Below are 57,671 nucleotides of genomic sequence, written 5' to 3'. Positions count from 1 at the left end.
GCTAGTTCGGTACTGGCGGGTGCAAGTCCCGACATCTCCGAACTCGTGAAGAACCTGAACACCCTCGTGCAGTTGATCGCGGACAACCAGACCAAGGTCGACTCGCTGTCGAATTCGGTGACAGTCACCGCCCGCGCGTTCAGTACCCAGCGAGAAGACATCAGCGGGGCGCTCGATTCCCTGACCACGTTGCTCGGACAGGTCTCAGCGCTACTCGCCGAACACGGCGAGGCGGTCACCGCCGATCTGGGTGCGCTCGCACAGTTGGCCGGTGCAGTCGCGACCAAACAGGACCAACTGCGCGAGATCATCGAAACGGCACCAACGGGATTCGAGAACGTCGCCAACCTCGTCACCGAAGAAGGCCGAGCCAGAGCGCGATTGAACGTCGCCACCGATCTCTCACAGTTCGACACGACGCGAGAACTGTGCGAGAAGATGCCGATTCCTCTGTGCACCGGGCCTGGGATCGTCAATCCCATCGAATTTCCTTCGGCAGGCAGCTCCGACCTGGCACGCATCCTCGGTGGGGGCAACTGATGGCGTCGAACAAGTCCGTGGTGAGCGTTGTCGTGGCACTTGTCATCGCGGCGCCGTTGACCGGCTGCAGTCTCAACTTCCAGCACCTCCCCCTCGGGCGCGGTCTGCCAGGAGAGTCGTACCCGCTGAACATGGAATTCGTCGATGCGTCATTGCTGCCCGTCGGCGGCGAGGTGCGGATCGGCCAGGCAGTGGTCGGCAGAGTCACGTCGATGAGCGCGGAAACCTTTGCAGCCGTGGTACATACCGAAATCGAATCGAACATCGAACTACCCGTCGGCACTCGCGCTCGGATCGAGCTGTCCACTCCGATCGGCGATGCGTTTGTCAACCTCGAAGTTCCGGTCGATCCCACGGGCTCCAGGCTCGAACCAGGTTCCACCATCGCGCGATCGGAGACCGTGCGCGGACCCGATGTCGCACAACTGCTCGGCGCCGTCGGAACTCTGTTGAACGGCAGTGGGTTGGCGCAGGTCAAGAACATCGTCAGTGAGGCTGATCAGATTCTCGACGGCAGGGAGGAGACGATCCGCGATCTGCTTGCGCGCCTTGACACTTTTCTCGGAACACTTGACGACCGAAAGGAATCGATCAATTCGGCACTGAATTCACTGAACCGGCTCAGCGCTCTGATCGGTGACGAGAGCGCCACCATCGACGAAGGCTTGCGAACACTCACACCCGCATTGGGCGTGATCGCCGACCAACGACAACCGCTCCTCGATCTTCTCGACGAAACCGATCGGCTCAGTACCGCAACCAATTCCGTGCTCGACCAGTCGGCCGACCAGATTTCCGAGATCACCGGACGACTGTCACCCATCCTCGACCAGTTCTCGGCAATGGGCCCGACTCTGAGTGAGACCATGTCCAACCTGGACAACGCGAGAGCGCTCCTCGAGCGCGCCAGCCCAGGTGATTACGTGAACATCGACCTCGACGTTGATGTCGAGGGCACCGTGACCGGGGTGCTCAACGAGATAATTCCGGGCGCCGCACCGCCACTGCCACCTCTGCCCGCCTCCGATCGGGAACTGCCGATCACGACACCCCTGCAAGGAGGAACGCGATGAAGAACCGAACCGTCTATTTCGAGATCGTCGCCTTTCTCCTCATCGCGGTGGTCAGCACGACGTATGTGCTCCGACAAGTAGGTGCCGGAGATCCCTTCACCGGAACGTTCTCGGTGACCGTCGAATTGGAGAACGCGGCCGGAATCGCTCCGGGTTCGGAAGTGGCCTATCGCGGAGTCACCGTCGGCGACGTCGAGTCGGTGGAGGTGGACTCTGCCCGGGACCTCGTCGTGATGACGTTGAGCATCGCCGCCGACCAACAGATACCCAACGATTCGCATGTGGCCATCAGCCAGGACACCGCCGTTCCGGTATTGAAAGTTCAGTTGTCCTCGCAGACCGACGGCGGCCCGTATCTGGTTGAAGGTTCGGTTGTTCCGACTGAGCGCACTTCGATCCCGGTCGCGTTGGGAACCGTGATTGCGAATTTCAACGCTGCTGCCGATACCGTCGATCCGGCAGATCTGCGTACCCTCTCGCACGAACTCGGTGAGGGATTGAACGGATTGGGTCCGGATCTGCAGGCGCTCGTCGACAACTTCGACGTGCTCGCGCGCACTGTCCAAGCCGATCAACCGCGTGTCAACACACTCGTCGAGAACTCGCGCTCACTGTTCACTGCGAACGAGGAAAATGTTGACGCTCTTCCCGAAGTTGCGCTCACACTTCGCCAATTGACAGATCAGGTACGAAACTCCGATCCGCAACTGCGCACACTCCTCGATCGAAGCCCGAGTGTTCTCGACAATCAGATACTGCCTCTCATCGAACAGAGTCGTGAGCCGTTCAGTCTGCTGTTGGCCAATTCTCTCGTCTCCACTCAGATCGTCACTGCACGGATGCCTGCCGTCGATGCCTTGTTGGTGGTGGTGCCCAAAGGATTCGAGAAGTTCGGAAGTATCGTCAAAGACGGACGGGCACAGCTTGATCTGATCACAGCACTCGGCCCGGTCTGTATCTACGACACGCCCCGACGATCGGTACAGGACACCTCACCGACCACGCTCGACAAGAACCAACACTGCGCGGACCAGTCGGGCCGGATCCAGAATCGCGGTTCGCAGAACGTCCCCACCGGGACTGGAACGATCGACGGGGTTGCCGAATACGATCCTGCCCTCGGCACCGTTGCGGCCGGTGACGGAACGTCGATTCGTCTGGGCCTCAACGGTGGTCAGAACACCGTTCTCGGTGACAACTCGTTTGCCGCACTACTAGTACAAGGAACGCAATGACCGAGACACCCCAGTCCGAGACACCCCAACCCCAGACTCCCGAGAGTCCGACACCCACAATCGCCGAAAAGCCCAAGCGGCTTCGCAAGCAGACCTTGTTGATCGTTGCCGGCGTCCTGGTCGTGGTCGCGGCGCTCGGATGGGGCGCATTCGCGACCTGGCAGAAATCGGCCGACGAAGACGCGCGTACCAGCGCACTGGACAGCGGACGGCAATTCGCCACTGATCTTGCGACGTACAACTTCCAGAACCTCGATCAGAATCTTTCCGTGGTGCGTGACAACTCTGTCGGTGAGTTCGCCGGTCAGTACGCCCAGGTGGCAGCCAACCTGCAGAACATGATCGTGCAGTATCAGGCGACCTCGTCCGCTCAGATCATTTCAGCCGGACTGGCGAGCAGTGATCGCGACAACGCCGAGGTGCTCGTGTTCCTCGATCAGACGATCACCAATACCAACTCCCCCGATCCGAGGATCGACCGTAACCGCATGCAACTTTCTCTGGTCCGCGAGGACGGCGAGTGGAAACTGAGCAACGTGCAGTTGTTGTGACTCAAAGGTCTGGCGTCACAGGCAGCCGTGTCGGTGACTGCCGATAAAGTGGCCTCCAGAAGTCGACGTGTCCTTCGTCGACCAGGAGCACAGGTTCGAGGAGTGTGTCGGTAGCAGTGGCAGTGGAATCTTCGGTGCTACTGAAGTGGTACTCCGAGACGGCTCGTGACCTGCCGTGGCGACGCGAGGGCGTCAGTGCCTGGCAGATCCTGATGAGCGAGATCATGCTCCAGCAGACGCCGGTGGTGCGCGTTGCGCCCATCTGGGAAGAGTGGGTGGAGCGCTGGCCGGTACCGTCCGCGATGGCAGCGTCGAGTCAGGCAGAAGTGCTTCGCGCGTGGGGCAAACTCGGTTACCCACGACGCGCGCTTCGGTTACACGAATGCGCGGGCGTCCTGGCCGCCGAGCACGGTGACGTGGTGCCGGAAGACGTCGACACCTTGCTCTCCCTACCGGGAATCGGTTCGTACACCGCCCGCGCCGTGGCGTGCTTCGCCTACGGACAGCGAGTGCCGGTGGTGGACACCAACGTACGACGCGTGGTTGCGCGAGCCGTCCACGGCAATGCGGAACCCGGCAATCCGTCCAACACGCGAGACCTCGCCGACGTCGCGGCGCTGCTGCCACGGACACGAGCGCGCGCCGCCACCTACAGCGCCGCTCTCATGGAACTCGGTGCACTGATCTGCACTGCGCGGACGCCGAACTGCGCGAACTGCCCTTTGCCGAACTGCGCGTGGGTCGCTTCGGGCAAACCGGCACACACCGGACCGCCCAAGAAGGTGCAGAAGTTCGCGGGCACCGATCGCCAAGTTCGTGGAAAATTGATGGCCGTTCTGCGCGAGAGCCACCGTCCGGTCGAACGCGCGCAACTCGACATCGTCTGGCCGACCGATCCTGGTCAGCGTGACCGCGCACTACATTCCTTGTTGGTCGACGGACTGGTCGAGCAGACCGATGACGGCCTGTTTGCACTGGCTGGAGAAGGTACGCCCTAGCCCACTCGCACCGGGTCGCATGCTTCTGCTGGTTCGACGGTCTGGGGTGGTGCAACTTCAGGATCCGAACGCCGAAACGCAGCGGGAACGACGGGTACCACCGGGTCGCAAGGCGGGAGCGTCAGGATCGGTAGGGCCGCTCCGGACGGTGGCCCGCTCGTCGGGTTCGCCGGCTCGGCGCCGACGTTCGGGCGATCAGTGGACACCGCTCGCGACCCGTCCGGCGACAGAGCGATCAGCAATCCCGTCAGCATGAGCAGGAGCGGCAGCACTATTGCCGCCGCCCACCGGATTCTGTTGACGGGCTGAACAGCCGCGCCGCCAGCGGACCTGACCTCACTCCCCCGACCGGCCGCTACCAGCGCAGCGCCTATCGCCAGTTGGGCGCGCTCGCCGAGATACAGGAAGCCGAGCCCTACCGATTCGGCGGCTTCGGCGGACAACTGCCGTGACTCTTCCTTGCCGAGCATGGCGACGAGCATCTTGGGCACGGGGTTTCGTTCAGCGACGAGCAGGTCCAATGTCGCAGCAAATGTCGAGCTGTCGGTAAGCAACTCGGCGGTTGCGTAACGGTGCGCCGAGTCCACGACGCCGGCGCTCGGATCGATGGCAGCGATCACAGTCTCACCGCCGTCCGGCCAGAATGCGAGAATCGGCGAAATACCATTCAGGGCGTCGACCGTCCGCAAGTAGGCAATGCGAGCGTCCAGACCGTTGACCAACTCGATGTTCTCGAAAGTGCTGGAGGACAATGAATCCGGGACAAATTCGCGCACGTCCGCGCGCTCGCACATCACTCCGAGGACGGTGGGGCACAGGTTCGAGCGCAGGGCCCGACCGGTGGCGACCTCGGCAGCGGAGGCGAGCGCGCGTGCCGACGCTTGCGCAGAGGGAACAGTCCCGTTCGCACCCCACGGATGACGGAACTCGTCGATCGAGCCCAGAAGGGGCGTGTCCGCATCTACGAGAGCTGTTGAAATGGAATTGTTTTCGAATACCACGCCCAGGCTTTCACGCACTGGATCCTCCATCGACTGTTTCCAACTGGTTCTGAACTGTTTCAGGTGTTGCTATCACTGTGGAGCTGTATCAGAACGTCAGGCCACCGACCGCCATTGCGCCTGGTTCCAACACCACGTCCACCGGCGCTCGGCCGTCGACCGTGACGCGATACGTCCCCGGCAGGAGTCCGACAAACGAGAAGCGACCCTCGAACGGTTTCACCGTCCGCGCTATCGCGTGCCCGCATTGATCGACGCCGTTGATCACCACCGCCTCCGAGATGCCCGACGTCACCAGACCTGAGATCCGACCATCTGCCGAGACAGCTGTCCCCTGGTCTCTCCGACCACCAACAGAATTCCCTTGTGGATCACACACTCCCGGGGTGGTCGCCACCCGCACGGTGACATCGTCCGACCGCACGCGAGCCGCCCCTCGATCTGCGGTGACCAGTGCAGCAATCGATAGACCGTCGGCGTCTTCCCGCTTTCCCGCAGTCATTGTCGCTGTCCGGGTGAAGTACCGGTCCGCTTCCAGATTGCCTATCAGGCAATGTAACCCGAACTCGTCGACACCCGAGCCATCTTTGCAGTAGTCAGGCACGGACGGTAGAACGAAACCTCGAGGCACCGGAAGCTGCACGACCACGTCCGAGAGCGGGTTGCCCCGGACGCCGATGTCTACGACATACGTCACCGGATCACCCTCTCGGACAATGCCGTTGGACGGTCCGGTATCGAGCCCTGGACCGTCACCGGGGTCGAAGGGCGGCGCACCGTCAATCGCCGTCAACTCGACGGTGAAGGGAGAAGCGGACTCTCCCTCGGCTGCCAATCGAACATCCGACTGCATCGGTAGCGCACCGAGCGCAGCTGCGCCGACAAGTAACACTCCTGTCACCACGACTACGCCTCGCACTCTTCGGGCGCACGCTCTCGGTCGGAGTCGGACCGTAACCGCCTTCGACCACACCACTGACAGACGAGTTCTCACGACACTCCTTCGATGGCCGACCCTCGGGGCCCGGTCGGGCACTCTCGACCAGATTTGGCGAATCCCGAGCTACGTTCAATAGAAGTCGCTCGAGGGACTCGAAAGCCAATGGTGACGGCATGATTATGTGGGTGAACTTCTCTCACCCGGGGTGAAGTCGCGGGTGAATTGCCCGGGATGACACGCTCTGGATTCGCACCAGCTACGCTCCTCCATGTAGATAGATGGATCGAGACAATCCGCCCAAATCCGCCAATTAGCGTGGGGCGTGAAAGCAGAAAGGGTCCGCGTTGATGTTCGGGAGGGACGGCCACGACTGGGCAGCTATTCCCGAAAGGCGCACTCTCACCGAGTCGATTCCTCGGCAAGCACTGTTCGCGAAACTGGATCGACGCGCCGCTCTGACCGTCGTCCGTGCACCGAACGGCCACGGGAAATCGTCGTTGATCGCATCGTGGCTGCGCGCCCATCTGGCATCCGAACGAATACTCGTCTGGGTCTCGGCCCCACAGCCCTCGTCGACACTCGAAGATTTCTGGGCCGTTGTCCTCGATCGAATCCACGCTGCCGGAATCGCACTGCCCGACGTCGACGATCTCGCCGATCCTTTCACCGCTGCCGCCAAATCCCTGAACGCCCTCAGCCGCCCCGTACTGCTCGTGCTGATCAGGCCGGATCTGATATCGGAACCAGAGTTGGACGATCAGTTGATCGATCTCCTCACCCTCTGCCACAACCTGGACCTCGTGGTCACGCTCTCGGGATTCGGCATGTTCGCCGAGCCATACCTTCTCGACACGGATCACGAGGTCATCGGCGCCGATGAGCTGTTGTTCACGACATCCGATACCGCCCAATTGCTGGAACAGGCGGGGGTGCGCACGGCTGAGGGTGATGCAGAACAAATCACATCCCTGACGGGTGGGCTGCCCGCATTGGTTCGCGCCGCAGTCGCCGCCGTCAGGGACTCACGTAACAGCAACCGTGAGCGAGAGATCAAAACGAACACCGCGCAAGCGATAGACGATTACGTGACTGATTCCGTTCTCGCCACCGCTGAGCGCCTAAAGCAACATGAGTTCCTACTCGCGACCGCCTTTGGTCGATCGATCACCGTCGGCGTCGCCACAATGCTGTTCGAGTCCCAGCGCCCTGACACTGCCGAAACCGTTCATGAGATCCGCTCGCGGCTGGTGACGCTGGAGACAGCCGGCTTGTTGTCGCGCGTCGAGGCCGAAGCCGACGAAACATGGGAATTGCCTCCCGCCATTCGACGATCGCTACTCGCGCACCACACTCGCGTGGGAATCGATCCGTCGCAACGTCTTTCATTCCTCGCTCACAATCGACTCGACAACGGTCATCACGCGTCGGCGCTGGACTACGCGGTCGAGGCACAGAACTGGACCCTGGCAGTAGACATCGTCGAACAACATTGGGTGACGATGATCGTGCATAACCTGGACTCGGTTCGCTCCGCCCTCCAACGGATTCCGGCGGAAGCTGCCGACAAGCACTCTGCCGTTGAGGCCGGGCGTGCCTTGTTCACGATGCATCCGAGCAAGCGATCCACGGTAATCGACTTGCTACCCGAATCGCCGGCCGAGCTGTGGGAACTCGGCGCCCAACCCAGCGCGAAGGACGCCTTGAGCATCGCCTGCGTTCAATCGATCATGCTCAGGATGGCCGGTGAATACGGGCTCTCGGCAGAGACCACCAGGCGGCTGTCTCACCTCAGCCGCAGTGCGCTGGAAAACAATCCGGAAGCGGTCAGCGCACAACTCCCCCTGATGCGACTTCAATGGGCGATCAATTTTCAATTGAGCGGCAGGTTCACCGAATCCACGATCAAGGCTCGAATGGCATACCACGGCGCCCTGTCTCACAGAGTCGACTTCATCGCTCGCAACTCTGCGGGTAGTGCCGCCCTGAATTGGGCTTTGGCAGGTGAGCCGCGGCAGGCCAGACACTGGTTCGAACTCGAACAGAAGCATCCTGACCCCGGGGGCTGGCTCGAACCTGTAGTCAAGATCGCCGGCTTGACGGCACGGGCTCTCGCCGCTCTCGACACACTCGACTTCGGTGACGCACGTATCGCACTGACCGAACTCGGCGTTCCGTCCGACACCGAGGAGCTATGGGCGTTCGTCGTCTATGCGCACAGCCAATTCGCCCTGACTCAGAGCAGTGCATCTTCCGCTCTGTCCTTGCTCCACAACGCGATTGGAGTGCATTCCAAGCAGTACACGGCCACGTCTTTCGCGCTTCCTCTGCTGCAATCCGCAGAAATCGATCTCCTGCTCGCACTCGGCGAGGGAAACAAGGCGACGGCTCTGGCCAAGGAAATTGCCGATCCTGCAGCCAACCCGTGGACGCTCGCGTCGGTGGCGCGTTTACGTCAGCGAATCGGCCAGAACGAGGCCGCCGTGGCGCTGTGCCATCAGTTCGACTGGTCTGGCGAATCCTATCCGCGGGCACAGATGGAATCGCTTCTGGTGCAAGCGGTTGCACACTCCGAGCTGGGTGAGCCACGCCTCGCCTCTCAGGAGTGGTCCAGAGCGTGCAGTATCGCGGACCAAACCGGACTTCTGCGTCCGTTCGCGACCATTGGATCGGCGGACGTCGAGAAACTCGAATCGATGGCAGTAACAAAATCGCGTGCACTCGCCGAGTTCTCGAAAAGGGCTCCTGCGGAAACATTTCCGGGATTCGTACGTATCGTGGAGCTGACCGAACGCGAACAGAAGGTCCTCTCACTCCTGGCGCTCGGCATGGGGTCGGCCGCGATGGCCGACAAACTGTACGTGTCCGTCAACACCGTCAAGACTCAACTGCGCACTCTCTACAAGAAGCTCGACGTGCACAATCGAAACGAAGCGATCACGAAGGCACGTCAGCTGCACCTCCTGTAGTCCCGGGTCGGATCTGATTCGGACTACATTCTGTAGGCATGAGCACCGATACCTGTGTCTTCTGCAAGATCGTCGCGCTGACCGAGCCGGCGATTCTCGTCCACGAGAGCGAGACGACTCTTGCATTTCTAGACGCCCGACCGGTGAGTCGCGGACACACCCTGGTGGTCCCCAAGCGTCATGCAGAAAACCTCGATGCTCTCGAAAGCCACGAGGGCGCAGAGATGTTCCGCGTCGGCACGCTCATCGCCGGAGCTCTACGCCGCTGCGACATCGCCGCTGACGGAGTCAACTTTCTGGTCAACGACGGGCGTGCCGCGGGCCAAACCGTGTTCCACTCGCACCTCCACGTCGTCCCCCGCCATCGCGGCGACAAGGCGAAGTTCGCTGCCGGACTCCTGGCCAGGCGAGCCGTCGAACTGGAGCAGGTGGGCGCGTCGATCCGCAGTCAGCTCACCGTCTGAAGGAATTCCGTCACCACTTCGCGATAGCGCTGCGGTTGATCGTCGTGAACCAGGTGGCCTGCGTCGGCAATACGTACGTACCGAGTTCCCGGCCTCTCGGCCATCTCTCGCATCTGTCCCTCGGGGGTGATGGTGAACTCTCCCTCGATCAGCAAGGTCGGCACGTCGATCGCCTTCCACTGATCCCAGAAATGCCTCGTGCCCCACTCCTCCGAGATGTCGCGGAAGGTCGACACCTCGCCGTGCAGGTACCACCCGTCGTCGCGGCGGTCGAAAGAGTCGAGAAAGTACTGGCCGGCGACGGGCCCGAAGAATTCCTTCATCGCGTCCTCGGAAGCAAACGGCTGCGGCCACGCCGAGATCATCTGAGCCCAATCCGCGGCGGTGCGTCCGCGAAAATCCGGAGCCATGTCTTCGAGGACCAGTGCACAAACCTTTTCGGGATGCGATGCGGCGAAGCACCACGCGTGCAGAGCCCCCATCGAATGGCCGATCACGATCATCGGCTCCTCGATGGACGCAACGGCAGATGCCAGGTCGTCGACGAATGCCTCGGTGGTCAGCTCTGACGGCGCGGGCCGGCTGTGACCGGCGGCGTCGAACGTGTAGACGTGGCCGAACTCGCGGATCCACGGCACCTGGCGTCGCCACGTTCTCGCGCTGCCCATGAGGCCGTGCAACAACAGAATCGGTTGTCCTGTTCCACCTTCGTCATGCAACACGAGTGTCACGGTACGCGGTGAAGGTGCGCGGGTAATGTCGCTTGCATGGCAGTCGTGAAGATCAATGCAATCGAGGTCCCCGAGGGCGCCGGCCCCGAACTGGAGAAGCGCTTCGCAGCACGCGCTCATGCAGTCGAGAACTCCCCGGGCTTTCTCGGATTCCAACTCCTCCGCCCCACCGCAGGTGAGAGCCGTTACTTCGTGGTGACGCAGTGGGAGTCCGAGCAGGCGTTCGCCGATTGGCGTGACGGCCCTGCCCGCGAAGCCCATTCCGGCGAGCGTGCGAAGCCCGTCGCTTCGGGTGCGTCGTTGCTCGAGTTCGAAATTGTCCTGGACGTCGCCGCAAAGAGCTGATCTCGAACGATTGTGCCCGCCTTGGCGGGCACAATCGACGGTCATCTCGGCTTCACGCGTTGACACGGTGCGGGCAGTAGTGCAAAAGTTCGCATGTAAACGCGATGGTCCGACAGGAATCCGGTGAAAGCCCGGAGCGGTCGCGCCACTGTAATTCGAGGTGAAGTGCCTTTTTCGGCACGACTATTTCGACAGCCAGACACTTCGGCCATCGCATGGACCTAGGGGACGCGAAAATCCCAGGAGGCTTCGATGGCTCTCGCCTATTCTCCCGATACGTCGATCGATTCGACTCGTCTTGCTTTCCTCGCCGCTGCAGTAGTTCTGTTCGCGATGCTCGCTCTCTACCTGGTCGGATTCGACCAGGGCGCTATCTCTCGCACCGGCATGTACATGCATGAATTGATGCACGACGGTCGACACTTGATGGGCCTGCCGTGCCACTAGTCGACAATTTCACGAAGCTTCTCATTCGTGGTTTGTTGGCTGGTTTGATCGCAGGCGTCCTTGCCGGCGGAGTTGCATTCGTGCTGGGTGAACCGCACGTCAATGCCGCCATTGCGATCGAAGAAGCCAACAGCGCCACCGGTGAGGTTGCCGGCGAAGCCGCTGGGCATTCGCACGGTGACGAAGAAGAACCACTGGTGAGCCGCGACGGGCAGCGCGCCGGGCTGTTCCTGGCCACAGCGCTGGCCGGACTGGCACTCGGGGCGATCTTCTCGGTCGTTGCCAATTACGCTCGACGACTCACCGGAATGTCCGGGCCGTTGTTGGCGATCACCATCGCCGTCGGTGGTTGGCTGGCCATCGAGGCCGTGCCCTTCTTCAAGTACCCGGCCAATCCGCCGGCCGTCGGAGATCCCGACACCATCAACCAGCGCACACTGCTGTGGCTGGCCGCCGTGATTCTCGGGCTACTGTCCGTCACCGCGGCAGCAGCGGCGGCAAAGGCAGTTTCCGGGCACGAGTTCCTCAGCGTGCGCATCGCTGGTCCGGTGGCTGCGTTCCTGGTGATCGCCACGATCGGTTACGTCTCGCTTCCCGGCATCAACGAGGTGGGCGAGGACTTCCCGGCAACTCTGCTGTGGGAGTTCCGACTTTCCTCGCTCGCTACGCAGGCGACGCTCTGGCTCGTGCTCGGGTTGGCATTCGCCTTCCTCACCGAGCGCGCGACCAAGAACACCGAAGTAGCAAAGAAGTACGCCCTTCGCTGAACCTGCTGTGCGCCTTTATTAACCGCGGGCGGTTAATAAAGGCGCACAGCAGTTCAATTTCAGCTCAGGTGATGCACTTCCTGCAGTCCGTACACCGGCGTCGGGATGCCCTCGTAGCGCGCCTTCAACTGCAACGCCAAGTACAGCGAGTAGTGGCGCGACTGGTGCAGATTGCCTCCGTGGAACCACAGCGCTTCCTGCTGCGTCGGCTTCCACATGTTGCGCTGCTCGCCTTCCCACGGTCCCGGATCCTTGGTGGTGTTCGACCCCAGGCCCCACACCTTGCCGACCTTGTCGGCGGTGTCCTGACCGATCAGATCCGCCACCCAGCCGTTCATCGAGCCGTAGCCGGTCGCGTAGACCACCACGTCGGCAGGCAATTCCGTACCGTCTTCGAGGATCACGCTGTTCTCGGTCAGCTCACGAATGTTGCCGTGCGCGAGCTTGATGTCCCCGTTCGCGACCAGTTCGGCCGCGCCGACGTCGATGTAGTAACCCGAGCCGCGTCGTAGGTACTTCATGAACAGACCTGAACCGTCGTCGCCCCAGTCGTGCTCGAAGCCCGCCTTCTCGAGGCGATCGTAGAAATCCTTGTCGCGCTCACGGATTGCGTCGTACACCGGGATCTGGAACTCGTGCATGATCCGGTACGGCAGCGAACCGAACGTGAGGTCTGCCTTGTGCGTCGTCATGCCCGCGGCCAGTGCTCGCTCCGAGTACAGATCGCCCAAGCCCAAATCCATCAGCGAATCCGACTTCACGATGTGCGTCGAGCTGCGCTGCACCATCGTGACGTCGATGCCGTTCTCCCACAGTGCGCCGCAGATGTCGTGCGAGGAGTTATTGGCCCCGATCACGACGACCTTCTTGCCCACGTACTGATCCGGGCCGGGGTGCTTGCTCGAGTGGTGCTGATCGCCGAGGAACTTGTCCTGCCCGGGGAACGTCGGAACGTTGGCCTTGCCGGACATACCCGTCGCCATCACCAACTGCTTGGGACGCAACGTCAGCTTCTCGCCGTTGCGGTTGACCTCGACGGTCCATTCCTGGGTCTTCTCGTCGAACGACGCAGAGGTGCAGGTCGTGGAACTCCAGTACGGAACCTCCATGACCTTGGTGTACATCTCGAGCCAGTCGCCGATCTTGTCCTTGGGCGCGAACACCGGCCAGTTGTCGGGGAACGGCATGTATGGCAGGTGGTCGTACCAAACCGGGTCGTGCAGGCACAGGGACTTGTAGCGTCCGCGCCACTGATCACCCGGCCGCTCGTGGCTGTCGATCACGATGGCCGGAACTCCGAGTTGGCGCATCCGGGCACCGAGGGCGATGCCTCCCTGTCCGCCGCCGACGATCACGACGTAAGGCTGTGTGGTGTAACCGAGTTCGCGATCCTCGATCTCCTTCTGCTCGGCCCACGTGATGCGGTTCGGGTCTGCTCCGTGCTTGGCGCCACGAGGCCGGCGAGTGCCCTTACCTTCTTCGTGTCCCTTCAATTCCTGCAACGACGTCAGCAGGGTCCAACCTTCATCTCCTTTCAAACGAAGGTGCCCGTGCGCGCGACCGGTTGCAGTCTCGAATTCGATCCAGGCCGACGTGACGCCGTCGGCTTCGTCGGGTGTCTCGGTGGTCCGGAATCCCGAAGGATCGGTGTCGTCGAGACGCTCGGAGAGCATGTCGGCAATCTGCTCGCGACCTTCGACGGTCTTGATGTTCCAGGTGAACGACACCAAGTCGCGCCAGAAGCTGTCGAGTGCAAATTTGCCTGCCACACGCTCGATGTCACGAGCCGCGAGGGCCGACTCGAAATCCGCCAGCCAGGCGTCGACGCGTTCCTGAGGTGTCACCGCCGTCAACTTCACCTCGGGGGTGACTGCGGAATCGATGGTTTGCGTCATCACTTCTCCTTGTTTATGAATGTGACACACAGCACATCTCATAAGTGGCCCCGGTCACAAGCGTTGCAGTCTGTTGCAATCAGCGGGCGCGGTGCCGCCGCCCGATACCGGTTACCCGCACCGATGTGCGGGCAACCGACTCACCCCTCAGCAGGCTTGAATTTGCCGAGTCCCAGCGACTGAAATCCCACGACGTAGAACAGCGTCCACAACACGGCCCAGTCCACGAAACCCAGTGCATTGCCGTGCAATCCGTCGACAACTGCCGGCTCGTGAAGAATGTGCTCTGCCGCAAAGCGGTAATAGAACAAGAATGTGACCACCGCGAGCGCAAACGTGAGCAGCGCGCGGATCGCCAGATTGACCCCGTCCGAAAAGCCCGTGGGCTTGTTACCGAAGGCGTTGGCCCAGAAGATCATCCAGAAGGCCCAGCACACACCGAGCTGCGCCGGGAACTGATGGACCACACCACCCAACTCGGCAACGGCATCGCTTCCCACAAGTGCCTTCACCACTGGAAGCGCCACGAAGTACAAGCCGGTTCCGACGGCGAAGTTACCGATCGTGGCTGCGAGCGCCGTCTTACCCCCGCCGCCGAACAGTCGCCACGGCCAGTTGTCGAGCGTCTGGCCAGTCAGGATCACGACCACCACGACGCAGTAGAACCACCCGAGTACGGTGTCGACGGTCATCAACGGATCCGTGGCGGACAGCGACACGGACGGCAGACCGAACACGAAGTACAGCGCCAGCGTCGGGACGGCGACAAACGCGATCTCACACAAACCCACCAACGGCTGCTTCATCCCTAGGGAAGTCCACGGCCAATGCTGCCAGTTCAGGACCACCATCACCCAGGTCCCGAAGCCGAAGAGCACGAACAGCGCACCCGCGAAATATCCGAGGCCGCCCTCACGATCGGCCGCGAAATCCGGGTACAAACTCCCCAAGCCGTTTGCCAGGAGCCACGTCACCACGACGGCGAAGACCGCGGTCGCGACCATGATCGCCAAGCCTTTCGCCGGCTGAGGGAGTCGATCGAAGCCGGCGAACTCGCAATTGAAGCCGATGAACACAACAAAAAGGATTGCCCAGAAAAGCGCCGCGTTGAACGGCAGAGGATAGAAACTCCAGGGACTGGTGGTCGGATCGGCCAGAAGGTACCAACTCGCCACCGCCAGCACGAGAACGATCACGAGGTTCGCGATCCCGAACCCGATCCAGCGGCGTGACGGTTGTCGGCTCGGCGTGGCCGGTTCCGTGGGTGTGTCGACTGTAGCGGTCATGTGCCCTCTCCCAGATTGTCTCGCAAGATGATTCGCGAAGTGGTGGCGCAACTATGGAACCGTCGCGCGGGGTACCGGGAGGGTTGCCGAGGGTTGCAACTGCTGTCCGATTTTCCGGAATTGCAACACGGTGCAACCCTTCCGCATTGTGGTCGCCGTCACATACAAATCACTCACCGGTTCACAACCGACTGGTTCACTGCTTACGAGGAGATCTGCATGAGCATCACGGGCAAGGTAGTACTGGTCACCGGCGCCGGCCAAGGAATCGGACGCGGAATCGCTCTCCGCCTCGCCCACGACGGCGCCGACATCGCGTTGGTCGACCTCGACCAGACCAAGCTGGATGCGGTTGCCGACGAGATCAGACAGATCGGTCGTCGTGCGACGACGTTTATCGCCGATGTCAGCGATCGCGCGCAGGTTCACGCCGCAGTCGAACACGCGCACAGTGAGTTGAGCGGATTCGACGTCATCGTCAACAACGCGGGAATCGCTCTCGTCGGCCCGATCTCCGATGCGACGCCGGAAGAGGTCTCCAAGATCTGGAGCGTCAACGTCGACGGTGTCCTGTGGGGAATTCAAGCTGCAGCGGCAAAGTTCCAGGCGCTCGGTCAGCGCGGAAAGATCATCAACGCGTCGTCCATCGCCGGTCATGACGGGTTCGCCATGTTAGGTGTTTACAGCGCAACAAAATTCGCGGTCAGGGCCCTCACTCAGGCTGCGGCCAAGGAATACGCGTCCGACGGAATCACCGTCAACGCGTACTGCCCCGGCGTCGTGGGCACCGACATGTGGGTGACGATCGACAAGAGGTTCGCCGAGTTGACCGGTGCGCCAGAGGGCGCCACCTACGAGAAGTTCGTCGGCGGAATTGCGCTGGGTCGAGCTGAAACCCCCGACGACGTAGCCGGTTTCGTCTCTTACCTCGCTGGGCCCGATTCCGACTACATGACCGGGCAGGCCGGTCTCATCGACGGCGGTCTCGTCTACCGCTGACCGAGGTGTCTTCGCTGAAAGCGGCGTCTTCGCTGAAGAAGCGGTTGCCCGAGCCTGCGATGCCGCCCGGCGAGGATCCTCGCGACTACGCGAGGACCCTCGCCGCGGTGTACGACGCGACGATGGCCGGAGACCGCGCACCGGCCCGCCCCAGGGACGTGGTGCGCCAATCGTGGCAGCGCCTGCGCGAACTCGGTATCGATCCCGAGCACAGCCGGGTCGAACCGTCGATGGACGTCGCCGAACTCGATCTCCGTCGTCGTGAGTCCGGACTGTACGACGTACTCGACGACGTGACACGCGGACTCGAATCGGTCACCGCGAGCGGTGAGAACATCATGGTCGTCGCAGATCTTCGCGGAACTGTACTGTGGCGCAGCGGGTCCCATCGCGTACTGGACCAAGCTGCGCGTCTGGGATTTGTCGAAGGGGCGAACTGGGCGGAGGACAGCGTCGGCACCAACGCCATCGGAACGGCATTGGTGTCACGACAGGCGGTTCAGATCTTCTCGGCGGAACACTATGCGCGCAGCCATCATCCGTGGACGTGTGCGGGGGCGCCCATCCGCGATCCGCGGGACGACCGTGTCATCGGCGTCGTCGACATCAGTGGTCCTGCCAAGACCGTCCATCCCACGACGCTCGCTCTGGTCGACGCCGTCGCACGCCTCGCTCAATCACACCTGCGCGACAAGCATCGGGACAATCTCGATCAACTACGTTCTGTTGCAGGGCCGATGCTTGCACGAAGCGGATCACCCGCATTGGTGATCGACACCCACGGATGGGTCGCAGCGGTCGACGCGTTACCTCATCGCTCGCGCGTGCTGCTCCCCGCAGCTTTGGCTCCCGGCAGGACATGGTTCCCGGCCCTGGGCCTGTGCGAACTGGATCCGCTTCCCGGCGGGTGGTTGGTTCGACCGATCGCCACCGGCGAGAGAATCAGCGCGCCCACGGTGCATATCGATCTGCGCGATTCCGAGAACATGTCGGTGACCGTCACGTCGGGTTTCGGCGAATGGGCATACGCCCCCACCCAACGACATGCGGAGATTCTGTTCCTCCTCGGATCCGAGAGACGGGGACTGACTGCATCGCGGTTGGCGCAAGATCTGTTCGGCGACCCGGCCCGCACGGTGACCGCGCGGGCCGAGATGTCGCGTCTGCGAAAGAACCTCGCCGGAGTTGTTGCAGCGCAGCCGTACCGGTTCGTCGATGCAGCGCACGTGACGTTGTCCTGCCCCGTGAACGGCGCACATCTGTTGCCGTTTTCGAATGCCCCGGCGGTGCGTGCCGCTCGCCTTTCTCAGGCCGGTTCGGAGGCCTGAGTGAGCAACTGCAGAAACACCTCTTCGGGCTGAGCGCCGGACACGGCAACCGCACGGTTGGCGACAAAGAACGGAACGCCGCTGACCTGCAGTTGGCGGGCCATGGACAGATCTTCGCGGACAGCCTCCGCTGCGGCATCGGAGCCCAGTTGCTCGCGCACGACATCGGCGTCGAGGCCGACGCTCACGGCCAGCTCGACCAGCACCTCACGGTCGTCGATCACCTTGCCGTCGCTGAAGTGCGCTTTGAACAGCGCTTCGAGGAGTTCGTTCTGCCGCTCACCCGCGAGATGCAGCAACCTGTGCGCATCAAAGGTATTGGCGGCGATCACGGTTTCGAAGTCCAAGGTCAACCCGACCTCGGCGGCTGTCGCGCTGACGTGGGCGAACATCTGACGTACCTGATCAGGCGCCATCCCCTTCATTTCGACCAAGGCGTCGAGTTCGGTTCGGCCCTCTCCCACCGGCGTCTCCGGCGCGAGCTGGTACGAGCGCCAGATGACGTTGACGCGGTCCTTGTTCTCGAAACGATCCAGCGCCGAGAGGAACCTGGTCTTTCCGATGTAGCACCACGGACAAGCGACGTCCGACCACACTTCGATGGTCACGTCTTGGTCAATCACGATTTGATCAGTCACCGAAGGTGCAACAACGAACAGGGTCGGGATTAGTCCCGAGTCACGTCACAAGGCCACACCGGAACGCGATCAACGATGCACTCACGCGGTTGGGCACACCCAGCTTGCCGAACAGCGAAGAGATATGCGTCTTGACGGTGGTCTCACCGAGGTACAACCGCTCCGCGATGACACTGTTGGCCGCGCCTGTCGCCAGGATTGTCAGCACTTCACGCTCGCGCTCGGTGAGCGAAGCGAGCGGAGTCTGATCGGGCGCTTGCCGACGCGGCGACGAGGCCACGATGGCGCGCAGAGAATCGCAACTGAACAACGAGTGGTCCGACGCCACTACCCGCACTGCCTGCTGGAACGCCTGCGGAGCTGCGTCCTTGCTCAGGAAACTGTGCGCGCCCGCCTCGACTGCCTGCACAACCATGTCGTCGACGTCGAAGGCGGTCATGGCAATGACCTTCGGTGGATTGCTCATGGTCATCAATTCGCGCGTGGCCTCCAAGCCGCCGACCCGTGCCATTTTCAGATCCATCAGCACCACGTGGGGACGAAAACGAGTGACCTTGGCTGCGACCTGATCGCCGTCCTCAGCCTCGGCAACCACCACGATGTCCGGCGCTGCTTCCAGGATGTCCTTCATCCCGCGCCGAACCCACGCGTCGTTGTCGACGATCAAAACTGTGATGCGCGAGTCAGCGTCCATAGTGCGCTCAGATTACCCAGAGCCCCCGACAGTTAGAGGGCGGGAGGGCTACGACGACCAGGGCACCCAGCAACTGACGAGGAAATCGTCCCCCAACGCGCCTGCCTCCACCTTGCCGCCGATCTCTCGCGCCTGTTCGGCCAACCCGCGTAGGCCGGATCGTGAACCGATCGACGTCATGGGTGCAAGCTCGCTCAGCTTGTTGCGTGCGAGGATGCGGATTCCTTCGTGCGGCGACCCGGTCACGGAAATGACGAGCATCTGGTCGCTCGCGTACTTCTGGACGTTGGTCAACGATTCCTGAACGACGCGATAACAGACATGCCCCGCCAACATTCCGACATCACCCGGGAGCAACTCGGATTCGAGACGGCAGTGGATGCCTGCCGCGCGTGCACTGTTGACCAGGTCACCGATCGCGTCGATCCCCTGGTGCCCACCGTGTTCGCGGCGATCACCGCTTCCCCTGAGCACTCCGACGATTCCCTTCAATTCGTCCAAAGCCTCGTGTGCGGTGGTTCTGATCATCGCTGCGGTGTTGACGACCTTCTCGGGATTGTCTGCCGCGCTGACCTGCAACCCGCCGGCGAACAACGAGATCCGGCTCAAACTGGCCGCGATCGTGTCGTGCATGTCGCGAGCGATCCGCGTTCGTTCCTCGGTGCGAATCATCTCGTCACGCATCACATCGGTTTTCTCGGTGGCCAGATCCCGTACGTGCTCTGCCTCGACGAGTTCGGTTCTGGTCCGAATCAGGAGCGAGAGCGCCACGACAATGCCGACCATGACGGCAGCGACGAGCCACGGGATCCAGATGGCGACGTCGTATTGAACAACCACCGAACCGTCTTTGGGTTTCGCGGTGCCCATCGTGAGAACGGAGTACTCACGATTTCGAAAAGCGTCGTAGGTCAACGAAATTCCGCACACGACGAAGACAGCTGCCGCGGCTGCCGCAAGCCGAGGCCCACGCGCGATCCGAGCAACGGCGAACAACGCGATGAGCGCCGCCGTCGCATCGGTGGGGAAGAACAGCGGGCCGACCAGCGTGATCGCCAGAACCACCCAGGGATGTTGATGCCGCCAGACAAGCGATATCCCACCGGCCACGCCCAGGACGAACCCGATCCCGACCAATGCCGGTGGCATATTTCCCGACGCGCCTGCGATGCCCACCGTCATGAAGGAACAGAAAAGGCTGAACGCGACGGCGGCGGTAGTCCATACGCGTCGTCGCACAACGGTTCCTTTGGTGGTGATCACCGGGCAAGCGTATCCACCGCCACCGACGCCTCGAATCAGCCGAACGGGTGGACGAACCGTCAAGCTCCGACCGAAAGGATGAGGCTCCCCGATCTTTCGACCGAAGCGGTGAGCGGTCCCCACATCGTTGACTTGTGCCATACCAACTCTCGAAAGGCGCACATCATGCGATCACTCCGTACTCCCCTCGCCCTCCTCGCCGTCGGCGCAGCCCTGTTCGCAACCATCGCCTCGGGCGAGACCGACGAAGCGAAGAAGGTCGACGACAACGGTTCTTCCGCCGCACCCGCGGCTGCCTTCGGCATCGGTGACGTCGTCGAACTGGGCGACTGGCGCGTCCAGGTACACGGCGTTGTCGATCCCTATGTCTCGACCAATCAGTTCATCACCGCGGATCCCGGAAACCGCTACGTCGTGGTCGACACCGAGGTCACCAACAACAGCGACAAGCCGTCGACCGTGTCATCGATGATGTGCTTCGAACTGCAGGACTCGACCAACAAGTCGTACAACATCACGTTCACCGACAGCAGCACGTCGAGTGTCGACGGAGAGCTTGCGCCGGGTGCAGCCAAGCGAGGCGAATTGGCGTACGAGGTCCCCGAAGCCGCCACCGGTCTTCGCCTTCAGTTCAAGTGCGACCTGTTCTCGTCCGGCTCGGCAACCATCAACCTGTCGTGAACCGCCCGGGCGATCTGCTGCTGAGTCCGTGGGCGCTGGTCTCGGTGTCCGTCATCTTGGTCAACGACCACGTACTCAAAGGGGCATTCGGGAACACGATGACGGGCAAGCTGTCCGACGTCGCCGGTGTGTTCCTGTTTCCCTTGCTCCTGCTCTCGGTTCTCGAGGTGCTCAGACGAAAGCTGGCGGGGCGAGCAGCGATCGCCTGGTCCATCGCGGTCACGGGCATCGGCTTCGCCGCGGTGAAGACGGTCTCGCCGATCGGCGACGCGTACGAGTGGGTGATCGGGTTTTTCCGCTGGACCGCAGGAGGATTCCGCGGCGAGCTCTTGCCGATCGTGGTCTTTCGTGATCCCTCGGATCTTTGGGTGCTCCCGATATTGTTCGCAAGCTACCTGGTCGTCACACACAACCGCACTCGGGCGCCGGAGGGGGCGCCCGAGCACGAGGTGATCAGTCCAGTGCCGCATCCAACGTGATGTCGACGCCGGTCAGTGCCTTGCTGATCGGGCACGTTTCCTTGGCCGCCTGGGCAACCTTGGCAAAACCGTCGGCGTCGAGGCCGTCGACCTCGGCGCGAACGGTGAGCTTGATTCCGGTGAGCTTGAAGCCGACCGTGTCGGGGCCCAGCGACACGTCTGCGGTGATGTCGAGGCTCTGCGGGGTTCCGCCGGCCTCGGCGATCAGTGCCGACAACTGCATCGCGTAGCAGGACGAATGTGCCGCGGCGATCAGTTCTTCGGGGCTGGTGGTTCCGCCGGCTTCCTCAGCTGCGCGCTTGGGGAACGACACATCGAAGGTCGCGACACCCGAGCTGGTGAGTTCGACCTGTCCCGACCCGGCTTCGAGGGTGCCGTTCCAGGCGGTGCGTGCGGTACGAGTTGGCATTGCTGTCCCTACTTCCGTCTTCACATGATTCGGTGAACGCCTTGCGATCACGAACCTACCCGCGATACGTGAAGTCACACCTACTGTTTCGGACTGCGCTACCCCAGGAGAGTCGCGGTCAGCAATTTCTCGACGCGTGCTTGCGCGGAGTTCTCCGAGGAAAAGTGCACGATCCTGCCGATGTCGAACACCAGACCAAGCGCCGCGTGGACGAGGAACCGCGCTTGGACGATCGTCAACTCCGGCCGCGCCTCGACGCACAAGTGCGCCCACTCCTCCACGTTGAGCCGCTGGATGTTCCGCAACTCGGTCCGCGACCGGTCCGGCAAGCTGCCGATCTCGGCGAAATAGACTGCCAACAGTTCGCTTCTGCCGAACGACACCTCGACGTACATCTTGGCCAATGTCTCTACGGCCGCGAGTGGTGTCTCCGACTCCGCCAACGCCGAACCCAACGTCATCGTCAGGCGATCGGACGCCCGGTGGAAAGCCGCGGCGAGTAGATCGGCCTTGCTCGCGAAGTGCCGGTACACGCTCGACGCGTTGATACCCGCTGCGGCGCCGATCTCCTCGATACTCACGTCGTGATAGCCGCGCTGATAGAACAGCAATACGGCTTCCTGAAGCAGCACTTCACGTTTCGACGTCCGGGCAAGGCCGGGTTTGCGTTCGAGCGCCTGTTTCTTCCCGCCGCCCTTCGCACCAACGGGCAACTCGACGCCGATGACCGACCAACAAGCTGCGAGAATCAACGATTCGATCTGCTTGGCGGACAACGCCGATCGATGACCGGTGATACTGGCGATCACGCTGAGCACAGCCGGTGCGATCAGCTCGACGTCGGCCGGGGCCAGTTCCGGGCGCACTGCGGCCAACGGCTCGGCAATCCGAAGATTGAGCGTGCGCATTCCCTCCCGCAATTGCTCACGATCCTCGTCGACCAGGTACCGGCCCTCCCAACGGTAGAGCCCTCCCCTACGCCGATTCTCGATCGTCGCGCGGATGACCCCCACCATGGTGGAGTTCAACTGCTCGCGTGGATCGTCGTTTCCGTGTACCGCGGGATCGCTGGCATCCAGCAACGCCTGGGTCAGGTTGTTCACGGTGTAGACGAACAGCGCGTATTTCGTGGGGAAATGACGATAGAGGGCCGGCCCGGAGATTCCGACCTTCGCTGCGATCTCGTCGATGCCGACCGCGTGGTAGCCACGTTCACTGAATGCCTCCGCGGCAGCGGCCGCGATTTGGGCCTTCCGATTCTTCGGACGCGTTCGTGGTGCAGAGCCACTGCCGCTCACGGAGACGCGTGTCTGTCCGGGCACCTGACCCTCCACTTCCGTTGCTTTCTTCCACTGCCTTCGTCCGCTGCACCGCACTTCTACGGGCGCGAGTCCGAACGGACCATGTTAACCGTCGCGAAGGTCGCAATTCGCGCCCGGTACGGCTTCACCCGAAACCCTACAACGCGGCTGTCACGGCGGACGGATTCCGGAAAAAGAGTCTTGACACCCACTCTCACACCGGTGTTATGTTAGTGATGATTCGCACAAACTTGCACGCAGTCCGCTGGCGGGCTCGTTCCATGCAGCGCAGGATTTTTCTTCGCCTGCAATAGGGTTCGATGCCGATTGACCGATCGTAAGAAAGTAGTTGTGAGCAGATGATTCGCACTCGCTTCACCGAGATGTTCGGCGTAGACCATCCGATCGTGCAGGGCGGCATGATGTGGGTAGGACGCGCAGAACTTGTTGCGGCCACGGCAAATTCCGGCGCCCTGGGGTTCCTGACCGGCCTTACCCAACCCACTCCGGAAGACCTCGTCAAGGAAATTGCTCGGACCCGCGATCTCACCGACAAGCCTTTCGGCGTCAATCTCACGATCCTGCCGTCGATCACGCCGCCGCCGTACGCCGAATATCGCCAGGCGATCATCGAATCCGGGATCAAGATCGTCGAGACGGCCGGTTCCAATCCGATCGATCATCTTCCGCATTTCAAGGACGCGGGCGTGAAGGTGATCCACAAGTGCACTGCAGTTCGTCACGCGGTCAAGGCCGAGAGACTGGGCGTCGACGCCGTCAGCATCGACGGCTTCGAATGCGCCGGACACCCAGGTGAAGACGACATACCAGGGCTGATTCTGATTCCGGCGGCCACGCAGCAACTCACGATTCCGGTGATCGCGTCAGGCGGAATCGCAGATTCCCGCGGACTCGTCGCGGCGCTTGCGCTCGGAGCAGACGGCGTCAACATGGGAACTCGATTCATGTGCACCGTGGAATCTCCTGTAGCACAATCGGTTAAAGAACAGATAGTCGCCAACACCGAGCGTGACACCAAGCTGATTTTCCGGACTCTGCACAACACCGCACGCGTAGCAGCGAATGCGATCAGCGCCGAAGTCGTCGACATCGAGGCACGCGGCGACGCGCAGTTCAGCGACATCCAGCATCTGGTCGCCGGGGCACGCGGGCGCAAGGTCTTCGAAGACGGCGATCTCGATGCAGGCATCTGGTCCGCCGGGCAAAGCCAAGGGTTGATCAACGACATCCCGACCGTCGCCGACATGATCGACCGCATGGTCTCGGAGGCCGAACACCTCATCACCTCACGGCTTTCCGGATTCGTCACCGCTGTGAGCGCGGCATGACCGCCACCGCCGAGACGGGCTTTCGCTCCGAAATCACCGACGGTGTACTGCGATTGACCTTCGACCGCCCGAAGCGGATGAACGCGATCGATCTACCCACGATGACTGCTTTCGCAGCCGCCGTCAGAGAGGGCGGCGCAGACCCGAGAGTTCGTACCATCGTGATCACCGGATCCGGTCGAGCGTTCTGCACCGGAGCCGATCTTGCGGCAGCGGCCCTCAACCCCGCAGACCCGAAAGTTGTCATGGATGCCGCGACTTCTCTGATTCGCGCCATCACCAGCGCCCCGGTCCCGGTGATCGCCGCGGTCAACGGCCCGGCAGCCGGCGTCGGAGTGTCCATCGCCCTGGCCGCGGACCTGACGTACGCAGCATCGAGCGCCTATTTCCTCCTCTCGTTCGTCAACATCGGCCTGATGCCCGACGGCGGCGCCAGTGCGCTGGTGCCGGCAGCGATCGGACGTGCCAGAGCGGCCGAGATGGCGTTGCTGGGCGAGCGGGTTTCCGCCGAGGACGCAGAGCGTTTCGGGCTCGTGTCCCGCACCGTCGCAGACGACGCGTTCGACGCACTCGTCGACTCGGTCGTCGATCGCACGTCGAAGGCTCCCCGACGCGCACTCGAACTCACCAAGCGCGCACTCAATGCGGCGACGCTGGACCGCCTCGATGCCGCGTTGGAGCTCGAAAATACCGGTCAGGCAGAACTTCTCACCGGTGACGACTTCAAAGAAGGCGCGATGGCGATGCTGCAGAAGCGCGCACCGCACTTCAAGTAGTCGTTGCGAATTTTCGTTAACAAAACCACTGTGAGGATCGACGGCTCACTGTAGCCTGAGTCACACAATCACCCACGCATGAGAGGAACCCATCGATGGCCTCCACCGATGCAGTCTCCGAGGCGCAGCGTTCACGCCGCACCAACTGGAACAATCAGATCGCCAGGCATGCGCAGATGATTCCCGATCGCACCGCGCTGCGATTCTTGGGCGATTCCATCACCTGGAGCACCCTCGACGCACGCGTCGAGAAGCTGGCAGACGCTCTAGCCCGACGCGGCGTCAGCTTCGGCGACCGCGTGCTCATCCTGATGCTCAATCGCCCCGAATACCTCGAGATCGTGCTCGCGACCAACGCACTGGGCGCGATAGCTGTTCCGGTGAACTTCCGTCTCACGCCACCCGAGGTCGCTTACCTGGTCAACGACTCCGGCTCCAAAGTCATTGTCGCCGAAGGACCACTGGCTCCACTGGCCGGAGCGGCGCGTGCCGTGTCAGAGGGTATCGACATCTCCATCACCGTGGGCGCCCCCGCCGAGGGTGACAGCCTGAACTACGAGGACCTGATCAGCGAGGCGGGCGAGCCGCACGCGTTCGTCGACATCCCGGACGACACTCCTGCACTCATCATGTACACCTCGGGAACCACCGGTCGCCCCAAGGGTTCGGTGCTCTCCCACTCCAACCTGTCTTCGCAAGCATTGACCTGTATCAGGGCCTTCCACCTGTTCAATGCCGATTCCATCGGCTTCTGCGCGTCGCCCATGTTCCACATCGCGGCCCTCGGTTCCATCGCGCCGAGCCTGCAACTCGGCACGACCACGGTGATCCATCCGGTCGGCGCATTCGACCCTGGTCAACTACTCGACATTCTCGAAGCCGAGAAGGTCACCAGCTTGTTCCTCGTGCCCGTGCAATGGCAGGCCGTGTGCGCAGTGCAGAAGGCGCAACCTCGAGCACTGTCGCTGAAGAACATCTCGTGGGGCGCCGCACCATCGTCCGATACCATCCTGCGGGCAATGGCCGAAACCTTCCCGGACGCGTTCAATGTCGCAGTCTTCGGTCAGACCGAGATGTCGCCCATCACTTGCGTTCTCGACGGTGAGGATGCGATTCGCAAGCTCGGATCCGTCGGTCGGGTCATCCCGACCATTTCGGCCAGGGTCGTCGACGAGAACATGGACGACGTGGCGCCCGGTGAAATCGGTGAAATCGTCTACCGCGGGCCCACGATGATGAGCGAGTACTGGAACAACCCCACCGCCACCGCTGACGCCTTCCACGGTGGATGGTTCCACTCCGGCGATCTCGTTCGAGTCGACGACGAAGGCTTTGTCTACGTCGTCGATCGCAAGAAGGACATGATCATCTCCGGCGGAGAGAACATCTACTGCGCCGAGGTGGAAAACGTTCTCTACGAACACGAATTGATCGTCGAAGCGGCCGTCGTCGGTCGCCCCGACGCCAAGTGGGGTGAGGTGCCGGTAGCGATCGTCGCGATGGCGCCAGGTTCAGCCGTGGACCTGACCATCGAGGAACTGAGCAGCTTCCTCAATGATCGTCTCGCGCGCTACAAGCACCCGAAGGACATCGTCGTCGTGGAAGCGCTGCCGCGCAATGCAAGCGGCAAGGTCGTCAAGGGCGAACTGCGAGAGAAGGTTCGAGCGGTCGACGCAGTTTCCTGACTCCACACGCAAACGGGTGGCACCTCCAGCGGGGTGCCGCCCGTTTGCGTGTGCCCGTCAAGCGCTCTGCGAATGCAACTTCCGATGCAGTTCTCGCACCAACGGAACCAACTCCGGCACCGGACCTTCGACCGGGACGTTCGGCGCAACCTCGTTTACGGACAGAGACTTCACCGGCGCCGGGGCCGCACCCCACTCTGCGAGCCAGTCGCCGAGTTGAGCCGAAGAGCAGATGTAGACGATACGTCCGAGGCCCACCCATGCGTGCGCAGCCGAACACATCGCGCAGTGCTCCCCCGAGGTGAATACCGTTGCCGTCGAACGCTCTTCCGGCGTCAGATACTGAGCCGCCCACCGAGCCAGCTCAAACTCGGGGTGGCGGGTGTTGTCGCCGCCCGCGATCCTGTTTCGATCTTCCGCCAGAAATGTTCCGTCGGCCGCTGCCAGGACGGAACCGAAAGGTTCGTCGCCGGCATCCAATGCTTCCGTTGCCAATTCGACGCAACGACGCAGGTGACCCAGTTCGATGTCGTTCATGTGTACGCCCTCTCCCGTGATACACGAAACGGGCGGCACCGGTGAGGTGCCGCCCGTTCGTTACTTACTCTGCTGTACTACTCTGCTGCGCTTTCGCTTTCGCCGGCCTTGGTCAGCTCGATCGGCGGTGCGTCCGGCACGTCGATCGGCTTCTTGGTGGGCGTGAACGTGAACTTCGCGTCCTCGCCCGAGCCTTCGCCGTCCCAGTTCTCGACGTCGACGAGCACGATGTGGCCGGGTCCGATCTCTCCGAAGAGGATCTTCTCGGACATCTGGTCCTCGATCTCGCGCTGGATGGTGCGACGCAGCGGTCGTGCACCCAGTACCGGATCGAATCCGCGCTTGGCCAGAAGCGACTTGGCCTTGTCGGTGACCTCCATGGCCATGTCCTTGTTCTTGAGTGCCGCCTCGACGCGAGCGAGCATCAGGTCGACCATCTGAACGATCTGCTCGTTCGTGAGCTGATGGAAGACGACGATGTCGTCGATACGGTTCAAGAACTCGGGACGGAAGTGCTTCTTCAGCTCGTCGTGAACCTTGAGCTTCATGCGCTCGTAGTTCGACTCCGTGCCCGTTCCCGAGCTGAAGCCCAGGCCGACTGCCTTGGAGATGTCCGACGTACCGAGGTTGGACGTGAAGATCAGCACCGTGTTCTTGAAGTCGACGGTACGTCCCTGACCGTCGGTGAGACGGCCGTCCTCGAGCACCTGCAGGAGGGTGTTGTAGATCTCCTGGTGTGCCTTCTCGATCTCGTCGAACAGCACAACGCTGAACGGCTTGCGGCGCACCTTCTCGGTGAGCTGGCCACCCTCTTCGTATCCGACGTACCCGGGAGGGGCACCGAACAGACGCGAAGCGGTGAAGCGGTCGTGGAACTCGCCCATGTCGATCTGGATCAGAGCGTCGTCGTCGCCGAACAGGAAGTTGGCGAGCGACTTCGCGAGCTCCGTCTTACCCACACCGGACGGGCCGGCGAAGATGAACGAGCCCGAGGGACGCTTGGGATCCTTCAGACCTGCACGCGTACGACGGATCGCCTTCGAGACGGACTTGACTGCCTCTTCCTGGCCGATGATCCGCTTGTGCAGTTCCTCTTCCATGCGGAGCAGACGAGTGGTCTCCTCCTCGGTGAGCTTGAAGACGGGGATACCGGTCCAGTTGCCCAGAACCTCGGCGATCTGCTCGTCGTCGACCTCGGCGATGACGTCCAGGTCGCCCGCACGCCACTGCTTCTCACGCTCAGCGCGCTGAGCAACGAGGGTCTTCTCCTTGTCACGCAGGTTCGCAGCCTTCTCGAAGTCCTGCGCGTCGATCGCGGACTCCTTCTCGCGACGCGCGTCGGCGATGCGATCGTCGAATTCGCGCAGGTCCGGCGGTGCAGTCATCCGACGGATGCGCATTCGCGCGCCCGCCTCGTCGATGAGGTCGATCGCCTTGTCCGGCAAGAAGCGGTCGTTGATGTAGCGGTCGGCCAGCGTCGCCGCTGCCACGAGAGCACCGTCCGTGATGGAGACACGGTGGTGAGCCTCGTAGCGGTCACGAAGACCCTTGAGGATCTCGATGGTGTGCTCGACGGTCGGCTCGCCCACCTGAACGGGCTGGAAACGACGCTCGAGAGCGGCATCCTTCTCGATGTACTTGCGGTACTCGTCGAGAGTGGTAGCACCGATGGTCTGCAGCTCACCGCGGGCAAGCTTGGGCTTGAGGATGGAGGCCGCGTCGATAGCGCCCTCGGCCGCGCCCGCACCAACGAGGGTGTGCAGCTCGTCGATGAACAGGATGATGTCTCCGCGGGTGTTGATCTCCTTGAGAACCTTCTTCAGGCGCTCTTCGAAGTCACCGCGGTAACGGCTGCCGGCCACGAGCGACCCGAGGTCGAGCGTGTACAGCTGCTTGTCCTTGAGGGTCTCGGGGACCTCACCGTTGACGATTGCCTGAGCCAGGCCCTCGACCACAGCGGTCTTACCGACACCGGGTTCACCGATGAGAACCGGGTTGTTCTTGGTACGACGCGAGAGAACCTGCATGACGCGCTCGATTTCCTTCGAGCGGCCGATGACCGGGTCCAGCTTGCCTTCGAGGGCAGCTTGCGTCAGGTTGCGACCGAACTGGTCGAGCACGAGCGAGGTGGACGGCGTGCCGGCCTCTCCGCGGGTGCCACCGGTTTCGGTGGGCTCCTTGCCCTGGTAGCCCGACAGCAGCTGGATGACCTGCTGGCGGACACGGTTGAGATCGGCACCGAGCTTGACCAGAACCTGGGCTGCTACGCCCTCACCCTCACGGATGAGACCGAGCAGAATGTGCTCCGTACCGATGTAGTTGTGTCCGAGCTGCAGCGCTTCGCGCAGACTCAGCTCGAGGACTTTCTTGGCGCGCGGTGTGAAGGGGATGTGACCGGACGGAGCCTGCTGGCCCTGGCCGATGATCTCCTCGACCTGGCTGCGGACTCCCTCGAGGGAGATACCCAACGACTCCAACGACTTGGCTGCAACACCTTCGCCCTCGTGAATGAGGCCGAGAAGGATGTGCTCCGTGCCGATGTAGTTGTGGTTGAGCATCCTGGCTTCTTCTTGAGCCAGGACAACAACGCGCCGCGCGCGATCGGTGAACCTCTCGAACATCGCTCTCCCTCACACTCTCCGGCGGGCAGGTTCGAGACCGGATGTCTCGTCCCTGGTCGCCGCGTTTCGCTCCGGCACTACAGACTGATCGCCTCGCCGGTCAGCGGACTGACGTCCACGAATCGACAAAGGTTGCACGACCCCACTTATTACTCTAGAGGGCGCGAAGTCCACCTGCTGCTCCTCCACCCGATTGGCGGCGGAAGCCGGACTGCTTACCGTTCACAACGTCGCAGCTGAGGGAATCGTTTCCCGGTTCCTGTACGCCTGAAGCGAACAGCGATTTTCGACGCCTGATCAGCCGAATATCGGGAGTACCCGAGTGCACGGCACCTCACGCGGATTCGACGGATCAAGCGCGTTGAGCGTCAGAGTCGCCGTACGCTGCGACGCCACCAACGCGATGTGATCCGACAGGTCCTGCTCGCAACCGTCCTGAACAACTATGTTCGACGCGTTCGACGCGGCCAGTATTCCGCTGCTGTACGGAACGACTACCTGATCGAACCGAGTCACGATGTTGGTGTACTCGACGTCATCGGAGTAGACGCCCGCGTCGCGCAGTTCGGTCACGAAGGTGGCGTTGTCGAAATCCGGTCCCCCGACGCCTTCCGGCGGCCCGACCTCCGAGCCGTCCCACAACGGAGCGATGGAGACGATCTTGGAAACCTTCGCGTCGCCGCCGAGGAACTTGGCGTAGTACGCACTGACCGTCGTCCCCTGAGAGTGTCCGATCAGGTCGACCTTCGAGGCACCCGTCGCAGAGAGAACGTCATCGACGAAGTCCGACAGCTGCCCTGCGCTGTCTCCGAGTGGTGCGAGACCGCCGGCTGCGGAAATCGGCCACGGCTGGTCCGTTCGATTCCCGAAGGTGAGCGCGAAAACGCAGTACCCGTCGTTGGCCAGTACGGGTGCGAGTACGCCCCAATTGGTCTGACGGTTGGCCGCCGTCCCGTGCACCAGGACGACTGGATCAGGATGAGCAGCGGAAGGCGTGCACGAGAAGTCGTTGGTGCCAGGGGCCGATCCGCCCGGGTTGGTCGCTTCGAGGGCGATTCCGCTGAAGAAACCGGACGGAACGGGAAGAGGTTCGTTCGCCGACGCAAGAGGTGCGGCGGTCGCGGCCACGGCACCCGCCAGAGCGAGCGCACCCACGCATGTTCGAATCCCCACCGAAGGCCTCCACATATTGATCAACCCACGACGGGCAATACCGAGTTGCACGGTACCGGCCGCTGATGCGCGGGATCGAGTGCATTGAGAGCAAAAGTCGCCGCGCGCAGCGACGCCGCGATGGCGAGATGATCGGAGATGTCTTGCTCACAACCGTCCTGGACGACGATGTTGGTTGCGTTCGGCCCGGGCTCCAGCCCATTTGTATACGGCAGCACCAGTTCGTCGTAGCGCGTCGTGATGTTCGTGTAGTGAACGCCCGGCGCGTAAACGCCTCCCGCACGGAGATTTTCGATGAACTCCGAACCGGCCCCCATGTTCAGGCACGCCTTGCAGATCGGGAATCCTGCCTGTGCCGCCTCGGATACCCCGAGTTCGCGAAGGCTGCGGCCGATACTTGCCTGCTCGTTTCCGAGGGTTCCCTTCCACAGCGATGCCACCGAGACGATGTTGTCCACTTTGTCGGCACCGCCGAGGAACTTCGCGTAGTACCCGTTGATGATCGTGCCTTGCGAATGCCCGACGAGATCCACCGACGTTGCGCCCGTAGCGCCCAGAACTTGATCGACGAAATTCGACAATTGTGCTGCGCTGGAAGGAATTTCCTGCATTCCACCGATGGCCGACAACGGCCACGGCTGCTCGGGGAAGTTGCCGTACGTCAGCGCGAAGACGCAGTAGCCCTCGTTGGCGAGCAACGGCGCATAGGTGGCCCAGTTGGTCTGCCTGTTTCCACCCGTTCCGTGAACGAGCACAACCGGATTGGGATGTTCGGCAGTAGGTTTACACGAAAAGTCATTGGATCCAGGAGCTGAACCGCCAGGATTTCCCAACTCCTGAGGAACACCGGCAAGGAAGGCATTGGGCACGGGCAACGGGGCCTGAGCCGAAGCCACGGAGGTGAACCCGACAAGCATCAGAGCGGCAAGAACCACGCCCCCGAACAACCCGATTCTGTGCACGACCGACTCCTCTACGAGAGATGCGAACCGTGCAGACGCTAACAAACTAGAACGCGTTATCAATCCGTTTCGGCAAAATGCGCCCGAATCCATTCGCGATCCATTTCAGACGGCCTTTTCGTAGGCTCGGCGCACCTCCGTGGAAATACGACCGCGGGCCGAAATCTCGAAGCCCGCACCCTTGGCCCATTCGCGGATGGCGGCACTCTGATCGCGGTCCGCAACGGGACGGGATTTGGTCACCGCTCCGTTGACCGATTTGGCGGAATTCGACTTTCTCGCATGAGGAATCCACTTTTTCAGTGCATCGCGCAGTTCCGCGGCGTGGGCGGCGGTCAGATCGATTTCGTAAGCAACTCCGTCGACGGAAAACTCCACAGTTTCGTCCGCGGGCGATTTTTTGTCCAGATCGTCAACCATCGTGACAACAACCTTTTTCACCACGACCATTCCTCCCCAGATCCTTCGATAAGCAGCGACAATAGCACCTGGACAAACGTCCTGTCTTGGCTCGTCCGGATGATTGGGACTGATCTCCGCCGGGTATGCCAGTCGACTTGTCTTGCGACAAAGACAGTGCCGATACATTCCTTGCGGCGCATCGGGGGATGCATCCAGACGGGGGAATCATGACAGACGACGACTCGAGAAAAGACCTCTACCGAGCGCAATCTTCGCCTCCAAGAACGGCACTCTCGCCAGCATCGCGTACAGCGGACCCACGAATTTCACCATCTCCGGACGCCCTGCGTTCCGGTACACCGCAACCGTCACAATTATCCCGGCGGACAACGAATGCGATCCGCCCTCAGCACAATTCGATGTCGTCACCACACCCGGATACTCCACAGCCGAGGTCATGGTCTTCCTTGTCCAGTCGGATCAGGGACTACCTGACGCACTCAACCAGGGCACGATCTACCAAATCATCGCAACAATTCGAAAGTCCGAAACTCAGGCGACCACGCATGGATGAATCCTTTGCCGCAGGCGAATGTCGTTGGGAATAAATCGAATCCCAACTACGAGCGCTCCCCGCTGAGCTGATCGAGCTGAAGAATTCACCCAGATTCATCTGGTTTTCGGCACCGCCGATAGCCGACGACGACGCCGACTGTGAACCGTATCGAATACCTTGGGAGCGCCCCAACTGAAAAAGGTTCGGCCGCAACATGTGCGGCCGAACCTTGATCGAAGTAAAGCTAGCGAGCGGACGGACGAACGATCGGGAAGAGAATCGTCTCGCGAATACCGAGACCCGTCAAAGCCATCAGCAGTCGATCGATTCCCATGCCGGTGCCGGTGGTCGGCGGCATGCCCTGTTCCATCGCGGCGAGGAACTCCTCGTCCAGCACCATCGCTTCGTCGTCGCCTGCCGACGCGAGGCGCGCCTGGTCGACAAAGCGCTCACGCTGGATGACCGGGTCGACAAGTTCGGAGTAGCCGGTCGCCAACTCGAATCCGCGGATGTACAGGTCCCACTTCTCGGTGACACCCTTCTTGCTTCGGTGATCACGGGTCAGGGGCGACGTCTCGACCGGGAAGTCACGGACGAACGTCGGCACGTACAGCTGATCGCCGCACTGGTGCTCCCACAACTCCTCGACGAGCTTGCCGTGGCCGTAGCCCTTGTCCTTGGGAACCTCGAGGCCTACCTTCTCCGCCAGAGCGAGAAGCTCGTCGACCGTCGTATCCGGCGTGACCTCGGTGCCGATGGCAGCCGACAGCGACGGGTACATCTCGAGAACCTGCCACTCGCCACTGACGTCGTACTCGGAACCGTCGGCGAGGGTGAGGACCTGCGTGCCGAATGCTTCCTGCGCAACTTCCTGGACGAGCTCACGAATCATCTTCGCGGAATCGTCGTACGTGCCGTAGGCCTCGTACGTCTCGAGCATCGCGAACTCAGGCGAGTGAGTGGAGTCGACGCCCTCGTTGCGGAAGTTGCGGTTGATCTCGAAGACCTTCTCGATACCGCCGACGACGCAACGCTTGAGGAACAGTTCCGGCGCGATACGCAGGTACAGGTCGATGTCGAGGGCGTTCGAGTGCGTGACGAACGGGCGAGCTGCCGCGCCGCCGTGCAGCGTCTGCAGCATCGGCGTCTCGACCTCGAGGAAGCCGCGGCTCTCGAGCGCATTGCGCAGCGCACGGACAACAGCGACGCGCTTGCGGGCGTTGTCGCGAGCCTCGGGGCGAACGATCAGATCCGCGTAGCGCTGACGCACCCGGGACTCTTCGCTCATCTCCTTGTGAGCAACCGGCAGGGGGCGCAGCGACTTGGATGCGATCTGCCAGGCGTCGGCCATCACGCTGAGCTCGCCGCGACGGGAGCTGATGACCTCACCGTGGATGAAGACGAAGTCGCCGAGGTCGACGTCGGACTTCCAGGCAGCCAGTGCCTCTTCGCCGACGCCGGCGAGGCTGATCATGGCCTGCAGCTGGGTACCGTCGCCTTCCTGCAGAGTCGCGAAGCACAACTTGCCGGTGTTGCGCATGAAGATGACGCGGCCGACGACGCCGACCAGCACACCAGTCGCCGTGTCCGGCTCGAGTTCCGGGTACTCCGCGCGGATCTGCGCGAGTGTGTGGGTGCGATCAACCGAGACCGGGTACGCCTCCTGCCCCTGCGCGAGGATCCGTTCACGCTTCTCGCGCCGGATACGGAGCTGCTCGGGGGTGTCGTCGACTGGCTGGGCTTCTACATCACTCACGGGGTACAAGACTACTGGGCCGTGTCCACCGCGTTTGTTGCTGGTAGCACCGCGGCGACCGCGAGCACGATTCCCGACAGGAGGTACAGCGCAACCCTGACGTGATTCCACACCGTCCAACCCGCCTCGTACGACGCCCATGCGGCTGCATCGGTAGCGCTGACCGAGGCAAAAGCGTCGTTGCGGGGGACGTGGTAGATCGCTGTCACCGCGAAGGACGCGAGCACCCCGACACAACCGACAACGGCAAGGACCCAGCCGTCCGGTCTGGAGATCGCTGCCCAGATTCCGGCGGCGATCGCGGTGAGCGCCGATCCGACGAGTGGCAGCATCAAGGCGCTCCGCGGCGCTTCGACGTTGATCGCCTGCATCGACGTGATCGCGGCGTGTGCATCGACCGACCGCAGAGCGGGCATTACGAAGGACGAGAACGCGAACAACGCGCCACCGGCAACGAGCGCGCCGAGCGCAGTCACGCCGACGAGCAACTCCAAGAAGATCTCGGATTTCTTCACGACCAGACCCCCGTTCGAGCAGCCTCGGCGGCAAAAGTGGTGAAATCTCGAGCGGGTCGTTCCAGGACCTCTTCGACGACGCCGGTCACACTTTGATTTCGTCCGTCGAGAACCTCGGCAAACAAGTAAGTGAGCAACTCCACGACATCACTCGGGACGCCAACTTCTGCCATGCCGTCGGAAAACTGTTGCAGTCCAATTCTTTCGAATGACACCGCACGCCCCGACGCCGCCGAAATCGCCTCAACGGCCTCCGCGAAGGTGAGCAACTCCGGACCCGTCACCTCGAGAACTCGGCCGAGGAGGTCGGTTCGAGTCAATGCGGCGACCGCCACGTCAGCGAGATCGTCGACGTCGATGAACGGCTCCCCCACTTCACCGACCGGAAGTGCCAGGTGGCCTTCCCGAATCGGATCGAGTAGATACCCCTCACTGAAGTTCTGGGCAAACCAACTGGCTCGCACCACAGCCCATTTCAGACCGGTGTCGGCCAGAACCTGCTCGGCTTTCTGCGCCGCCGGTTCACCGCGCCCGGACAGGAGCACCATTCGCCTGACCCCTTCGCGGTACGCAAGCTCCGCGAGTTCCTCGATGTGGGTGCTCGATTCCGGCACTGCGAGGTCCGGCGCATAGGTCACGTATGCCGCTTCGACACCGGACATCGCGGGCTGCCACGTCGTCTGATCGTTCCAGTCGAAACGCGTCCCGGATGTTCTCGACGCGATTCGGGTACGGATTCCCACCGCCGTCAGCCTCTGCGCAACGCGCGCACCGGTCTTGCCGGTACCACCGATCACTACTGCCGATTGAATGTCGCTTGTTGTCGTCATGAACTCATTCGATCGCGCGGCGGCAATACGATCCATAGCTGAAGGTCGCAAAAACATACGTCAGCGTCTACCGTCGAAACATGGATGCATTGTCGATGATGCTGGCCGGATCGCGGGCGGAGGGCGCTTTTCTGCTGCGCTCGCTGCTCGATCCACCGTGGTCATTACGTATCGAGGACCACGCACCGATCACCGTGCTGGTTCTGGTTCGCGGAAGCGCAGTCGTCGTCTCCGACACCGGACAGACAGAAGATCTCGAGGCCGGCGACGTTGCACTCCTGCGCGGCCCCGATCCCTATACGGTCGCCGATCACCCGGACACCCCGGTCCACGTACTCATCGACGAGGCACAAAACTGCGCCGCGGTCGACGGATCGCCACTCGAGGATATGTCGGTTCTCGGCGTTCGCACCTGGGGCAACTCGACCAGTGGCCAGACCGTCATGCTCACGGGCACATACCGTTTGGACTCCTATGTCAGCCGTCAGATCCTCGACAGCCTGACACCCGTCGCGGTAGTGCGACGCAGCATCGAAACCGCGCCGATGACGACGCTTCTGGAACAACAGATCGCCGCCGACGGACCAGGACAAGAAGTGTTGTTGGACAGGCTCCTGGACCTGGTCCTGATCTCGGCGGTCCGTACGTGGTTCGCCGAGAACCAGAATCGATCACCGCGATGGATCAAGGCCTATGAGGATCCTGTCATCGGGCATGCCTTGCGGCTCATACACAATCGGCCGGAACATCCCTGGACGGTCGCGAGCCTGGCCCAGGAGTCCGGCAGCTCACGAGCGGCCTTCGCACGCCGGTTCACCGGTCTCATGGGGATCGGACCCGTCGGCTATCTGACCGAGTGGCGCTTGTCGGTGGCGGCAGATCTACTCGCAGACCCGGCACGAACGGTGTCCTCGATCGCGCGAGAAGTGGGCTACTCGAGCCCCTTTGCGCTCACGACGGCCTTCACCCGCCATCACGGAATGAGCCCGAAGATCTACCGCCAGACCCGCTGTGCGCCTTTATTAACCGCCCGCGGTTAATAAAGGCGCACAGCAAATACCTCAATGAGCCGAAACCGCCGCCAACTCGCGGGAGCAATGACGCACTCCGCTGAGCGCACCGAGCAGTCCGGCGGCCTTGATCGCCTGGTACCCGCCCACGAGATCGGTTGCCTTGTGCAGACCCAACTGCTGCAACGACGCTGCGGCCAGGCTCGAGGTGTAGCCCTCGGAGCAGACGATTACCCACTCGACGTCGTGGTCGGTGGCCAACGCGAGGTGTGCGCTGCTGGTGGGGTCGAGACGCCACTCGAGAACGTTTCGCTCGATCGCGAGTGCACCGGGGAGAGTTCCCTCGATGGCGCGCTGCGCCTGCGGGCGAATGTCGACGAAGATCGCGCCGCGATGGAAGGCTTCGGTGAGCTGGAAGACGTACATACGATCGATCTGTGCGCGAGCGTCGTCGAGCATTTGGTCGATGGTCATTTGGTGCCCCCCTCGGGCAGGTCGGTCAGCTCGGTACGGGTGCGACGAAGAGTCCGGTGATCCGTCACTTCGTAGAAGGACATTGCCGTCAGTGGCGGCGAGTAGGCGTGAACACTCAGAGTCGGTGCATCAGAGCTGATTTCGATCGGAGCACCAGGAGCATCCGTCGAACGCACGACATCGTGAACCCAGCCGAGCGGGAACGAAGCCTGATCGCCGGCGTCGAGCTGGCGTTCCACCAGGGCGTCACCGGCCCAACGGAATTCGGTGAGAGAACCACTGAGGACGGTCAATGCGCCGAACGAACCTGCGTGGTCGTGCAATTCGGTGTTGCGTTCGGGTACCCAGCTGATGAGCCACACATCGACGTCGTCGTCCGCATGCAGGCGAGTGGACCAACGATCGAGCGTCGGGAAGGCGTCGGGAATGAGGTGGTCGAAACGGCCGTCGAGCACGCCGTTCGCTCCCTCGTCGGTCAGTCGCAGCAAATCGGCCGGGCGAAGGCGGGTAGGCAACGACGCACCACTCGGACGGCGTCCGGACGCCCCACGACTAGCGCTACGACCTGCGGAAACAGCACGATCAGCAGCGAGAGTAGGGGTCAAAACAGAGAGATCTGCAGAATATGTGGATAGCACGAGCTAGCTCCAAGGAATGTGAATTGGTCAAGGCAGCGGTCAGCCTCGACAACACTCCTGAGCACCCATGCAGCGATTCACGAGCACCATTGTGGCATAACTTTTGCAATCGCGAAACTGCTGGAACGAAACCATCGATCAGGCGACCGGTCGTCGACCGGATCCACGACGCGCCTGATTGCGCTCGAAGACCAACCTCAGCCCCTCGAGAGTGAGGTCCCGTTCGAGGTGATCGATAGTGTCGGATTCGGGAATGATCAGCGGTGCGCTGTCCCCGGTTGCGATCACGGAGACGTCGTCACCACCGAACTCCGGCAGTTCGTCGCGTACGCGGTTGACCAATCCGTCAACGAGGCCGGCAAAGCCGAATACCGCACCGGACTGCATGCATTCGACGGTGTTCTTGCCGACCACCGAACGCGGGCGCACCAATTCGACCTTGCGCAGCGCAGCGGACTGCGACGCCAAGGCATCGGTCGAGATCTCGAGTCCGGGCGCGATGCAGCCGCCCAGAAACTCACCCTTGGCGGAAACGACGTCGACACAGGTCGACGTACCGAAGTCCACGACAATGCACGGACCCTCGTAAAGATGGTGAGCGGCAAGACTGTTGACGATCCGGTCGGCCCCCACCTCTTTGGGGTTGTCCACCAGCAGTGGCACACCGGTGCGAATACCCGGTTCGACCACCACGTGGGGAACGTGACCCCAGTACCGCTCCAGCATCACGCGGATTTCACGCAAGACGGACGGCACTGTCGACAGCGCCGCAACGCCGGTGATCTCATCGACATGAGTACCCAACAGCCCACGGAAGGTCAACGCCAACTCGTCGGCAGTCATCCGAGGGTCGGTTCGCATTCGCCAGTCCTGCAACAGCTTCGAATACTCACCAGTCCCGGAGAACAATCCCAGAACGATATTGGTGTTCCGCACGTCGACCGTGAGCAGCATGGATTACACCAGGCTGGATTCGCGCGAGGCCTCGAGTGTCGACAGCATGCGCGGGGTGATCAGACCCGAACCCTCCGGCGCGTGAGCCGGGTCTGAGCCGAGTTCGATCTGCTTGTTGTCGGCATCGACGAAGACGACACGCGGGGAGTACTCCTTGACTTCCTGCTCGTTCATCACGCCGTAGGCGATGAGGATGACCAGATCGCCCGGCTTGACCAGATGCGCTGCCGCACCGTTGATTCCGATGACACCGGTTCCGCGCTCGCCGGCGATGACGTACGTCTCGAGACGCGCACCGTTGTCGATGTCGACGATGCACACCTGTTCGCCTTCGAGGAGGTCTGCGGCGTCCATCAGATCCTGGTCGACGGTGACGGAGCCGACGTAATGCAGGTCGGCGTGAGTCACGGTGGCGCGGTGGATCTTCGACTTCATCATTGTGCGAAACATATCCAGGTCCTTACTCGTGAAAAGTGCTCAGTGAGACAGCAGGTCGTCGATGGCGTCGGCGGATGGGTCGGTGTCACGCTCGAGGAAACCGGTTCCCACCGCGACACCGACGTTGTCGATCAAACGGGTGGTTCCGAGCTTGGCGGCCACCAACAGTCGGCCGTCACCTCGCTCGGGCGCGGGGCCCAGATCGACGCCCCGAACCTCGAGGTAGTCGACCTCGATTTCCGGAACAGCTGCCAGAACAGCGCGTGCGGTTTCCAGAATTGCTTCCGCTCCCCCGGACGCCGCGTGTGCACCGGCGATCAGAGCAGCGGAAAGCGCGACCGCTGCAGCGCGCTGCCCCTCGTCGAGGTAGCGATTGCGAGAGGACAACGCGAGGCCGTCGAACTCGCGGACCGTCGGAACTCCGATGATCTGTACATCGAAGTTGAGATCCCACACCATCTGACGGATGAGCGTCAGCTGCTGGTAATCCTTCTCACCGAAGTACGCGTGATTGGGTGCCGCGATCTGCAGCAGCTTCGCCACAACCGTCAGCATTCCGGCGAAGTGAGTGGGGCGCGCTCCGCCTTCGAGTTCGCTACCCAACGGGCCCGGCACGATGGTGGTGCGCTGGCCCCGCGGGTACATCGTCTTGGCGCTCGGCGCGAACACCAATTCGACGCCCTCGGCGCGAAGCAGGTCGAGATCCGCATCGAGAGTGCGCGGGTACGCGTCCAGGTCTTCGCCCGCACCGAACTGGAGCGGGTTCACGAAGATGGAAACGATCACGACGGCGCCGGTGACCTTGGCCTGACGAACCAATTCGATGTGGCCGGCATGCAGCGCACCCATCGTCGGAACGAGCGCCACCTGACGCCCGACACCTCGCAGTGCCCGCGAGACGCGCCGAAGCTTGTCCGGATCGTGGTGCACCGTCAGTTCGCCGCGCTTGTATCCGCCCTGCAGATCACTCACGACGGTCACCTCCCGTTTCAGTCAAGATGTCGAACAATTCGGTGGGGGCGCCCACCCGCTGGGCCGATCGCAAGGACATCGCCCGATAGCCGGCAGCGAGCTCCGGATCCAGTTCTGTCAGTACGCGCAAATGTGTGTCGACGGCAGCAGCGTCGCCGCGTGCCACCGGACCGGTCAACGCCGAGGGACCGCGTCGTAGCGCGTTGTCCAAGGCTGCCGACAGCAGCGGCTGCAGGACACGCTCGGCCACTCCACCCGGATCTCCGTCGACCAACTGTTGACCGAGCAGCTCGTCACCTTGCAACGACGCTCGCAGCGCCTCGACGGCGTCGACCACGAGCGTGACCAGGTGATTACTGCCGTGAGCCAGTGCCGCGTGGTAGAGCGCGCGGTTCTCCTCGCGCACTCGGATGGGCTCGCCGCCGATCTCGAGGACCAGTGACTGCGCGATCGCGTAACCGATGTCGTCGGCAGCAGTGATTCCGAAGCATGCCGACGACAGCCGTGCGGTGTCCTCGTCGTGACCGGTGAACGTCATCGCCGGATGGATAGCCAAGGGCAGCGCGCCGAGTTCGGTGAGCGGAGTCAGGATCGCGATGCCGTTGGCACCGGACGTATGGGCGACGAGCGTGCCCGGCTTGACCGCTTGGGTGGCCGCGAGACCTCGAACAAGATCCGCAAGCTGGTCGTCAGGAACGGCAAGAATCAGCAGTTCGGAGCGAGCTGCGACGTCGGCAGCCGGAAGAATTTCGGTATCCGGAAGCCGCTTCACAGCGCGGGCAACCGAGGCACTGGAGACGGCGGAGCAAGCGCTGACAACATGACCGGCTCGCTCCAATGCGGCACCGACAGCTGTTCCGACCCGTCCTGCTGAGACAATTCCTACCGTCAATCGCGCAGGTGCAGGCCCATTAGTGATCCCGAAGGAAGTCACCGGATTCCTCTCGTTCGTTCCAGTCCCGCTCGGCGGGTACCAGACGTTCTGCGTCCGAGGATATCCTTCGCCCGAACCGTCATGCCATGGCCGGGCGAGTGATCTGCGACTCAGTCCTCTCGGCGACGACGTCGACCGGAGCCTTCGGACGGGTTGTTCGAACTCAGGTTCGCCATTATTTCGGCGACGGTCAATCCGTTGGAATGAGCACCGCTCGCGGCATCTTCCGGAGCGGCACGGCGACGACGGCGCGGCTCTGCGTCAGGCTCCGCAGCGGGTTCGGGTTCAGCTTCCGTGACAATCTCGGGAACAACCTCGGGCGCCTCTTCGACGACAGCGTCTTCGATGACGGCGTCTTCGATGTTCGGGGCCTGGGCGGGAGCCTTGACTTCAGGCTCGACGGGCGCGACCGGCTCCGGATCATCCTTCACTGGAACGTCTTTCACCGTTCGTGTCGGCGAGGAACTCACAGTGGAACCTACTGGGGAACTCGCTGGGGAACTCTTCGGTGCCTGGTTCCCGCTCTGATTCTGTGGCTTCTGCGTCTCTTGTGGCTTCTGCGTCTCTTGTGGCTTCTGCGTCGGGATGACGCGCGGCGCCACGAAGCTGCTGTCGCGCCACGACGTCTCAGCGAACACGACGGTAGTCTCAGCAGTCACCGGATCGTCGTTGGGCGATGCCAAGCCGCCGACGTTCGGTGCCGGTTGGCTGGGTCCGTTCTGGCCGGCGCCGGGAACGTACAGCCCCGACGGTGCCGGCTGATACGCGCCGTACGAACTACCGCCAAGTTCCGGTACTCGCGTGGAATCGGTCTTGAGCGCGGTCTGTTCGGGCAGCAGTCCACCTTCGAACAGTGCTTCGAGGTTTCGGCGCAGCGCCACCAATTCGGCGCGTAGCCCGGCCAGTTCCTCAGCGTCCGCGGTCACCTCACGTCGCACGCGACCTTCGACGCTCAGTTCGTACTCACGTCGAGCCGAAATTTCACGTTCGAGCTGCAGTTCGTACACGGTCTGCAGATCGGCAACCTTGGCTTTGTCCAGTGCCGACTCACGCCGATACTTGGTCATGGCGATAGCGCCGAGGGTGGCTGCCCACAGAGCGACGACCAGTCCCACCCGAAGAAGCTGAACGCTGTTGCTGAAGATCAGAAACAGCGAAGCAATGACAGCAAGTGCCAGAAGAGCAGCAATGATCATCTGGCTCGCGCTGCGCTTGCTTCGGCGCGCAGACTTCGATCGACCAGAATTTGTCATGGTTGCCAGGGTACTTGCCGAGACCGGGGTCGCCACGTACCTCGGTGGGTGATTTGCCGACCAGGCTGTCAGTGCGCGGGCTCGTCAGGTGTATCTTCCGGCGTCTTGCAACAATGTTCGAGCCACAGAGCTGCCGCTACCAGCGCAATTGCGGCGCCCAACCCCACCCACGCGCCCGGCGTGTCGGAGGCTGCGGCCTGCAGAACCGAGCGTTGTGGGATGAGATACACCAGCACTCCGACCCAGACACCGACGGTAGCTGAACCGACCAAAGCGGATGCTTTGGCCAATGCCAGCGCTCGGGCGGCAGTGATGGGATGAAGCTGTCTGAGCCCGTCACCCACCTGACGATTCTTGACGCGCGAACGAATGACAAAAGCGAAGACGGCCTCGGCAACGGCCACGAAGTACAGCGACGCTCCCGCATAAACAGGGATCGGCGGCATCGAACCGTAGAACACGCGAATCAGAATCCAGGTGGCCACAGCGGCAACCGCAGCCAGAACCGCGAGTTCACTGATCCGGGTCGGCTTCAAACCCTTACCTTCTTCGGTCACCGCGCAAGCACCACATCGGTAGTGCGCACACCTTCACGCTCAGCGCGATCGAGGCCGTCGAGAATTTGTGCCACCGACAACTTCTGGCCGTCGACGATCATCGTCGCGTCTGGCTCGACGTCCAGCCAGGGAACGAGCACGAATGCCCGTAGATGCGCGCGCGGATGCGGAAGGGTGAGCACGGGATCGGAACTGACGATGCCTTCGCAATCGACCACGTCCACGTCCAAGCTCCGGGGTCCCCAACGCTGTTCGCGCACCCGGTCTGCAGCTTCTTCCAGTGCTTGCGAGCGGCGAAGCCATTCAGCGGCGTCGGCCTCGGCATCGTCGACCACCACCACCGCGTTGTAAAAATCCTGCTGCTCGACGCCACCCCACGGCGCCGTCGAGTAGACCGGTGAGACAGCAACGACGGCGCTGCCCAACCCGTCGACAACGGACTGCAGGTGAGCCACGCTGTCGCCGATGTTGGAACCGATCGACAGAACAGCGCGCGTCATGCCGATCTGGTCCGATGTGCGACGACGGCGACGTCCGCAAAAACCAGCGGAATCGGTGCCGACGGTTTGTGGACCACGACCTCGACGCTCTCGACTCGCGAATCTTTCATGACGTCGTCGGCGATCTCAGCGGCGACGGTCTCGATGAGATCGCGCGACGGGCCGGCAACGATGGCTGCGGCGGCTTCCGCCAACTCGCCGTAGTGCAGGGTCTGGGTCAGATCGTCCGACGCCGCGGCGGGAGCCAAGTCCATCCAGACGGTGATGTCGATGAAGAAGTCCTGACCGTCACGCTTCTCGTGGTCGAACACTCCGTGATTGCCGCGAACCTTCAGCCCGCGCAATTCGATTCGGTCCCCCATGTCAGGCCCTTTCTCGTCCACGGTTCCAGGCGTCGACCACGGCAATGGCGTCGAGCGAGGCTTGTGCGTCGTGCACCCGAACTCCCCAGGCACCCTCACGTGCTGCAAGGGCCGAGACCACGGCCGTCGCAGTCTCGCGGCCACCAGGCGGACGGGGATTGCCGTCGGGATCGCTGAGCAGAGACCCCAGGAACCGCTTTCGGGAAGCGCCGACCAGTACCGGGAATCCGGTCGCGTTGAACTCGGGTAGTGCACGCAACAGTGCCCAGTTGTGGTCGGCGTTCTTCGCGAACCCGAGGCCGGGGTCGAGGATGATCGACGACGAATCGACCCCTGCCTTCAACGCCAGATCGACCTGCGACAGCAGTTCGTCTCGGACGTCGCGGACCACGTCGTCGTAGTGATCGGCGCTGCCACGATGGACGTAGTCACCGGCCGAGCGCCAATGCATGAGGATCCAGGGCACTCCGGCGTCGGCCACAACGGATGCCATGTCGGGGTCTGCGCGACCACCCGACACGTCGTTGACGATGCCTGCGCCCGCTTCGATCGCGGCGGCGGCGACGGAAGCACGCATCGTGTCGACGCTGACGCGAATTCCGGCTGCCACGAGTTCTTCGATCACCGGGGCAATACGATCCGCCTCGAGTTTCGGATCGACGCGGGTGGCTCCGGGGCGCGTCGACTCGCCGCCGACGTCGACGATGTCGACGCCTATGCGTTGCAGTTCGAGCCCGCGAGCGATCGCCGCGTCACGATCGAGAAATTGACCACCGTCGGAAAACGAATCGGCGGTGACGTTCAGAATCCCCATCACGACCATCCGGGCCGGATCGCTACCTGCAACGGGAGCCGCGGACATCTCGCTCACTTACGAAGGATGAGGTCCAGCGCTTCGGACCGTGAGGCCGCGCTGGATTGCAGGAGCCCACGAACCGCTGACGTGGTCGTGCTGGCTCCAGGCTTGCGGATACCGCGCATCGCCATGCAGAGGTGCTCGGCTTCGATGACGACGATGGCTCCACGCGGGTCGAGCTTGCGCATCAAAGCATCCGCGATCTGGCTGGTCAGGCGTTCTTGAACCTGCGGACGCTTGGCGTACAGATCGACGACGCGCGCGAGCTTCGACAAACCGGTGACCTTCCCCGACTTTCCCGGGATGTAGCCAACGTGAGCAACACCGTGGAAGGACACCAGGTGGTGCTCGCACGTCGAGAACATCGGAATGTCTCGCACGAGCACCAATTCCTGGTGACCCTCGTCGAAAGTTGTATTCAACGCGTCGTCGGGCTCGGAGTACAGACCCGCGAAGATCTCCTTGTACGAGCGCGCAACCCTGGCCGGCGTATCGAGCAGACCTGGGCGCTCCGGATCTTCACCGACCGCGATCAACAATTCCCGTACGGCAGCCTCTGCCCGCGCCTGATCGAACGGGCGGCCCGTTCCGAGCGACACCAGTTCACTGGCCACATCATTCACCGACAACCGAACTCTCCTCGAGAATTGTTCACAGGTCCCCCGCCGCAGAGCCTAGTGGCGCAAGGTCAGCGGGATCCGTCCGGTCCGTCCCAGCGAGCGGTGCTCGGGCCGTCGTCCTCAGCCGAATGATGCGGCGGCGGAGTCTGCGGCTGTTCCGGTGCGGGGCTCTGCCACTGGTTTTCGCCGGTCGGGTTTCCCCGGTTCGGATCGGCGAAGGGTCCACCGTCCGGGTACTGCACCGGGTAGTCGGGCTGCGCGGGGTAACGACGGCCGGGGTGCGGCTGCTCGGGGTACGCCTGCTGTCCCGGGTGCGGCTGACCGTACTGCCCCTGATCGGGCTGGGGCTGACCGTGTTGGGGCTGACCGTACTGGCCCTGCGACTGGTTCGGCGGGGTCGGATTCTGTCCACCGGTGTACCCACCCGACTGCTGTCCGGGGTACGTCGGCGACGGGTTCTCACGCGGAGGCCAACCCGGTGCAGACCATCCGGCGGGCGCTCCGTAATCGGGTGTTCCCGGTTGCGGAGTCTGCTGCGGAGCACTCGGCTGCGGGTACGAGGGCTGTGCGTAGCCGTTCGAGGGTCCCTGGTTGCCGTTGTTGGGGAGACCACCGTTGTTGGGGACACCGCCGTTGGGTGCACCGCTGTTGGGTGCGCCTGCCTTGACGAGAACAGGTGCAGCAGCGGGCTCCGGCCACGTTTCGCCGCGCTCGATCGCGAGTTCGCGCGGAGTCTTCACCGGCGGACGATCCGAAGGCGTGCGCCCACCGAAATCGTTGAAAGCCGTGATACGCGGACGCTTTTCGACGCCGGCAAGGATCTTCTCGAGGTCCTTGCGAGTCAACGTCTCACGCTCGAGCAGTTCGGTAGCGATGAGGTCGAGCGCATCGCGGTACTCGTTGAGGATGGCCCACGCTTCGGTGTGCGCCGCCTCGATGAGGTTGCGCACCTCCTCGTCGATTTCGCGGGCGATCTCGTGCGAGTAGTCGGACTGAACGCCCATCGAACGGCCGAGGAACGGATCCCCGCCCTCCTGTCCGTAGCGAACCGCGCCGAGCTTGGCACTCATGCCGTATTCGGTGACCATCGCGCGTGCGATCTTGGTCGCCATGTCGATATCGGACGACGCTCCGGTAGTGGGCTCGTGGAACACCAACTCCTCGGCGGCGCGTCCACCCATTGCCATGACGAGACGAGCGATCATCTCCGAACGCGTCATCAAACCCTTGTCGTCTTCGGGCACGGTCATCGCGTGACCGCCGGTGCGACCGCGAGCGAGGATCGTGACCTTGTAGACCGGCTCGATGTCAGGCATTGCCCAAGCAGCCAGCGTGTGACCGCCCTCGTGGTACGCCGTGATCTTCTTCTCGTGCTCGCTGATGATGCGACTCTTACGCCGCGGTCCACCGACAACACGGTCCACCGATTCCTCGAGCGAGGCTTCGGTGATGACGGTCCCGTTTTCGCGTGCGGTGAGCAGCGCAGCCTCGTTGATGACGTTGGCAAGATCGGCGCCCGACATTCCGACGGTCCGCTTGGCGAGGCCTTCGAGATCGGCGTTGGGATCGATCGGCTTGCCCTGCGAGTGCACTCGCAGGATCGCACGGCGACCGGCGAGGTCGGGGGCGCCGACCGGAATCTGGCGATCGAAGCGTCCCGGACGCAGCAGTGCGGGGTCGAGGATGTCGGGGCGGTTGGTTGCGGCGATCAAGATGATGCCGGTGCGATCACCGAAGCCGTCCATCTCGACGAGCAGCTGGTTGAGCGTCTGCTCGCGCTCGTCGTGTCCGCCGCCCAGTCCTGCGCCGCGCTGACGACCGACGGCGTCGATCTCGTCGACGAAGATGATGCAGGGGCTGTTCTGCTTGGCCTGCTCGAACATGTCGCGAACACGCGAAGCACCGACACCGACGAACATCTCGACGAAGTCCGAGCCGGAGATGGTGAAGAACGGGACGCCGGCTTCGCCTGCGACAGCGCGAGCGAGCAGCGTCTTACCGGTTCCGGGAGGGCCGTACAGCAGCACACCGCGCGGAATCTTGGCGCCGAGCGCCTGGTAGCGAGCCGGGTTCTGCAGGAAGTCCTTGATCTCGTACAGCTCTTCGACAGCCTCGTCCGCACCGGCGACGTCGGCGAACGTGGTTTTCGGCATGTCCTTGGTGAGCTGCTTGGCCTTCGACTTACCGAATCCCATGACTCCGCCGCGACCACCGCCGCCCTGCATCCGGTTCATGACGAAGAAGAAGATGCCGAACAGAATGATCATCGGCAGCACGAACAGAAGGATCGACGTCAGCCAACTCTCCTGAGTGACCGTCGTGTTGAACTTGTCCGCTCCGGCGCCTTCGACCTTGTCGAAGATCTGCTCCGACGCACTCGCGGGGTACTTCGCCAGGATCTGCGTCTTACCGTCGGTGGCGTCGTTGCCGTTCTTGAGCCACAGACGAACCTGCTGCTCACGGTCGTCGATCTGCGCCGACTCAACGTTCTTGGCGTCGAGTTGGGATATCGCGACCGAGGTGTCGACGGTCTTGAAGTCGCGGGTGTCGTTGCTGAAGTAGCTGAAGGCATAGATCACCAACAGCACGACGGCTACGAGTAGCACGTTACGGAACACAGTCTTACGGTTCATACAGGTCGGCCGATGTGGCCGGTCCTTTCGAGAGTGCGGGTCTGCCAGGTCGCCTTCCGGCTGCCAACCGGACACCTGCAGGTTACCGCGATCGGCCCCATCGATGCCCGCCAGCGGCCGTGCCGCTTGGTTGGAACGGTCGTCACTGTGTTCAACGTGCGCATTGCCGATCAGGTTCCCGGGCTACGTCGCAGCACAGTTTCCTGTGAGCGAACATGCTCATAGTGGTTATCGTGCGCTTTTCAGACGCTCGTCCGTCGTTATTCGTCAGGCCGTTTCGGAGAGGATTCCCGCAACAGCGTCAGCGGCGCCCGATTGGTCACCGTCGATGATCCGGTGGGCGAGCTGATCGAGTCGCGCAGACAGTCGCGCCGACGACTCGGGCACGTCCGCCTGCTTGGCGATGGTGTCGTCGAGATCAGCCAATAAGCCGCCACCGGCCAGGTGCCTGACGCAGCGCCATGTCTCGGCGAAGTTTCTCGCGGTCCCGTCGTCGGTCAACATCGCGACCCGAAGCGCAGCGTTGGGATTCGACGCCGCCGCCCGAGCCAGGCCGGCCATGATCGCTTCCCTGGCAGCAGTCAGTTCGTCGACGGTTCGGTCTTGCAACCGCACTCCCGAGTCTGCAGACCTACCCGCGTCGGGCGTCGGAGCTTCGCGAATCACCGCACCGTTACCGTGCTGGATTTCGACTCTGCCCCGAATCTCGAGGGCCACGAGCGCTTGAGCCAGCGACGCTCGACTCACGCCGAGTTCGGCAGCCAGGCTGCGTTCGGGAGGAAGCCGATCGCCGGGCGAAAGGCCTTGAGCCTCGATGAAATTCGAAATGTGCTCGGCCAACTGCTCATACAGACGCGGACGCTTCAATCGTCCGGGCAGGCCCGAGCGCGAGCCGGGCGATGACGTCGAATTCATGCCTCGGAGTGTACTTGACAAATGGAGCAGTGGCAGAGAGGCTAGGCCAATTCCAAGTGATGCAGACCACAAGCTGGTCGCGAACGGATTGAGAGTTCGATGGCAAATGTCATAGCCCTGTCAGTACTTGTCCTGGTGTTCGTCATATCCACCGTGAGGTCGGTGAACATGGGTGCGCTTGCCCTGGTGGCTGCCTTCGTCGTCGGAACACTGGTCTTCACTGTCGATACCAGCGAGATCCTCGACGGCTTCCCGGCCAGCCTCTTCGTCATCCTGGTCGGCGTCACCTACCTGTTCGCGCTGGCCAGAAACAACGGCACGGTCGACTGGATCATTCACGCGGCGGTCCGTGCGGTCAGAGGACGAGTGGCCCTCGTGCCGTGGGCGATGTTCGCGGTGTGCGCGGCCGTCACCGCCATGGGCGCGGTCAGTCCCGCTGCCGTCGCCATCATCGCGCCCGTGGCAATGGGCTTCGCCACCCGCTACCGGATCCACCCCATGCTGATGGGCTTCATGGTCGTCCAAGGCGCAACGGCGGGCAGCTTCTCCCCCATCGGAATCTTCGGTGTGATCACCAACGACGTCATGCGCCAGAACGGCCTCCCGTCCAGCCCGGCCTTGCTGTTCGTCTCGACCTTCGCGGCCGCAGCCGTAGTTGCCGCAATCGCGTACGTCTCGTTCGGCGGTCGCGCATTGATTGCACGCGGCGCCTCGGAGCGCGTGCTTGTCAGCGCAGTCGGCAACGCGTCGGGCGGTGGCGACACCATCACCGGTTCGGGTTCCGGCGACAGCTCGAAGGGTGGCGGCAAGTCCTCGGGTGGGACCGCTCCGCACGAGGGAGCACTCAATCTCGAGCGGCGACTCACCCTGCTCGGACTGGCGTCGCTTGCACTCGGCGCCTTGGTCTTCGACCTCGACGTCGGATTCACCGCACTGACCGTCGCGGTACTTCTCACCCTGATCTTCCCGGCCTCCGCCCGCGGGGCCGTCGACAAGATCAGCTGGGGTACCGTGCTCCTCATCGGCGGAATCGTCACATACGTGGCCCTATTGCAGAACCAAAACACCGTCCAGTGGCTCGGGGATTCGGTAGCTCACGTGGGGATTCCACTTCTCGCGGCGTTCTTGATCTGTCTGATCGGCGCGATCGTGTCGGCGTTTGCATCCACCACGGGAATCCTCGGTGCACTAATCCCTTTGGCAATTCCCTTCCTCATGACCGGCCAGGTCAATGCAACCGGCCTGGTTATCGCACTGGCAATCTCGTCGTCTCTGGTCGATTGCAGTCCGTTCTCGACCAACGGCGCGCTGGTGGTGGCGAACGCCGCTCCGGAAGAACGCGACGTGGTGTTCGGGCTGACGATGCGGTGGGGCATGACCATCATGGTCGTGACGCCGATCCTCGCCTGGCTGCTGTTCGTTGTTCCCTGGTCCGTCTGAATCTTCGTTTGAAGAAAGGAAACTCGCGATGAACAGCGAATCCACACTTTTACGCTCCCTCGACCCCCACACATTCGACGATCACGGAGCGGCGGTCAGTTTCGGCGAAGGCGCAACCCTCTCTCGCGCCGACCTGTTGGCCGCCGCCACCGCGGTCGCCGATCGAATCCACGGTGCACAGCGAGTGGCAGTACAAGCCGCCGCCGGCCTCGAGACAGTGGTCGCCGTCGCCGGCGCGCTGATCGCCGGTGTTGCCGTGGTCCCGATCCCACCGGACTCCGGCCCGCTCGAACGTCAGCACATCATCGCCGATTCCCAGGCCGAACTGATACTCGGAGACGGACCGTCGGATTCGAGTATCCCGTTGATTCCCATCGATATTCACGCGCGATCTGCGACGTCCTATCCCGAACCGAGCGCGGCAGCTACCGCACTGATCATGTACACCTCAGGAACCACCGGAGCGCCGAAAGGCGTCGTCCTCTCGCGAGCAGCGATCGCAGCAGATCTCGACGCACTTGCCCACGTGTGGAATTGGACTCCGGAGGACACACTCGTCCACGGACTGCCCCTCTTCCACGTCCACGGGTTGATTCTCGGCGTGTTGGGCGCCTTGCGCGTCGGTTCGCCGCTGATTCATACCGTCAGACCAACTCCGGATTCGTATGCCGCAGCGGGTGGCTCGTTGTACTTCGGTGTTCCGACCGTCTGGTCACGCGTGTGCGGTGATCCCTCGGCGGCAGCAGCATTGCGATCCGCACGCTTGCTCGTGTCCGGAAGTGCACCACTTCCGGTTCCATTGTTCGAGCGGATGAAATCGCTGACCGGATTGGCTCCCGTCGAGCGCTACGGAATGAGTGAAACCCTCATCACCGTCAGCACGACACACGACGGCGAACGTCGCCCGGGTTGGGTCGGGCACGCCGTTCCGGGAGTCAGGACGAGGTTGCGCGGCGAGAACGGCGAATTGTCGGCGCACGACGGAGAGCAGCTTGGGCAACTGGAAGTTGCGGGAGCCGTGCTCTTCGACGAGTACCTCGGGAACCCCTCGAAGACAGCGGAATCCATAACCGACGACGGCTGGTTCCGCACCGGCGACATCGCGGTGATCGACGACAGCGGATTCCACCGCATCGTAGGTCGCGAGTCGGTCGACATGATCAAGTCCGGTGGATACCGCATCGGTGCAGGCGAGGTGGAACAGGCACTTCTGGCATACCCCGGCGTTCGCGAGGCCGCCGTCGTCGGTGTGCCGGACGACGATCTCGGCCAGCGCATAGTCGCCTTCATCGTCGGAGATGTAGCCGACTGCGCGGTGGTTTCGGACTTCGTCGCCGAATCGCTGTCGATCCACAAGCGCCCTCGTCAGGTTTGTCTGGTGGACAGCTTGCCCCGCAACGCTATGGGCAAAGTCCAGAAGAAGCTGCTGACGCTCTGAAGGCGAGCCTCTTCCATCGAAGCGCGCTCGGTCACTGTCGGGTCACCACGACGGCGGCGTCAGCCATCCGATCGTGGAAGCCGCGGACGTCCGGTGCGCTACTGATCGAAACGATGATCGCGATCGAAATAGCGCCTGTTACAAGAGAACCGAGAATGCTCGCGACACTGCCCAACGACATCGAATTCAGCATGCCGACGAGCTCGTCACCACTACCGAGCATGGCCAACGCCGAAACAGCCGATCCGAGGTACATGGGGATCACGAATGCATTCCGTTTGAAGGACTGCGCCAGGGCCGGACGTGCACCTCCTACCGAGCGAACCCCTATTCCGAGGGCGAGTTTGCCCAGCGTTACCCCGAATGCCGACTCTCCCCATACGAAGTACACGATCGAACCGATCCCGATCAGCAGGCCGATCAGACCCGAACTTGTCCGGTAGGAATCGAAGTCGAATCCGTTTCCGAGCGTCGCGGTGGAGATCATTCCGCCGACGACCGACACAACTGCGAGAATGGCAAAATCGATGAACCGTGCGGCAACTCGTATCCCCGCGCCGGCCGGCCGAAACCCACCAGGCAGGAGTGGAACGCCGGTCGGCCCATACCCCGGGTTCGGTTGCGGCACGGCAAATTGCGGCACGGCCGGTCGCGGTGCGGACGGTTGCACAAGGTCGCCACTGGAGTGGGCCTCCGGTCCGCTCGAAATGAACGTCTCGGTCGCAGGTTCGGGTTCGGGTCCGAGTAGACCGAATTGCCCAGCAGCCCTTCGGTCCAATGCCGCATCCACAGCCGGATCACCCAGCGCTTCGAGCCACGTCACAAGATCGTCGTACGTCGACGGATTCGCAGCGATCGCCGGCCGCAACTCCGGCGAACTCGATGCGATCTCGAACAGCACCGCCGCCGGAGTCCGCGGATCCGCAGCCTCGAGAGCACGCCTCGAACGCTGAACGGGCTGTCCGAGATTCGGTACCGCAGCTGTAACCGTGGTGGCCGACGCGAACAGTTGCACCCCCGCATACAAATTCCGAACAGCCGGTGAGACTGTGAGAGCGAGAGCAACCAGAACCACCAGCACCGCCATGGCGAGATCGAATATCCATGCACTGTAATATATTTCGCCATACATGGCCGACTGCACCACGAGACGAGCGATCATCAGGACGAGCAAGCCGACACAGACTCCAAGACCGACCTCGCGTGACGGGCGAGGGTCGAGCGAAGAATACCGAAGTGACAGTGATCTGACTCCGACGACGGCAAGAATCCCGAAGAGTATCGCGAGAACAGCGAGCACCAACGCATCTCCCCACGGCACGATGCCAAATTGCGTTGCTGCCATTGCGATCTGAGAGAATCCAACACCGAAGCTCCACACCGCGATCAACAGCATGCCGTTTCGTGCCGCTGCGAGCCAGACGTATCCGGGGTGCGTCCCGTCGCCGACGGATGCAACACCGAATGGAATGAATGTAATTGCAGCTGCGGCAATCAAGAACGTGATGCCGTAGTACGGACTAGCCGTGACCGTGTGGAACAGCTCGACACTTGTGCCCTCGCTGATCGAGTGGAGTAATCCGGCTGCGAGGAGAGCGATGCCGAGAGCGGCGATGGTGAGGCGCCAGGACGCAAACCGTCTGGCGAGACCGACTGCCGCAACACCCACCACGACGATCGGAACGGCCGACGACACGAAGAGAACGATCAGGCTCTCGAATGTCTGCGGCCCGTCGTAATATCGGTAGCGACTGGCGGAGACCAGGATGTAGATCAGCGCGAGTAGCGCCGAGGCCACTGACGACCCCCAAGCCACAAACACAAGCGGCTTCACCAACGCCAACCATCGCGGCGCGGTTCGAGGGTCGATGCGAATTTCGGCCGCTCGCGGTTGAGCTGCGAGCAGGGCGCCGGCAAGCCCGAACCACGCTCCAGCGCCGACCCCGTTGCCGGTGAAAACACTCGAGCTCTCACTGAATCGGAACATTCCACGAATGACGTCGTAGACGACAAGACCCACGACAGTGGCAATGAGGGGTCCGTTGGCCACCAGACGCAGCACACGTATCTGCCCGACATTCCAATTCGGCCCGAGCATTCCGAGTCGCGCCACGTACGGCAGAGACAGGGACACCAGCGACAGCAGTGTCGGTAAAACCAGAAGCACCACAAGAGCACTCGAACCGACGCGGGTTATTGCGACGGTCGCACTCCACGGCAAGAAGAACGACACGAACAGTAGTACCGCGGCTGTCCCGTCGCGGGTGTAGTCACCGATCCGAATATCCTCGAACGCAGATCGCGCCGGTGAATAGCCCTGCGCCGGTGGATACACGCCGTGTGGCTGGGGCAAACCGTCTATTGATGATTCGCTGTGTTGACGCGAGTTGTCTTCGGTCATTCGCCAAGCTCCTCAGATGTGGGAAGTGCGCCGAACGGCTCAGGCACTATCGCCGATATTTGGTGGTCCCCGACGAATCGCGATCGTTGCTGACGATCTTGGCGAAGCATTGATCGTTGGCAATCCGCTTCGAATCGCACCACCCGTTTGACGCATCCGCATCCGCAAACGTCAAGCCTGCGACGGTTATCCACCAACCCCGGAGATCGAAGGTCCGCCATTCGTCACTCCAGAGCAGACGCACCTCCGGATACATGAGACGAAGTTCGAGATGCTGTCGCAGGATCTGGGCAGCAGTCCAATGCACCTGAGCGCCATTGATATCCGCCGCATCGAGTCCGACCCGCTTGGAGGAGATCTGAGCCACCCACCTGTTCGCGAGGTCACCGATCACAAAGGGGCGATCGGCGTCGGCCTGAGCCCGGAGGGCGTCAAGACTCGCAGATTCGACGTCGCCCGTTGTCGGCTGCGCGCTACGTGTGGGTCGGATCGGCGTATTGGTGTCACTTCGCGATGCCGGCCCGGATGTCAGGCTGGTATCACTCGTCCCCTCGTCCTCGCATTCGACGAGTTGAGCACCTGACGCTCTCGAATTGGTCAGACTCGAAGACTCACCGAGAGTGTTCGGCAGCCTCCAGAAGCTACCGAGGTCGTACAGGAACTCGCGCTGGATCGAGTTCGTCGTGTTCGTCCCATCGGTTCGGGGAAGATAGATCGGCGCATCGGAGAAGTCGAACACCGCCGATGCAACGCTCTGGCCGGTGTCGGTGATCGACACACGAAGCGCGTCGGTGGAGACGATGTCTCCGCCGGGACATGATGCTTTCATTTCCATTAGAACGACGAGACCCTCTGCCTGCGTGCGGTATTCAACCGGCGTCAGGGTCGGTGTCCGTCCGCATTTCGTGACGTACTCGTTGCCTCCGTCGAATTCAGGGACAGCGGGCAGCCTGCCCGGTGTCCCTGACGGTCCGCCGGTCGGTGGGTAGTAGAGGAATTCGTCATTGGAGATCGAGGCGAGTCCGTCGTGGGCCTTCGACCAAGACCAGTGGTTGGTGTGGGAATCGAGTGACCAGCTGATGGAGCCGTCGTCGAGTTCAACGGCTAGTACCCTGCCGTCGTTAGGATGGACGAGAATTCGCTCACCGTCCGAGACCGAGTAAGAGAAGTAGTCACCGATCTTGGTCGACCACAACTGTTCCCCGGTGTCGATTCGGTAGGCCGAGAGCGTGTCCGAGTCGTTGCCCAACACGATGTCGCCGACGATCCGGCGTAGCGAGAAGTGGTCTCCGCCGATGACCGACCACAACTCGGTGCCGTCGTTCATGTCGTAGGCACCGTGCGAGCCGATGTACGGACGAGAGTTCGATGCCGAGACAAGCCACGGTGATGCCGGTGCGTCTTCGTCAACTCTAAATCTCTCGGCACCGTCACGGTCGGACACGATGCTGGAGTATCCGTCCGACGGAAATGGCATCGCGCAGAGGACGCCGGCAAAACCTTGTCCTGGAAGTGCCTCGTAGCCACCCAGATTCGGATTCGAAAGCAGTGCGCCATCGACCGCGTTGAGCGCCGTAGATCCGATGCTCGAGTAATAGACGATGCCGTCCACGATCTCGAACGAATGCGAATCGCCGGATCCGACGCAGTCGGTTTCCGGTGGAGTTGTCGTTGTCCACGCCGCGTCGAGATCGTTAGGCGTACCGCGCGAAATCACCAGCCCGGACTGGCTACCGCCGACAGTGAAGACCGCTCCGTCGGAAACCTCGACCAAGGTGGCTGTATCGGTGTCGACACTCGAACGAATCGCCCCCGAGTCGAGCGAGAAGGAAACGACTCGAGCTGTTCCACCAGGGTTCCTGACGACACAAGGTAGGGCTGCATCGATCGCGGCGGTCGCACACGACACCGTGCCGGCGACCGGCGTTTGCCATCGAATGGATCCGCTCTCGGCGTCGACTGCTACAAGTTGGGACTGCTGGCCCTGCTGTGGACCGACCGTAGTGATCAGAGTCTGTCCCACGTCGATGAATCTCGCCGTTCCATAGCTCGCACCGAGCGAATCCGGCCACAGAAATCTTCCGCCCGGCAGAACCTCGTCAACGTCCAACGACCACCCTGGCGTCGGCTGCGTGGGGTAAGTGTTGACCAGCTGGCCTGCCACCGGTCCATCGGTGTCTCCAGACCGGAGAATCGTGACAACGGTGACGGCGCCTGCGGCGAGGGCCGCGACGGCGGTAAGGGCTGCAACGGCAAGAATCCATCCTCGGCCACGAGATCGAGAGGGCGGAGGATGTCCGGCAACCGGAGCCTGCGGTGGTGAAGGTGGGGGTGGTGGGGGCGGGGGCGGCAACGTCATCGGTTGTGTCTCCCTCTGTCGATCATTCGTCCGCTAGGCAAAGCACTACGACAGGACTCTCTTTGCGAACCCAATCGGCGGTGCACGAAGATGTGGACGTGCCGCGGCTGACTACCCGGTGAGTGGCGCTGCTCGAGCTGCACGAGACCGGACTGACGTATGTCTCGCTGGTCCCGTCGCCCTTGTCTGCCCCGAGCCTTCGTACGACGCAGTCACCTACCGAGGCATTGGCGATGACCGACGCCGTGTCGCTTCCGCTGTACGTCGGCGCCACCGTCCGGGATGTGGTGGTCGCATACGTCGGATAAGTCGTACTCGACGATTCAGATGTGTAGTAGAGAGAAGACGCGCTGTCGTAGTCGTCGAACGCGCGGGTGACTGCATTGGCAATGAGAAACATCCACACGATCGACAGCACCAGAAGCGCGGTGAAGATGTAGCCGATGACCAGGCCGGCGATTGCAAGTCCTCGCCCCTGCTCACCGCTTCGTTTGATCTGCGCCAGCGAAATGTGGCCGAGCACAATGCCGACCGGCGCCAGCACGAGCGCCCCGACCATGGCGGCAATTGCGAGGCCGTTCGTGGTCGGAGGTTGGTACAGAACGCCCTGCGGTTGGGCACTCCAGTACTGCTGCTCCCCACCAGGCGGGGGCGGTGGTGGCGGTGGCGGTGGTGGCGGTGGCGGTGGTGGCGGAAGGGTCACCGAATAAGCCGTCGATAGCGC

Annotated in this window: 56 protein-coding genes and 1 riboswitch (1 of these 57 only partly in view); of the genes, 20 read left to right on the top strand and 36 right to left on the bottom strand. The window is 62.4% G+C overall.

Annotated elements, in window-relative coordinates; translation table 11 throughout:
• The 5 genes from QMA15_RS19825 to QMA15_RS19805 all read left to right on the top strand — a co-directional run.
• Positions 1-540: the 3' portion of an MCE family protein gene (locus tag QMA15_RS19825; protein ID WP_029254429.1), read on the top strand. Its footprint begins 540 nt before the window's first position; only the last 540 of its 1,080 coding nucleotides appear in the window; the start codon falls outside the window, past its left edge; its stop codon occupies positions 538-540.
• Positions 540-1,613: an MCE family protein gene (locus tag QMA15_RS19820; protein WP_279163043.1), complete on the top strand. Its 1,074-nt coding sequence runs from the start codon at positions 540-542 to the stop codon at positions 1,611-1,613. Before QMA15_RS19825 ends, QMA15_RS19820 begins: the two co-directional genes overlap by 1 nt.
• Positions 1,610-2,848 carry an MlaD family protein gene (locus QMA15_RS19815; protein WP_279163042.1) on the top strand — a complete coding sequence of 413 codons (1,239 nt, stop codon included), beginning with the start codon at positions 1,610-1,612 and terminating at the stop codon, positions 2,846-2,848. The genes QMA15_RS19820 and QMA15_RS19815 overlap by 4 nt, the downstream gene beginning before the upstream one ends.
• On the top strand, positions 2,845-3,399 hold the full coding sequence (locus QMA15_RS19810) for a hypothetical protein (protein ID WP_142006430.1): 555 nt from the start codon (positions 2,845-2,847) through the stop codon (positions 3,397-3,399). Before QMA15_RS19815 ends, QMA15_RS19810 begins: the two co-directional genes overlap by 4 nt.
• A gap of 116 nt (positions 3,400-3,515) precedes the next feature.
• Positions 3,516-4,397, top strand: a complete 882-nt coding sequence (locus QMA15_RS19805; protein ID WP_021342801.1) for an A/G-specific adenine glycosylase — start codon at positions 3,516-3,518, stop codon at positions 4,395-4,397.
• Here QMA15_RS19805 and QMA15_RS19800 read toward each other — a convergent pair.
• Both QMA15_RS19800 and QMA15_RS19795 read right to left on the bottom strand, forming a co-directional pair.
• Entirely contained in the window at positions 4,394-5,416 is a 1,023-nt protein-coding gene (locus QMA15_RS19800) for a hypothetical protein (RefSeq protein WP_279163041.1), read from the bottom strand. The genes QMA15_RS19805 and QMA15_RS19800 overlap by 4 nt on opposite strands.
• A gap of 70 nt (positions 5,417-5,486) precedes the next feature.
• On the bottom strand, positions 5,487-6,302 hold the full coding sequence (locus QMA15_RS19795; protein WP_020723634.1) for a hypothetical protein: 816 nt from the start codon (positions 6,300-6,302) through the stop codon (positions 5,487-5,489).
• A 383-nt stretch (positions 6,303-6,685) separates the two neighbouring features.
• On the opposite strand from QMA15_RS19795, the gene QMA15_RS19790 reads away from it, so the two are divergent.
• Both QMA15_RS19790 and QMA15_RS19785 read left to right on the top strand, forming a co-directional pair.
• Positions 6,686-9,304 carry a LuxR C-terminal-related transcriptional regulator gene (locus QMA15_RS19790; RefSeq protein ID WP_279163040.1) on the top strand — a complete coding sequence of 873 codons (2,619 nt, stop codon included), beginning with the start codon at positions 6,686-6,688 and terminating at the stop codon, positions 9,302-9,304.
• 38 nt (positions 9,305-9,342) lie between these two features.
• Positions 9,343-9,768: an HIT domain-containing protein gene (locus tag QMA15_RS19785; protein WP_019746817.1), complete on the top strand. Its 426-nt coding sequence runs from the start codon at positions 9,343-9,345 to the stop codon at positions 9,766-9,768.
• Here the strand turns inward: QMA15_RS19785 and QMA15_RS19780 are convergent.
• Positions 9,753-10,490 (bottom strand): alpha/beta hydrolase, encoded by a 738-nt coding sequence (locus QMA15_RS19780; protein WP_256065449.1) that lies wholly within the window; start codon positions 10,488-10,490, stop codon positions 9,753-9,755. The two genes, QMA15_RS19785 and QMA15_RS19780, sit on opposite strands and share 16 nt — an antisense overlap.
• A 45-nt stretch (positions 10,491-10,535) precedes the next feature.
• On the opposite strand from QMA15_RS19780, the gene QMA15_RS19775 reads away from it, so the two are divergent.
• From QMA15_RS19775 to QMA15_RS19765, 3 genes are all read left to right on the top strand, one after another.
• A complete protein-coding gene (locus tag QMA15_RS19775) occupies positions 10,536-10,844 on the top strand; it encodes an antibiotic biosynthesis monooxygenase (protein WP_279163039.1) in 309 nt (102 codons plus the stop codon).
• Positions 10,845-10,932: 88 nt separating this feature from the next.
• Positions 10,933-11,072: riboswitch (cobalamin riboswitch) on the top strand.
• A gap of 24 nt (positions 11,073-11,096) precedes the next feature.
• On the top strand, positions 11,097-11,291 hold the full coding sequence (locus tag QMA15_RS19770) for a CbtB domain-containing protein (RefSeq protein ID WP_003945915.1): 195 nt from the start codon (positions 11,097-11,099) through the stop codon (positions 11,289-11,291).
• Complete coding sequence (locus QMA15_RS19765) at positions 11,282-12,058, top strand: CbtA family protein (RefSeq protein WP_279163038.1); 777 nt, start codon at positions 11,282-11,284, stop codon at positions 12,056-12,058. Before QMA15_RS19770 ends, QMA15_RS19765 begins: the two co-directional genes overlap by 10 nt.
• Positions 12,059-12,117: 59 nt before the next feature.
• Here QMA15_RS19765 and QMA15_RS19760 read toward each other — a convergent pair whose 3' ends face one another.
• Positions 12,118-13,953, bottom strand: a complete 1,836-nt coding sequence (locus tag QMA15_RS19760) for an NAD(P)/FAD-dependent oxidoreductase (RefSeq protein ID WP_020968370.1) — start codon at positions 13,951-13,953, stop codon at positions 12,118-12,120.
• Positions 13,954-14,093: 140 nt separating this feature from the next.
• Positions 14,094-15,239, bottom strand: coding sequence for a hypothetical protein (locus QMA15_RS19755; protein ID WP_021332348.1), 1,146 nt, complete (start codon positions 15,237-15,239; stop codon positions 14,094-14,096).
• Between the two features lie 219 nt (positions 15,240-15,458).
• Between QMA15_RS19755 and QMA15_RS19750 the strand changes: the two genes are divergently transcribed.
• Together QMA15_RS19750 and QMA15_RS19745 are read left to right on the top strand one after the other, a co-directional pair.
• The gene (locus QMA15_RS19750) at positions 15,459-16,238 is read left to right on the top strand and encodes an acetoin reductase (protein ID WP_020906092.1); all 780 of its coding nucleotides are present in this window, start codon (positions 15,459-15,461) and stop codon (positions 16,236-16,238) included.
• A gap of 59 nt (positions 16,239-16,297) precedes the next feature.
• Positions 16,298-17,566: a GAF domain-containing protein gene (locus tag QMA15_RS19745; protein ID WP_279163209.1), complete on the top strand. Its 1,269-nt coding sequence runs from the start codon at positions 16,298-16,300 to the stop codon at positions 17,564-17,566.
• Here QMA15_RS19745 and QMA15_RS19740 read toward each other — a convergent pair.
• From QMA15_RS19740 to QMA15_RS19730, 3 genes are read right to left on the bottom strand one after another with little or no spacing between them, the layout of a single operon-like run.
• Positions 17,545-18,189 carry a DsbA family oxidoreductase gene (locus tag QMA15_RS19740; RefSeq protein WP_232816808.1) on the bottom strand — a complete coding sequence of 215 codons (645 nt, stop codon included), beginning with the start codon at positions 18,187-18,189 and terminating at the stop codon, positions 17,545-17,547. The genes QMA15_RS19745 and QMA15_RS19740 overlap by 22 nt on opposite strands.
• 55 nt (positions 18,190-18,244) lie before the next feature.
• On the bottom strand, positions 18,245-18,898 hold the full coding sequence (locus QMA15_RS19735) for a response regulator transcription factor (RefSeq protein ID WP_021342792.1): 654 nt from the start codon (positions 18,896-18,898) through the stop codon (positions 18,245-18,247).
• Between the two features lie 48 nt (positions 18,899-18,946).
• Entirely contained in the window at positions 18,947-20,302 is a 1,356-nt protein-coding gene (locus QMA15_RS19730; RefSeq protein WP_142006418.1) for a histidine kinase, read from the bottom strand.
• 24 nt (positions 20,303-20,326) lie between these two features.
• Between QMA15_RS19730 and QMA15_RS19725 the strand changes: the two genes are divergently transcribed.
• On the top strand, positions 20,327-20,842 hold the full coding sequence (locus QMA15_RS19725; RefSeq protein WP_019746807.1) for a DUF4352 domain-containing protein: 516 nt from the start codon (positions 20,327-20,329) through the stop codon (positions 20,840-20,842).
• Positions 20,839-21,321, top strand: a complete 483-nt coding sequence (locus QMA15_RS19720; protein WP_021342790.1) for a hypothetical protein — start codon at positions 20,839-20,841, stop codon at positions 21,319-21,321. The genes QMA15_RS19725 and QMA15_RS19720 overlap by 4 nt, the downstream gene beginning before the upstream one ends.
• Here the strand turns inward: QMA15_RS19720 and QMA15_RS19715 are convergent.
• A complete protein-coding gene (locus QMA15_RS19715; protein WP_003945839.1) occupies positions 21,296-21,730 on the bottom strand; it encodes an OsmC family protein in 435 nt (144 codons plus the stop codon). The genes QMA15_RS19720 and QMA15_RS19715 overlap by 26 nt on opposite strands.
• A gap of 98 nt (positions 21,731-21,828) precedes the next feature.
• Positions 21,829-23,052 carry a TetR/AcrR family transcriptional regulator gene (locus QMA15_RS19710; protein ID WP_279163037.1) on the bottom strand — a complete coding sequence of 408 codons (1,224 nt, stop codon included), beginning with the start codon at positions 23,050-23,052 and terminating at the stop codon, positions 21,829-21,831.
• A 338-nt stretch (positions 23,053-23,390) separates the two neighbouring features.
• Here QMA15_RS19710 and QMA15_RS19705 point away from each other — a divergent pair, with 338 nt between their 5' ends.
• The 3 genes from QMA15_RS19705 (at position 23,391) to fadD5 (ending at position 26,841) form a co-directional block, all read left to right on the top strand.
• On the top strand, positions 23,391-24,380 hold the full coding sequence (locus QMA15_RS19705; RefSeq protein WP_019746804.1) for a nitronate monooxygenase family protein: 990 nt from the start codon (positions 23,391-23,393) through the stop codon (positions 24,378-24,380).
• Positions 24,377-25,156: an enoyl-CoA hydratase gene (locus tag QMA15_RS19700; protein ID WP_019746803.1), complete on the top strand. Its 780-nt coding sequence runs from the start codon at positions 24,377-24,379 to the stop codon at positions 25,154-25,156. Before QMA15_RS19705 ends, QMA15_RS19700 begins: the two co-directional genes overlap by 4 nt.
• A gap of 95 nt (positions 25,157-25,251) precedes the next feature.
• Positions 25,252-26,841, top strand: coding sequence for a fatty-acid--CoA ligase FadD5 (gene fadD5 / locus QMA15_RS19695; protein WP_020906085.1), 1,590 nt, complete (start codon positions 25,252-25,254; stop codon positions 26,839-26,841).
• 57 nt (positions 26,842-26,898) lie between these two features.
• Here fadD5 and QMA15_RS19690 read toward each other — a convergent pair whose 3' ends face one another.
• The 9 genes from QMA15_RS19690 to QMA15_RS19650 form a co-directional block, all read right to left on the bottom strand.
• Positions 26,899-27,378 carry a nucleoside deaminase gene (locus QMA15_RS19690; RefSeq protein ID WP_019746801.1) on the bottom strand — a complete coding sequence of 160 codons (480 nt, stop codon included), beginning with the start codon at positions 27,376-27,378 and terminating at the stop codon, positions 26,899-26,901.
• Between the two features lie 77 nt (positions 27,379-27,455).
• The gene (locus tag QMA15_RS19685; RefSeq protein ID WP_003945604.1) at positions 27,456-29,999 is read right to left on the bottom strand and encodes an ATP-dependent Clp protease ATP-binding subunit; all 2,544 of its coding nucleotides are present in this window, start codon (positions 29,997-29,999) and stop codon (positions 27,456-27,458) included.
• Positions 30,000-30,296: 297 nt separating this feature from the next.
• Complete coding sequence (locus tag QMA15_RS19680) at positions 30,297-31,154, bottom strand: alpha/beta fold hydrolase (RefSeq protein WP_060939440.1); 858 nt, start codon at positions 31,152-31,154, stop codon at positions 30,297-30,299.
• 38 nt (positions 31,155-31,192) lie between these two features.
• Positions 31,193-32,089 carry an alpha/beta fold hydrolase gene (locus tag QMA15_RS19675; protein ID WP_044480521.1) on the bottom strand — a complete coding sequence of 299 codons (897 nt, stop codon included), beginning with the start codon at positions 32,087-32,089 and terminating at the stop codon, positions 31,193-31,195.
• Between the two features lie 150 nt (positions 32,090-32,239).
• Positions 32,240-32,578: an Lsr2 family protein gene (locus tag QMA15_RS19670; protein ID WP_003945673.1), complete on the bottom strand. Its 339-nt coding sequence runs from the start codon at positions 32,576-32,578 to the stop codon at positions 32,240-32,242.
• Between the two features lie 183 nt (positions 32,579-32,761).
• Positions 32,762-32,995: a hypothetical protein gene (locus tag QMA15_RS19665; protein ID WP_279163036.1), complete on the bottom strand. Its 234-nt coding sequence runs from the start codon at positions 32,993-32,995 to the stop codon at positions 32,762-32,764.
• 341 nt (positions 32,996-33,336) lie between these two features.
• Positions 33,337-34,848, bottom strand: coding sequence for a lysine--tRNA ligase (lysS, locus tag QMA15_RS19660; RefSeq protein WP_003945834.1), 1,512 nt, complete (start codon positions 34,846-34,848; stop codon positions 33,337-33,339).
• A gap of 11 nt (positions 34,849-34,859) precedes the next feature.
• Positions 34,860-35,363, bottom strand: coding sequence for an anthrone oxygenase family protein (locus QMA15_RS19655; RefSeq protein ID WP_019746795.1), 504 nt, complete (start codon positions 35,361-35,363; stop codon positions 34,860-34,862).
• Positions 35,360-36,193: an NAD(P)H-binding protein gene (locus tag QMA15_RS19650; RefSeq protein ID WP_030534804.1), complete on the bottom strand. Its 834-nt coding sequence runs from the start codon at positions 36,191-36,193 to the stop codon at positions 35,360-35,362. Before QMA15_RS19650 ends, QMA15_RS19655 begins: the two co-directional genes overlap by 4 nt.
• A gap of 80 nt (positions 36,194-36,273) precedes the next feature.
• Between QMA15_RS19650 and QMA15_RS19645 the strand changes: the two genes are divergently transcribed.
• Positions 36,274-37,233: an AraC family transcriptional regulator gene (locus tag QMA15_RS19645; RefSeq protein ID WP_019746793.1), complete on the top strand. Its 960-nt coding sequence runs from the start codon at positions 36,274-36,276 to the stop codon at positions 37,231-37,233.
• Between the two features lie 21 nt (positions 37,234-37,254).
• On the opposite strand, the gene QMA15_RS19640 is transcribed toward QMA15_RS19645, so the two are convergent.
• The 14 genes from QMA15_RS19640 to QMA15_RS19575 form a co-directional block, all read right to left on the bottom strand.
• Positions 37,255-37,677 carry a rhodanese-like domain-containing protein gene (locus tag QMA15_RS19640; RefSeq protein WP_003945445.1) on the bottom strand — a complete coding sequence of 141 codons (423 nt, stop codon included), beginning with the start codon at positions 37,675-37,677 and terminating at the stop codon, positions 37,255-37,257.
• The gene (locus tag QMA15_RS19635; protein ID WP_020906077.1) at positions 37,674-38,192 is read right to left on the bottom strand and encodes a cysteine dioxygenase family protein; all 519 of its coding nucleotides are present in this window, start codon (positions 38,190-38,192) and stop codon (positions 37,674-37,676) included. Before QMA15_RS19635 ends, QMA15_RS19640 begins: the two co-directional genes overlap by 4 nt.
• Positions 38,193-38,453: 261 nt before the next feature.
• Positions 38,454-39,269, bottom strand: coding sequence for a type III pantothenate kinase (locus QMA15_RS19630; RefSeq protein WP_019746791.1), 816 nt, complete (start codon positions 39,267-39,269; stop codon positions 38,454-38,456).
• A gap of 3 nt (positions 39,270-39,272) precedes the next feature.
• Positions 39,273-39,719 carry an aspartate 1-decarboxylase gene (panD, locus tag QMA15_RS19625; protein ID WP_003945761.1) on the bottom strand — a complete coding sequence of 149 codons (447 nt, stop codon included), beginning with the start codon at positions 39,717-39,719 and terminating at the stop codon, positions 39,273-39,275.
• A 27-nt stretch (positions 39,720-39,746) separates the two neighbouring features.
• A complete protein-coding gene (panC, locus tag QMA15_RS19620) occupies positions 39,747-40,679 on the bottom strand; it encodes a pantoate--beta-alanine ligase (protein WP_170320391.1) in 933 nt (310 codons plus the stop codon).
• Positions 40,672-41,613: a DUF2520 domain-containing protein gene (locus tag QMA15_RS19615; RefSeq protein WP_279163035.1), complete on the bottom strand. Its 942-nt coding sequence runs from the start codon at positions 41,611-41,613 to the stop codon at positions 40,672-40,674. Before QMA15_RS19615 ends, panC begins: the two co-directional genes overlap by 8 nt.
• A gap of 110 nt (positions 41,614-41,723) precedes the next feature.
• Positions 41,724-42,866, bottom strand: coding sequence for a DUF6779 domain-containing protein (locus QMA15_RS19610; RefSeq protein ID WP_192804627.1), 1,143 nt, complete (start codon positions 42,864-42,866; stop codon positions 41,724-41,726).
• A gap of 68 nt (positions 42,867-42,934) precedes the next feature.
• Positions 42,935-43,402: a DUF3180 domain-containing protein gene (locus QMA15_RS19605; protein WP_153213529.1), complete on the bottom strand. Its 468-nt coding sequence runs from the start codon at positions 43,400-43,402 to the stop codon at positions 42,935-42,937.
• A 17-nt stretch (positions 43,403-43,419) separates the two neighbouring features.
• Positions 43,420-43,923: a 2-amino-4-hydroxy-6-hydroxymethyldihydropteridine diphosphokinase gene (gene folK / locus QMA15_RS19600; RefSeq protein ID WP_153213474.1), complete on the bottom strand. Its 504-nt coding sequence runs from the start codon at positions 43,921-43,923 to the stop codon at positions 43,420-43,422.
• Positions 43,920-44,285 (bottom strand): dihydroneopterin aldolase, encoded by a 366-nt coding sequence (gene folB / locus QMA15_RS19595; protein ID WP_003945780.1) that lies wholly within the window; start codon positions 44,283-44,285, stop codon positions 43,920-43,922. Before folB ends, folK begins: the two co-directional genes overlap by 4 nt.
• A 1-nt stretch (position 44,286) precedes the next feature.
• A complete protein-coding gene (gene folP / locus QMA15_RS19590) occupies positions 44,287-45,147 on the bottom strand; it encodes a dihydropteroate synthase (protein ID WP_020968349.1) in 861 nt (286 codons plus the stop codon).
• Between the two features lie 5 nt (positions 45,148-45,152).
• Entirely contained in the window at positions 45,153-45,770 is a 618-nt protein-coding gene (gene folE, locus QMA15_RS19585) for a GTP cyclohydrolase I FolE (RefSeq protein WP_019746783.1), read from the bottom strand.
• 59 nt (positions 45,771-45,829) lie between these two features.
• Positions 45,830-48,394: an ATP-dependent zinc metalloprotease FtsH gene (gene ftsH, locus QMA15_RS19580; protein ID WP_020968348.1), complete on the bottom strand. Its 2,565-nt coding sequence runs from the start codon at positions 48,392-48,394 to the stop codon at positions 45,830-45,832.
• A 267-nt stretch (positions 48,395-48,661) separates the two neighbouring features.
• Complete coding sequence (locus QMA15_RS19575; protein WP_007727006.1) at positions 48,662-49,309, bottom strand: GntR family transcriptional regulator; 648 nt, start codon at positions 49,307-49,309, stop codon at positions 48,662-48,664.
• A gap of 99 nt (positions 49,310-49,408) precedes the next feature.
• On the opposite strand from QMA15_RS19575, the gene QMA15_RS19570 reads away from it, so the two are divergent.
• Complete coding sequence (locus QMA15_RS19570; protein ID WP_003945503.1) at positions 49,409-50,749, top strand: SLC13 family permease; 1,341 nt, start codon at positions 49,409-49,411, stop codon at positions 50,747-50,749.
• Positions 50,750-50,777: 28 nt separating this feature from the next.
• A complete protein-coding gene (locus tag QMA15_RS19565) occupies positions 50,778-52,187 on the top strand; it encodes an acyl-CoA synthetase (protein ID WP_279163033.1) in 1,410 nt (469 codons plus the stop codon).
• Positions 52,188-52,218: 31 nt separating this feature from the next.
• Here QMA15_RS19565 and QMA15_RS19560 read toward each other — a convergent pair whose 3' ends face one another.
• From QMA15_RS19560 to QMA15_RS19550, 3 genes are read right to left on the bottom strand one after another with little or no spacing between them, the layout of a single operon-like run.
• Positions 52,219-54,588, bottom strand: a complete 2,370-nt coding sequence (locus QMA15_RS19560; RefSeq protein WP_290285990.1) for an RDD family protein — start codon at positions 54,586-54,588, stop codon at positions 52,219-52,221.
• A gap of 46 nt (positions 54,589-54,634) precedes the next feature.
• Positions 54,635-56,947, bottom strand: a complete 2,313-nt coding sequence (locus QMA15_RS19555) for a PQQ-binding-like beta-propeller repeat protein (protein WP_279163031.1) — start codon at positions 56,945-56,947, stop codon at positions 54,635-54,637.
• 22 nt (positions 56,948-56,969) lie between these two features.
• Positions 56,970-57,650, bottom strand: coding sequence for a DUF4190 domain-containing protein (locus tag QMA15_RS19550; RefSeq protein ID WP_279163030.1), 681 nt, complete (start codon positions 57,648-57,650; stop codon positions 56,970-56,972).
• Positions 57,651-57,671 lie beyond the last annotated feature (21 nt).

The organism is Rhodococcus sp. APC 3903, from assembly GCF_030407755.1.
GTDB classification, from domain to species: domain Bacteria; phylum Actinomycetota; class Actinomycetes; order Mycobacteriales; family Mycobacteriaceae; genus Rhodococcus_F; species Rhodococcus_F erythropolis.
Note: the sequence above shows the minus strand (reverse complement) of the source record. Positions and strands in the feature narration are given on the sequence as shown.

Coding starts and splice junctions, on each gene's coding strand:
- QMA15_RS19820 (WP_279163043.1), top strand. CDS start 540: ATGGCGTCGAACAAGTCCGTGGTGAGCGTTGTCGTGGCACTTGTCATC.
- QMA15_RS19815 (WP_279163042.1), top strand. CDS start 1,610: ATGAAGAACCGAACCGTCTATTTCGAGATCGTCGCCTTTCTCCTCATC.
- QMA15_RS19810 (WP_142006430.1), top strand. CDS start 2,845: ATGACCGAGACACCCCAGTCCGAGACACCCCAACCCCAGACTCCCGAG.
- QMA15_RS19790 (WP_279163040.1), top strand. CDS start 6,686: ATGTTCGGGAGGGACGGCCACGACTGGGCAGCTATTCCCGAAAGGCGC.
- QMA15_RS19785 (WP_019746817.1), top strand. CDS start 9,343: ATGAGCACCGATACCTGTGTCTTCTGCAAGATCGTCGCGCTGACCGAG.
- QMA15_RS19775 (WP_279163039.1), top strand. CDS start 10,536: ATGGCAGTCGTGAAGATCAATGCAATCGAGGTCCCCGAGGGCGCCGGC.
- QMA15_RS19770 (WP_003945915.1), top strand. CDS start 11,097: ATGGCTCTCGCCTATTCTCCCGATACGTCGATCGATTCGACTCGTCTT.
- QMA15_RS19760 (WP_020968370.1), bottom strand. CDS start 13,953: ATGACGCAAACCATCGATTCCGCAGTCACCCCCGAGGTGAAGTTGACG.
- QMA15_RS19755 (WP_021332348.1), bottom strand. CDS start 15,239: ATGACCGCTACAGTCGACACACCCACGGAACCGGCCACGCCGAGCCGA.
- QMA15_RS19750 (WP_020906092.1), top strand. CDS start 15,459: ATGAGCATCACGGGCAAGGTAGTACTGGTCACCGGCGCCGGCCAAGGA.
- QMA15_RS19745 (WP_279163209.1), top strand. CDS start 16,298: ATGCCGCCCGGCGAGGATCCTCGCGACTACGCGAGGACCCTCGCCGCG.
- QMA15_RS19735 (WP_021342792.1), bottom strand. CDS start 18,898: ATGGACGCTGACTCGCGCATCACAGTTTTGATCGTCGACAACGACGCG.
- QMA15_RS19730 (WP_142006418.1), bottom strand. CDS start 20,302: ATGGCACAAGTCAACGATGTGGGGACCGCTCACCGCTTCGGTCGAAAG.
- QMA15_RS19725 (WP_019746807.1), top strand. CDS start 20,327: ATGCGATCACTCCGTACTCCCCTCGCCCTCCTCGCCGTCGGCGCAGCC.
- QMA15_RS19715 (WP_003945839.1), bottom strand. CDS start 21,730: ATGCCAACTCGTACCGCACGCACCGCCTGGAACGGCACCCTCGAAGCC.
- QMA15_RS19705 (WP_019746804.1), top strand. CDS start 23,391: ATGATTCGCACTCGCTTCACCGAGATGTTCGGCGTAGACCATCCGATC.
- QMA15_RS19700 (WP_019746803.1), top strand. CDS start 24,377: ATGACCGCCACCGCCGAGACGGGCTTTCGCTCCGAAATCACCGACGGT.
- fadD5 (WP_020906085.1), top strand. CDS start 25,252: ATGGCCTCCACCGATGCAGTCTCCGAGGCGCAGCGTTCACGCCGCACC.
- QMA15_RS19690 (WP_019746801.1), bottom strand. CDS start 27,378: ATGAACGACATCGAACTGGGTCACCTGCGTCGTTGCGTCGAATTGGCA.
- QMA15_RS19685 (WP_003945604.1), bottom strand. CDS start 29,999: ATGTTCGAGAGGTTCACCGATCGCGCGCGGCGCGTTGTTGTCCTGGCT.
- QMA15_RS19675 (WP_044480521.1), bottom strand. CDS start 32,089: ATGCTTGTCGGGTTCACCTCCGTGGCTTCGGCTCAGGCCCCGTTGCCC.
- QMA15_RS19665 (WP_279163036.1), bottom strand. CDS start 32,995: ATGACCTCGGCTGTGGAGTATCCGGGTGTGGTGACGACATCGAATTGT.
- QMA15_RS19650 (WP_030534804.1), bottom strand. CDS start 36,193: ATGACGACAACAAGCGACATTCAATCGGCAGTAGTGATCGGTGGTACC.
- QMA15_RS19645 (WP_019746793.1), top strand. CDS start 36,274: ATGGATGCATTGTCGATGATGCTGGCCGGATCGCGGGCGGAGGGCGCT.
- QMA15_RS19640 (WP_003945445.1), bottom strand. CDS start 37,677: ATGACCATCGACCAAATGCTCGACGACGCTCGCGCACAGATCGATCGT.
- QMA15_RS19630 (WP_019746791.1), bottom strand. CDS start 39,269: ATGCTGCTCACGGTCGACGTGCGGAACACCAATATCGTTCTGGGATTG.
- panD (WP_003945761.1), bottom strand. CDS start 39,719: ATGTTTCGCACAATGATGAAGTCGAAGATCCACCGCGCCACCGTGACT.
- QMA15_RS19610 (WP_192804627.1), bottom strand. CDS start 42,866: ATGACAAATTCTGGTCGATCGAAGTCTGCGCGCCGAAGCAAGCGCAGC.
- folK (WP_153213474.1), bottom strand. CDS start 43,923: ATGACGCGCGCTGTTCTGTCGATCGGTTCCAACATCGGCGACAGCGTG.
- folB (WP_003945780.1), bottom strand. CDS start 44,285: ATGGGGGACCGAATCGAATTGCGCGGGCTGAAGGTTCGCGGCAATCAC.
- folP (WP_020968349.1), bottom strand. CDS start 45,147: ATGTCCGCGGCTCCCGTTGCAGGTAGCGATCCGGCCCGGATGGTCGTG.
- ftsH (WP_020968348.1), bottom strand. CDS start 48,394: ATGAACCGTAAGACTGTGTTCCGTAACGTGCTACTCGTAGCCGTCGTG.
- QMA15_RS19575 (WP_007727006.1), bottom strand. CDS start 49,309: ATGAATTCGACGTCATCGCCCGGCTCGCGCTCGGGCCTGCCCGGACGA.
- QMA15_RS19570 (WP_003945503.1), top strand. CDS start 49,409: ATGGCAAATGTCATAGCCCTGTCAGTACTTGTCCTGGTGTTCGTCATA.
- QMA15_RS19565 (WP_279163033.1), top strand. CDS start 50,778: ATGAACAGCGAATCCACACTTTTACGCTCCCTCGACCCCCACACATTC.
- QMA15_RS19560 (WP_290285990.1), bottom strand. CDS start 54,588: ATGACCGAAGACAACTCGCGTCAACACAGCGAATCATCAATAGACGGT.
- QMA15_RS19555 (WP_279163031.1), bottom strand. CDS start 56,947: ATGACGTTGCCGCCCCCGCCCCCACCACCCCCACCTTCACCACCGCAG.